The following is a 56,096-nucleotide window of genomic DNA, read 5'->3' as shown; positions in this document are numbered from 1 at the left end:
GGTCCTTGCCGTCGGTCCAGTCGCGCAGGGTCAGCATGGGTGCCGCCGCTGCCGCGTCCGGGGCCTCCAGGGTCGGCACGACCAGCACGGGGTCCTGCCCGGCCCTGAGCACCAGCAGGGTGAGGCGTTCGGTCTCCACGGGCCGGTAGCCGGTCAGCCACAGCAGATCGGGCCCGGGGGCGATCAGGACGCCGTCGAGTCCCGCGTCCGCGGCGGCCTCGGTCGCGCGCCGCATACGGGCCTCGTAGTCACCGGCGGTGAAGGGCGCGGGGTCACCGGCGGTGAAGGGCGCGGGCGTGCCGGTCATCCATGCCTCCGTCTGTCCGGAGTTTCCCCAGGGGCTACGGGCAGCATCCTGCCCGTTCGCCGATGCGGACGCGAGCCGGTTGCGGCCATGGCGTCGGTCCGGGAGCTCAACTAACGGTTGAGCATTGCCAATCCATTAGCACTAATGGTTGTATGCGGATGTTCCATTAACTTCCAGAGGGGGCCCAGGCCATGCTCGTACTGGCACACATCAGCGATCTGCATCTCGACGGCACCCGGCGTGCGACGGAGCGGGCCGAGCGGGTGCGGGACCGGCTGTGGGAGCTGCCGGGGCGGGTGGACGCCCTGCTGGTGACCGGCGACATCGCGGACCACGGCACGGAGGCGGAGTACGAGGAGGCGGCGCGTCTGTTCGGGCTGCGCGACGGGGAGACCCCTTTCCCCGTCCTCACCTGCCCGGGCAACCACGACAGCCGCGCGCCCTACCGCAAGGCGCTGCTCGGGCAGCCCGCGTCCGAGGGGCCGGTCAACAGCGTCCACGTCTTCGACGACGCCGCCGTCCTGATGTGCGACTCCAGCATTCCGGGCCAGGACGAAGGAGAGCTGGACGAGGAGACGTACGCCTGGATCGAGACGACGCTCGACGAACTGGACGGGACCGTTCCGGCCTTGCTCGCCTTCCACCATCCACCGGTGGCGCTGCACCATCCCCTCCCGGACGCCTACCAGCTGCGCCGACCGGCTTCCCTGGCCGCGCTGTTGGAGCGCAGGCCCGAGGTCGTCGGGCTGATCACCGGGCACGCGCACACACCCGCCGCGACCGCCTTCGCCGGGCGGCCGCTCGTCGTCGGTCCCGGGGTGACCTGGACGCTGCGGCTGCCCTGGGAGGGCGAGGGGGCCGCCGACCGGGACGCGCCCCCTGGCTTCGCCTTTCATGTACTGGCCGACGACGGGCGGCTGACCAGCCACTTCAGGACCGCCTGACCGACTCGTCGGCGTCAGGTCACGATGCCCGGGACCGTGGACAGTTGCTGGTGGTTGCCGTTCGCGTGGCGCACGTCGAGCGTGACCGTCGTCCCGGGGTCCGCGGCCGAGACCACCCGCGCGAGGTCGGCGGCCGAGCCGAGCCGTGTCCCGGCGAAGGCGATCAGGGTGTCACCGCGGACCAAGCCCCCGGCGTAGCCGGGGCCGGGGATGTGCACACCGACGACGAGCGCGCCCCCGCCCTGGGGGGCGTCGACCGCCTCGATGCCGAGCGTGGCCTTCCCGGGCGCGGGCTCCGGTGCCGTCGAAGCGACCGGACTCCCGCCGCCGGGCGCCGACTTGATGACACCGGCCTGCGTCGCGCCGGAGGCCTGACCGGGCCGGGACGCCCGGCCGGACGGTCCCTGCACCGCCCCCACCCGCTTCTGGAGGTCCGCCAGCCTGCTCATACCGATCACCGTGGCACCGACGGTCCCGAGTCCGACACCCGACAGGACCAGCACGGTCGCGACGAGGAGACCGAAGAGCAGGGACATCAGCCGCCGGCCACGCCGTCGCGCGGCGTGCGGGCGCTTGCCGGTGCCGGTCCGACTCCCGTCACCGCCCGGATCCTGACCGGGCATCGGCTTGGGACGCAGTGCGGCCTGTTCCATGGTTCGCCTCCGGCAGATGCTCTACAGTCCGCCCCCCGGCTGTTGCTCTACCCTGCGCTCCTGTGCAGGACGATTCACGAACGAGTGAGACTGTCAAACACGTTCGAGAAGTCTGTCCGCCACGGCCGCGGCGGCCCCGCGCGGCGACCCGCTGTGCACCGAACCGGACGGCGGCGCCGGCGACAGCTCGCTGGGGCACTGGCAGCGCGCCAACCTGGGCGCGTACATCGTCGAGGAGCACTACGCGCTCGCCCGGACCGCAGTCACCGACACGGCGCTCGCCGACGAGGACCGGGCCGTCACCGTGGCCGCCGGGGAGCTCCTGGCGAGACTCTCCGGGACGGCCAGGGCGAACGTGGAACGGCACCTCGCCGGGACGACCGACATCCGTACGGACACCCGTACGGACATCCACGCGGACACCGGTGCGGACGACCCCGGTGCCGGCGTCAGTGCGGAGCCGACGCCGCCTCAGCCTTCGGCAGGCTGAACTCCGCGGCGGCTCCCACCCCCTTCGGCAGGGTGAACGACGCGGTGGCGCCCGCCGCGGTCCGGGGAGTGAGGTCCGGCGGGGATTCCGTCTCCGCCATGTCCTGGGGACTGAGCACCTGCACCGGCACGGTCCCGGCCCCCGTCCCGGGGAACGGGACCCTGGGGGCCCGGTCCGGCAGGAAGCCGTGGGCGCGGCGGGCCAGGTCCTCGGCGCCGTAACGGTGGCAGTCGTGGTGCCAGTTCAGGATTCCGGACAGCCAGTTCTCGAGTTGCGCCACATAGCCGTCCATGATGCCGCGCACCTCCGGCGAGAGCTTGAAGTCCTCGTACAGAACAGGCAGTTCATGGGAGGCGACGTGCTGGAACTGCTGCATGCGCTGGGTCATCAGGTCGTGGATGATGCCGAGGCCGGTCGGGTAGTCGCAGCCGAAGAAGTTCTGCACGACGAGGATGGCGTTGTGGACCTCACCCTCGTACTCGATCTCCTTCTGGTACGAGAACACGTCGTTGATCAGCATCGCGTAGTCGATGGCGGCGTTCTCCAAGGACCGGACGGGACCGCTCCGGTACACCTCGGGCGGGACCTTGGGGCCGTGGCCCAGGCGGCAGAGGTTCAGGGTGAGGTCGGAGCCGAAGGTGGCGCGGCGCATCTCCAGGTAGTCGACCGGGTCGGGGATGCGGTGCTGGAGCTGGTTCGACAGCTCCCACACCCAGCTCTCCGTCATCTTGTCCACGTCACCGCGCAGCCTGCGCCGCTCGTCCGGCGTCATGTTCGCCGCCGTGCGCTCCCACAGGTCGAGGAGGCCGTGCTCCATGGCGTTGGCCGGGACCGGGGTCGGCTCGCCGTCGATGGGCATGCAGGCCGAGAGACGTTCGGTGGTCGTCCTGGCCGCCGCCAGGTCGCGGCGGTGTCCGAAGACCAGCGGGTAGTAGTCGTCGCCGTACGTCCCCCAGGCCAGCCACTGCGAGCCGAGGTCGAGGGCCTCCTCGGTCGCGTCCGGGTGGATGCCCGCGGCACACAGCGGAAGGTCGTACGCGCTCAGCTTGTCCTCGTCCCAAACGCCCTCCTGGAGCATGCCCTTCTCGTGCATCCAGCCGGTGAGGCGGTCGCGGGCGCCGTCCAGGTGGGGGCTGAGGGCGAGCTCGAAGGGCATGTGGAAGTCGGGGAGCAGGGACGGGCCGACCTTCTGGTACGGGACGTGGGTGTACCTGCGCAGCCGCTGCGCCCCGGCCGTGGAGAGCAGGGCGCCGATGTCGACGGCCGAGGTGCCGAACCCGGCGCTGCCGAGCGGCCGACCGCCCTCCACCGCCCCCTCGTTCATGTAGCGGCTGGAGCGCAGGTGCCACTCGTGGCCGCCCGACTGCCAGTCCTGGAGGCCCTGGGTGTACGCGGCGACGGCAGCGACCTGGTCCGGGGTGAGCCCCTTCTCCGCGGCGAGTGCGGGCACTTCGGTGAGGGCCGTGTGCTCGAACTGGTGCAGGCGTGAGGTGAGGATGTCGTTGACGGTCTCGGCGGCCTCCTGGGTGGTGCAGCCGAAGAAGGTCTCCAGGACGAGGATGCCGTTGCTGAGCTCGCCCTCCTCCTCGACCTCGCGCTGGTAGGAGAACAGGTCGTTGCGCAGATGGACCCCGTCGGAGAACGTCTCCATCAGTACCCGCAGCGGGCGCGTGCCCGCGACGGAGGCGGGCACCTCGGCCGTCGCGTACTCCACGAGCCCCGCCGACCAGGGGGCGCCGCCCACCTTGCGGCGCATCTCGATGTACTCGACGGGGTTGGCGATCCGTCCCTCGTTGATGTTGGAGAGCTCCCACATCGACTCGTTGAGCAGGTGCTCCGTGGACACCGCGAACCGCTCCCGCCAGTCCACCGACATCGCGGGCACCGTGCGCGCCCAGAGGTCGGCGAGCCCCGCCTCGACCGGATTCTCCGGCTCCGGTACGGGGGTCGAGAGGTCCAGCGGCATGAAGAGGGGCAGCCGGTCCAGGTAGGCCTTGCCGCCGTCGCGGTCCTGGGTGCGTTTGAAGGTCTCCAGGAAGTGGTCGTCGAAGAAGAAGACCCACACGTACCAGTCGGTGATGAGCGAGAGTGCCGGGCCGTCGCAGTCGGGGTGGGTGTACGCACAGAGCAGCCCGTAGTCGTGCGCGTCGAGGTCGGACTGCTCCCAGATGCCTGAGCCCTCCAACATGCCCATCCCGCGGGCCCATTCGACCGTGTGGGCGCGCGCCTCGTCGAGGTGCGGGTTAAGCCGCGCGGGATACGGCATGTAGAAGTGCGGGAGTTCGAACGGCTGCGTCATGGCCGGGCCCTACCCAGGGCCCTCCGGGGGCATCCGCCGGGCAGGACATGATCACACCATCGCGTGAATTTACCCCTTTTCGAGGCAAGTGAAGTGCACGGCGGCGCCCACAAGGTGATCGCGCCGCACGGCTGGTGGCCGCTTGGCTCTCAGGCCCGCACCTGGATCAGGGCGTGTGTGCCGCTCGTACGCCAGCGCCCGCCCTCGGCCGCGTCGAGGGCGGCCTCCGTGCGGGCGTCCAGGCCCACGGTCACATCGGACTTGAGGGTGCGCAGGGCGGCGACCGGGCCCGGGAAGTACGCGGTGGGCTCCGCGAAGGGGGTGGTGGCGGGGTAGCGCCGGTCGCCGACCAGGCGACGGTAGTTCAGGTCGCCCTTCACGAGGGTCACGTCGGCCTCGGCGAACTCACGGCGCAGGTCGTCGGGCATGTCGACGTACGGCAGCGGTGCACAGGAGAAGGGGTGGGCCCGGACGGTGAGGCGACCGTCGGCCATGGCCGCCCACAGCCGGTGGCCGGACTCGGCCGCCGCCCCCTTCGCGCCGGTGAGGTGGCGCAGGGCGTCGACCACGTCGGCGGTCGTGGCGTCCGAGACGTAATACGGGTACGGCTTCACGTGCAGGAGCGCCCGCCCGACGCGGCGGTGGTGGAGCAGATGGTCGATCAGGAGCAGATCGGGGATGAGTTCCCGGCCGGAGTTGTCCGCGACCAGGCAGAGGGTGCCGCCCGCGAACAGGGACCGCAGCAACTCGCTGTCGTTGGCGACCAGTTGGGCGTCGACGTCCGATTCCCCGTCCGCGGCGGCGAGACGGAAGCCGAGGTCCGCGCGGTTGCCCCACAGTGAGCCGTGCAGCAGGGCCTCCTCCCGCTCCTCGACCGGCCGCTCGGCCAGCGGGTCGAGCGCGGCGAGCTCCTCGTCCGCCTCCGGGGTGCTGAGCTCCGCGACCTTGAAGGGGCGGAAGGGGTCGATGCCCTTCCAGGGGCCGGGGGTGAAGTAGCCGACGGCTTCGAGGAGTTGACGGTAGAAGTAGCTCTCGGACCAGAGGAAGGGCACATCGAACCAGGAGCGGCCGAAGTACTCCGCGGCGCCCCACCGCTCCCACTGTTCACGGTCCGCGGCCCGCTCGCCGAGCGGTTCGATGACTCCCTCGGTGGCGTTCTTCAGCAGGGCGTCGAGCGCGCGGTGCTGCTCGGGGCCGTAGGGGAAGGCGTCCCGGACCTTCCGGACGAGGGCCGGATGCCGCTCGGCCAGCACGCTCCAGGGGAACGAGCCCGGCTCGTCGCTGAGGATCACGGGCGCGTCGGCGGGTTCAGGCATGTGGCTCACGTTACCGGCTGAGCCGAAAGGGGCGGCCCACGCCGCGCGTGGGCCGCCCCTCCCCCCGTGGGCCGCGCTCAGAGGGTCAGTTTCCAGCTGTTGAGCTTGCCGGTGTCCGAGGCGGCCACGTCCTGGACGCGGAGTTTCCACGTGCCGTTCGCGGTCTCACTGGACGCGTCGACCGTGTAGGTGGTGGTGACGTTGTCCGCGGAGTCCGAGGTGCTGGACGACTTCAGGCGGTACGTCGAGCCGTCCGGCGCGACCAGGTCGATCACCAGGTCACCGCGGTAGGTGTGGGTGATGTCGACGCCGACCTGGAGGGTGGAGGGCGCGTTGCCCGTGCGGCCGCTGACGGCGATCGAGGACTCGACGGCCGACCCGTTGTCCGGGATCGAGAGGGCGGTGGTGTTGGAGAAGGTCGTGCCCGTGGTCGCACCGCTCACCGCCTGCACGGTCTTCGTCGCGTCCGCGAGGCCCGCGCCGCAGCCGCCGGAGCAGGTGCCGGGCAGGGCACGGGCGTTGCTCTTGACGGCCGTCTCGATCTGGGCCGGGGTGAGCGAGGAGTTCGCCGACTTCATCAGCGCGATCAGGCCCACGATGTGCGGGGTGGCCATGCTCGTGCCCTGGTAGTACGCGTACGACTCCGAGGAGGGGGTCTTCGTACCGGAGTTCAGCGTGGAGTAGATGCCGTTGGCGGTGGCGGTGCTCATGTCGCCGCCGGGGGCCGAGATGTCGACGATCGAGCCGTAGTTGGAGTAGGAGGCCCGGGAGCCGCTGCGGCCGGTCGCGGCGACGGTGATGACGTTGTTGCAGCTCGCCGGGGAGTAGTTCGCGGCGTTGTCGTTGTCGTTGCCCGCAGCGACGACGACCGTGGTGCCGCGGTTCACGGCGGCGGTGATGGCGCTCTGGGTGGCCGAGGTGCAGGCGCCACTGCCGCCGAGGCTCATGTTGATGACCTTGGCGACGTTGGCGTTGGCCGGGACGCCGGAGACGGTGCCGCCCGAGGCCCAGGTGATGGCGTCGATGATGTCGGAGTCGTAGCCGCCGCACTTGCCGAGGACGCGCAGCGGGGAGATCTTCGCGCCGTAGGCGATGCCCGCGATGCCCTTGTTGTTGCCCGTGACCGCGGCGATGGTGCCCGCCACGTGCGTGCCGTGCCAGGAGGAGTCGCTCGCCGGGATGCCGGAACCGCACTCGTTCGCCGCGTAGTAATCGCCCGGGTCGGCCGGGTTGCTGTCGCGTCCGTCGCCGTCGACCGAGACCGCCGTGTCGGAGATGAAGTCGTAGCCGGCGACGATGTTCGCGGCGACGTCGGAGTGCGCCACGTAACCGGTGTCGATGACGGCGACCGTCACCCCGCTGCCGGTGGAGGTGGACCAGGCACCGGGGACGTTCATGCCCGCCTTGGCCTCGTAAAGGTCCCACTGCTTGGTGTACTCGGTGTCGTTCGGGTCGGCCTGGGGCGTGTTCAGGCGGTCCGGTACGGCGTACGCGACCTGCGGGTCGGCGCGGTACTGCGCGATGACGTCGGCGACGTCCTTCGTGCCGAGTCTGTCGCCGAGGCCGACGAGGGCCGCGCCGGTGCCGAGGCGGCGGGTGAAGTCGAGGTTCTCGCCCGCCTCCTTGCCCTTGGTCTCGGCGTCGGCGGAGGCGGCGGAGTTGGAGGTGGCCTCGGCGGCGCCGGACTTGTAGCCGACGATGAGGCGCTCGGCGGGAGCGGCGACGGCCTGGGCGGCGGCCTGCGCCGCCGGGGTGACCGCCGTCTTGCCGGTGGCGGTCGCGGTGGACGGCTGGGCGGCGGCGACCGTGGTGGTCATTCCGGCCAGCAGGGCCGCGGAGACCGCGGCGACGGATATCAGCTTCCGTCGGACTTCTCGTGCGGGGGCGGGACGCAAGGGCTTGCCTTTCGTGGCCGGCTCCGGGCGGCGAAGGGCGCGGCGGAGCAGCGGTCGAATCGCTTCGTCGTCGAAGCGGCGGGGGGTGCAATCCAGAAGCGGCGCGGGGGCCGGCCGTACGTCGCGAGCGACCTGTCAGGGGTTGCCTGTGGGTCGGCTGTGCCCGAACGATAGGCAAAGCCCAGGTAATACGGATACAGGGGAAACCCTCGATCTGGCCGGTAACCGCCCCTCAAGGGCTCCCCGTTGGCCGGGAGTGCCCGGTTTCACCTGGCTCGCGCATCTGAACGCACGGCCCTGTGTCCCCGTACTTCACGGTGCGGCCACGCCTGCGCGCGATGCCGTACGGCCGCACCCGCCGCCCCACCCCCGCGAGGAGACCCACCGGATGACCGCACACCGCACCGCCACCGCGGCCGCTGTCGCCGTGGCGGCCCCGCTGCTTCTCCTGACGTGGGCCGTCGGTCCTGCCCAGGCGCACGGCGCGCCGACGGATCCGGTCAGCCGGGTGGTGGCCTGTTCGCCGGAGGGCGGCAGCAACACCGGTACGGCGGCCTGCAGGGCGGCGATCGCGGCGAACGGCGCGCCCTTCACCGCCTGGGACAACCTTCGGGTCGCCGGTGTGGGCGGCAGGGACCGTCAGGTGATCCCGGACGGGCAGCTGTGCAGCGGGGGTCTGCCCGCCTACAAGGGACTGAACCTGGCCCGCGCCGACTGGCCCTCCACACGGATGACGCCGGGCGCGACCTTCACGCTCTCCTACAGTTCGACGATTCCGCACACGGGGACCTTCAAGCTGTATCTGTCCAAGCCCGGGTACGACCCGACCAAGCCCCTCAAGTGGTCGGATCTGCCGACGAAACCGTTCGCGACCGCCACCGATCCGGCGCTGGTGAACGGTGCCTACCGGATCAAGGCCACGCTGCCCTCCGACCGGACCGGTCGGCAGATGCTGTACACGATCTGGCAGAACACGAGCACGAGCGACACGTACTACTCGTGCTCGGACGTGGTCTTCCCTGCCGCGAGCGGCGGCGGGGCCGCCGCGCCGACGACCTCGTCCCCCGCGCGTACGACCCCCACGGCGAACCGGACGGCTCAGCCGAGCCAGGAGCCGAACGCGACCACGGCCACCCCCACCGACCGGTCGCCGTCGCCCGCCCCGGAGACCACCGCGGCGACGACGGAGGTGACCGCGCCCGACCATCTCACGCCGGCCGCGGACAGCTCGACCGGCGGCAGCAACACGCTCCCCCTCGTCGCCGGGGCGGGGGGAGCGGTCGCGTTCCTGCTCACCGCGGGCGTCGCCATCACGCTGCGACGCCGTCGGTGACCGGTCGTCCGGGTCGGGTCAGTTGACGGTGACCGCCGTGCCCGACTGGGTGGTGTCGGAGACGGGCGCGTACTTCGCGGTGAAGTAGCCGCTGCTGAAGCAGAGCGACGAGCCCGAGGACTTCGCGAACGCCTGGTTGGTGAAGGTGATGCTGTTGTCGGTGTTGCTCGCCGTGCCGGTCAGGCTGGGCGCCTGGTAGACGCAGTTGATGCTGCCCAGCAGGGTCCGCAGCACGACGGTGGTCTGGATGGTGGAGCCGGCCGCCGGGGTCACGGTGACCGTGCCGTCGGAGGCGACCGTGGTGGTGTACGGGAGGTTGTTGACCGTGACGCTGGTGACGCCGAGCACGCCGATGACATTGCTGGTGCAACTGCCGAAGGTGTGGGCGCTGAGGGACTCGGTGGCCGCACCGGGGGCCGTCGGGTTGTCGGTGACGGAGGCGGTGAAGGTCGACGCGGCACAGGAGACACCGCTTGTGCCGGTCGCGCTGGAGTAGAGCGTTGCGGCGGTGCCGCTCGCCAGTGACGCGGTGAGGACGTCACCGGTGGCGACGGCGGCTCCGCCGGCGGTGAGCACGGGGGTGTCGTCCGCGGAGGCGGGGGCGATCGCGGAGACCGAGAGCGCGGCGGCGGTACCGAGGAGGGCGAGCAGGGATCGAGTGCGCATGGGGGTGCCTCTTTCTCAAACGGGGGTGCGGGTGGGTACGAGGCCGTCGCGGACATGCCGTCACGGCGGACCGCTGCCGGTCCGAGACGCCTTCTCCTTACGTCACGGACCGGCAGCGGAAGCCGGGCGACCGGACACGGCTCAGGGGGGAAAGTGCCGTGCCGGTGCCGCGGGGGGAGGCGGTTTCGGCGTTGGAGCGCACCGCACGTTCAGACATGCCACGGCCGCCCCGCGAGGAGCGGGGGGTCCAGGAGGTGGCGTACGTGCCGCGCATCGGATCCGGCGCCACGGATCCAAGGGAAACCATGCAGAGTTCTAGACCTGATGAATGGTCAACGTCAAGGCCTAGTAAGGAAGTTGAAGGTCAACACGGTTCCACGTACGAGGCGTTCGCAGACCCCGCCACGAGGTCGTCGCGGGGGCGAGTGCGAGGTCAGCGCGGCCGGGTCTCCACAGGTGGCACACAATCAACATCCCTTTGCCACAAGTCTCTTGACCCACGAATGTAACCCCCGGTAACTTCCACGTCGGCTACTGCTGCGTAACGAGAAAGCCCTTGCGACCACCGGGAGTTGTGAGGAGGCGTGCGCGGCAGCCGCTGTCCGCGCCAGGACAACGTGCCCGTTGAAGCCCCACCTGCATGTCTATGTCCAGGGAGCAGAACATGGCCTCGTCCTCGGACGCCACGGCGTCCACCGATTCGACCCCCGAGAACGAAAGCGGTTCCGGCAGACGTGGGCGGGTCCGCCTGCGCCGCGCCGCGGTGATGGCGGTGCCTGCCACCGCGGTCGCCGCGGGACTGATGATCCTCACCGCCCAGGGGGCTCTGGGGGTGCAGTTCGCCATCTCCGGCATGCCCTTCACCGTCACGGCCACCGAACTCAACGGCACCGGATTCGAGCAGTTCGGCAACCTCGACAACATGGCCGACGGCAGCCCGAACGCCGGCGACACCGGCGGCCAGGTCCTCGTCATCACCTCCGCGATCAAGAACGCGACGCTCACCAAGCTGTGCCAGAGCGTCGACCTGGGCGGTACGAACCTGGTCATCACCGCGGGCGGCGGCACGGACAAGGTCCAGGCGACCAATCTGACGACCGACTCGACCGAGCTGTCGGGCGACGCGGCCTTCAACAACATCGAGATCGGCAACGACGCGAGCACGCTCGACAAGGCCGGGGTCCAGGGGAACAAGGGCGTCTTCAGCCAGCAGGCCGACACCGTCCACATCGGGAACCTGCGGCAGACCAACTACGCCACCACCGCGGCGGTGTTCAAGCTCCCCGGTCTCAAGCTCCGCTTCAGCGACTCGGGCTGCTGATGTCGGACGTCCGGGATCTGCGGTCCGGCTTCCGGCAGTGGCGTGCGGACCGCCCCTTCTGGGGCGGGCTGCTGCTCACCCTGGGCGGGGCGGAGATCCTCCTCACCGAGAAGGCGTCCCTGAAGGTCGTCATGCACATCGGGATGCAGGGCATGGCGGGCTATCTGCTGCCGACGGTCATGATCCTGTGCGGTCTGCTGATCCTCTTCAACCCGACGCAGCGCCTCTTCTACTCCCTGCTCGGCATCCTCCTCTCCCTCGGCACCTGGCTCACCTCCAACCTCGGCGGCTTCTTCATCGGCCTCCTCCTCGGAGCGACCGGCAGTTGCCTGGCCTTCGGCTGGCTTCCCCACCAGGAGCCGCGCAAGCGACGTCTGCTGCGCAGGCGCCGCCGGCAGCAGATGGCGACCGAGGTGTAGGGAAAGCGAAACGGAAGGGGCCCGCCCCGGCCGGGCTCAGGGCAATGGGCGGCCGGGGCGGGAGCTGTGACGGTACGGCTCCAGGAGGCGGGCTGTCCTCCAACTTGCTTGTACGCGCAGGGATTTTGCCCTCGCACGCAATGGATACCGGACGGTCGCGTCGGGGAACGCCACCCTCGCGTAGCGTGACGCGCCGTACCGACGTCCGAGCGCCAGGGAGGCTTCCGATGGGAACCCCGAGTCCCTTGACGGGCCACCCGAGCCCCTTGGTGGTGGACGCGACGGGCCGTGACATCCACGCGGAAGCCGCCCGCATCCGCGCGCGCGGACCGGCGACCCGGGTCGCCCTTCCCGGTGGCGTCGAGGCCTGGGCGGTCAGCAGCCCCGAGCTGCTCAAACGGCTGCTCCTGGACCCACGGGTGTCCAAGGACCCGCGCCGGCACTGGCCCGCCTGGATCAACGGGGAGATCTCCCCCGAGTGGCCGCTGTTCACCTGGGTCGCGGTGCAGAACATGTTCACCGCGTACGGGGGCGACCACAGGCGGCTGCGGACCCTCGTCTCCACGGCGTTCACGGCCCGCCGCACGGCCGCGCTGCAACCCAGGATCGAGGAGATCACCTCCGGCCTCCTCGACCGCATCGCCGAGGCCGGCGAGCGCGGCGAAGTCGTCGATCTGCGCGAGGAGTTCTGCTATCCGATCCCCATCCGGGTGATCAGCGAGCTCTTCGGACTGCCCGAGGACAAGCGGGCGGACCTCAGGGACCTGGTGGACAGCATCTTCCACACCTCCGCGCAGCCCGAGGAGGTGACGGGCAACTACGCCAGGCTGTACGCCGTACTGGGTGAACTGGTCGCCGAGAAGCGGGAGTCGCCCGGCGACGACCTGACCTCCGGCCTCATCGCGGCCCGCGACGAGGGCGACGGCCGGCTGAGCGAGCAGGAGCTGCTCGACACGCTGGTCCTGATGGTCAGCGCCGGTCACGAGACCACGGTCAACCTCATCGACAACGCCGTGCACGCCCTGCTCACCCACCCCGAGCAGCTCGCACACCTCCGCGCCGGACGCGCCACCTGGGACGACCTGATCGAGGAGACCCTGCGGGTGGAGGCGCCCGTCGCGAGCCTGCCGCTGCGCTACGCCGTGGAGGACCTCGACCTCGCCGAACTGGGCGGTCCGGACGGCACGGTGATCGGCCGGGGCGAAGCGATCCTCGCCGCGTACGCCGCCGCCGGACGCGACCCCGAGCGCCACGGCAAGGACGCCGACCTCTTCGACGTCACCCGGGCGGACAAGGAACACCTGGCCTTCGGGCACGGTGTACACCGCTGCCTCGGCGCCCCACTGGGCCGTCTGGAGGCCCGCATAGCCCTCCCCGCCCTCTTCGACCGCTTCCCCGACCTCCGACTCGCCGCACCGGCGTCGGATCTGGAGCCGGTGGACTCCTTCATCTCCAACGGCCACCGCACCCTGCCCGCCCGGATCCGCTAGGGCCTGTCCGGCGGATCAGGTCGCAGGAAACGGGCGGCGCCTCATAAGCGCTGGTGAGCGGGGCTTGGTGCGTGCAGCTGCAAGGCGGAGGAGGGAGTCGACGCGATGGGGATCCCCCCTGCTCGAGCGAAGCCGAGAGCTCGGGGGAGTCGGCGAGTGACGACAACGCCGCAGATGTGCGTGCCAAGCCCCGCGTCTGCGGCATGCTCCGCCGGACAGGCCCTAGAAGCCGGGCTTCACTCGCCGCGCCACCAGGACAGGAGTCGGGTCCAGCCGCTTCGCGGGTGGTCGGGCTCCGGGGCGGGGGGCTCGGTCACGAGAGCCGGGAGGGGGCTCGCGTACGACTGGCGCTCACCTTCGGGCCGTTGGACCGTCGCGGTGGGCGGGAAACGTACGGGCAGCGCCGCCAGCGCGCGGTGGAACGGGCCGGGCCGCCAGGACAACTCCCCCACCGGCAAACCAAGTTCGACATCAGGGAGACGGTCGAGGAGCTTCTCCACCGCGGCCGTCGCGATCAGCCGGGCCGGGCTCTGTGCCGGGCAGTTGTGGGGTCCCGCGCTCCATGCCAAGTGGGCCCGGTTGCCCGCCCGCTGATCTGTCGTCAGGGTGGGATCGGTGTTGGCCGCGGCGAGACTGACGACCAGCGGATCGCCCGCGCGCAGCACCGCTCCCTCGTACACGACGTCGTGCAGCGGATAGTGCACGGCGTAGTTGGCGATCGGCGGATCGGTCCACAGCACCTCGTCGAGGGCGTCCTCCACCGGGAGGCTGCCGCCGGACAGGTCGCCCGCGAACCGTTCGTCGGACAGCAGCAGCCGCAGGCTGTTCGCGATCAGGTTCTGCTGGGGCTCGGTGCCGGCGCCCATCAGCACCACGAGGGTGTGGATCATCTCCTCGTCGGTGAGACCCGCGGGGTGCGCCATCAGCCAGGACGTCATGTCCTGGCCGGGGTTGCCCCGTTTCAGCGCGACCAGGTCGAGCAGGGTGCTGGTCAGCAGTTCGTCGGCCTTCTCCGCGTCCACCCCGTCGAAGATCCCGGACATGCCCTCGACCAGCCGGACCCCGTACTCGGCCGGGCAGCCGAAGAGGTGGTTGAAGACCAGGAGCGGCAGGACCTGCGCGTACTCGCCGAGCAGATCCGCGGTGCCGAGCGGCGCGAAGCGGTCGATGAGGGTGTCGGCGCTGCGCTCCACATAGCCGCGCAGGGTGTTCGGATCGACGAGCGCGAGGCTGTCGGTGATCGCGCCGCGCAGCCTCTCGTGCTGCTCGCCGTCGGTGAACAGCGCGTTGGGCCGGTACATCATCATCGGCACGACCGGGCTGTCCGGCGGGACGGTCCCGTCGGCGAGGTCGCGCCAGCGGCGGGGGTCCTTGGAGAAGGTCTCCGGACTGCGCAGGACGTGCAGGGCGGCGTCGTAGGAGGTGACGAGGGTGGCTCTGACGCCGGGTGCGAGCTCGACGGGCGCGGTCGGTCCTGCCGTACGCAGCCGCCGGTAGACGGCGGCGGGGTCGGCCGCGAACCCGGGCCCGTACAGGGGCTCGTGCGCCGGGCAGCCGGGCGGTGGTGGTTCGGAGGTCACACGGGCTCCAGTTCGCCGCTGCGGGTCATCAGGTACTCGACGAGGGCGATCAGCGCCTCGGTGGACGAGACCCGGTCGCGGGCGTCGCAGCGCACGAGCGGGGTCGAGGGCAGCAGGTCGAGGGCCTCGCGCACCTCGTCCAGGTCGTGCGCCGCGCAGGCGGCGTCGAAGTCGTTGAGCGCGACGGCGTACGGCAGGCCCAGCTCCTCCAGTACGCCCATGACGTCGAAGGACTCGGACAACCGCCGGGTGTCGGCCAGCACCAGCGCGCCGAGCGCGCCGCTGGTCATGTCCTTCCAGAGTTCGGTGAAGCGGTGCTGTCCGGGCGTGCCGAAGAGGTAGAGCACCAGGGCGTCGCTGAGGGTGAGGCGGCCGAAGTCGAGGGCGACGGTGGTGGTCGTCTTCTCCCTCGAACCGGCGAGGTCGTCGACGCGTGCGCCCGCCTCGGTCATCACCTCCTCGGTGCGCAGCGGCCGGATCTCGGAGAGCGCGCCGACGAACGTGGTCTTGCCGACCGCGAAGTGGCCCACGATCAGGAGTTTGACCGCGGTTCGCACGCCCGGGCCGAGGTGGACGTCGTCAGAGGCGGGCGCGGAGCCCATCCAGTACCTCCTGGAGGATGCGGGCGTCGGTGAGACGGGCGGCCGGTACCGGCGCCCGGGTGACGAGGTGACCGCTGTCCATGAGGTCGGCGATCAGTACTTTGGTGACGCTGACCGGGAGTTCCAGATGACCGGCCACCTCGGCGACCGACAGCGCTCCGGGCCGGCACAGCTCCATCAGCCGGCGCTTCTCCGGGTTCAGCCCCGTCAGCGGCAGGTCGTCGGCGGCGATCAGCAGGGTGACGAGGTCGAGGGTGTTACGGGAAGGCTGGGCGCGGCCGTCCGTGACGACGTACGACCGCACCAGCCTCCCGCCCGGTCGGCGCCCGGGCGTCATGCCGGGCTGCCGGTGTCCTGCCGGGCCGGGCTGGTCAGCTCCTTGCCGAGCCGGTCGACCAACTTGTGCATGCGGTAGGTGACCGCCTCCATGTCCACGTTCTCGCCGGTGGACACCGCGAGGTGGGCGCCCTGCCCGGCGGCGACGAGGAAGACGTACCCGTGCGCGAACTCGATCAGGGTCTGCCGCCACGGCGCGGTCGCGCTGCCGCAGAACTCGGCGGTGCTGCGGCTGATCGACTGCACCCCGGACAGGCCCGCGGCCAGCCGCTCGGCGTCGTCGCGGCCGATGTCCGCGGAGTGGGCCCGGAGCATGCCGTCGGCGGACAGCAGGATGGCGTGTCGCGCCTCCGGCATCTTCAGGACCTCGTCGAGCATCCACCCCAGCTCGTTGGTCATGGGCGCGATCATCCCTGTGTGTTCCCTTCGGATTCGTGGGGGGCTTCGATGTCGTGGGGGGTTTCGGCCGCGGTGGGTGAGGAGGGTGCGGTGTCCTGCTCGGCCCGCGCGGAGCGGGTGCCGCGCGCGAACGCGCCCATGCGCCGGGCGTTCTCCTCCGCGGAGCGACCCACGCTCTCCTCGGCCGATGCGGCAGGTGCGGCTGGTGCGGCTGGTGCGGCTGGTTCGCCCGGGGCCGTCGGAGGCTGTTCGGCGGCGGGCGGGGATACGGGTGCGCGGCGGCGCCGCTTGGGCAGTCCGCCGGCAGTCGTCGCCTCCGCGGGCCCGCTCGTCCGGGCCGTACGACGGGGCGTGCGCGCCGGTTCCCTCGGCGGCGGGGGTTCCTGCACCGGGTCGGCGTGGGTGAGCAGCGCGGCCGGTACGAAGACCACGGCGCGCACGCCGCCGTACGGGGAGCGGGTGTCCACGGAGACGCTGAACCCGTAGCGGGTGGCGAGGACGCCGATGACGGCGAAGCCGAACTGGGGCGGGTCGTCGAGGCGGGTGACGTCCACCGCGCGGCGGCCGGTCAGCAGCGCGGCGGCGTGCTCGGACCCGCGGCTGTCCATGCCGACGCCCGCGTCGTCGATGACCACGACGGCGCCGTTGTGCACCGCCTGGACGCTGACCTCGACCGTGGTGTTGGGCTGCGAGTGGCGCGCGGCGTTGTCCAGGAGCTCGGCGACGGCGAGGACGACCGGTTCGACGGCCCGGCTCTCGACGGCGATGTCGGCCTGTCCGTTGATGCGGATGCGCCGGTAGTCGCGGATGCGGGAGGTCGCGCCGCGGACCACCTCGATGAGCGGTGAGGTGGCCCGTTGGCGACCGGGCCAGGAGCCGCACAGTACGGCGATGGCCTGCGCGCGACGGCCGAACTGGGCGTTGGTGTGGTCGATCTCGAGCAGGTCGCGCAGCACGTCGGGGTGGTCGTGGCGGTCCTGCATCTCCGAGATGGACACCTGCTGCTCGTTGGCGAGGGCCTGGATGGAGCGCATCGACGCCTTGAGGGCGGCCTTCGCGGACTGGTCGGCGCGGGTTTGTGCGTGCCGCACGGCGTCGGAGAACCGCTCCAGGAGACCGTCGAGACACTTCGCGAAGTCGGTGTCGGCCAGCCGCGCGTCGAGGAGGCCCACGGCGGGGAGGGACGAACCGGCCGCGGGCAGGGGCTGACCTGGCGCAGGCAGGGGCTGACCTGGTGCGGGGAGAGGGTGACCTGGTGCGGACAGGGGGTGACCCGTCGCGGAGGCGGGCTGGTGCGGGGCGCTTTCGAGCGCGGGCAGGCGGACCGCGACCAGATGGCGCAGCTCCTCGTCCCGGGCCCGCAGCGCGTCCGCGAACTCGGCGCTCCGGCCGCGCTGCCGTCCCGTGATCCCCCGCTGGCGCACCAGCAGCACGATGACGGCGAGCAGCCCGACGGCCAGGCACCAGAACGCCGCCTCCGGTATCCGTTCGGTCATGAAGTCCTCAATGGCATATGCAAGTTGACGGGTCGCACGACCCTAGCCGCCCGTCGCTACAAGCGCTTGCCGTCGCGCGCAAGGAAGTTGCCGTGGGGCGCACGGACTGTATGCATTAGGCTGACTTGGAGTAACTACCGCTCGCTTCACGGGAGTTGAGGGTGTCATTGCCCGCGGAAAGCTACATCGTGGAAACACGGACGACCGCGGAGGTGGATCCGCGCGAGCGGGCCGACTTCTGGAGCGAGCACGTCGGGCCCTACCAGGCCAGAATGAACTACCGGTACGCGCGCACCGACGACTTCCATGGCGCGACGGTCCGCCAGCGCACCGAGCGCTATCAGCTCGTCAAGTTCTGGTCGGACGAGGTCGCGTACAGCAGGACCGCCCGCCAGGTCCGCCAGGACCCCGACGAGGACTACCGATTACTGCTGCCGCTCAGCGGGGAGCTCGTGCTGCGGCAGGACGGCCAGGAGGCCCGGCTGACACCGGGCACCGGCACCCTCGTCAGCTTCGGGGCACCCTTCGAATGCCTCCAGGGCGCCTCGACACACGCGTTCGTCCTCACCATCCCCGCGCGCGAGATGGACGGCCCGCTGAACCGCAAGTCGCCGCTGGCCACCGGGCTCGATCTGAGCAGGGGGCTCGGCCGGGTGGTGAGCTCCATGATCGGCGACCTGCACGCGGAGCGGGACCACCTCACCGACCCGCACTTCAACGCCGTCTCCGACCGCGTCGTCGAGCTGCTGTGCATGCTCACCCTCGGCGACGACCGCCCCGACGGGGCGGGCCAACTCACGGACGTGGAGACGATGGTCCGCCGCTACGTCCGTGAACACGCCGCCGACCCGGGTCTCACCGGTACGTCCATGGCGCACGTGCTCGGCTGGTCCCTGCGTCAGATCCAGCTGGCCCTGCAGCGCGCCGGCACCACTCCGCGTGACCTCATCCGGGAGGAGCGGCTGCGGCTGGTGCGTGAGCGCCTCCAGTGCGGCGACTGCGAGCACCTGACCATCACCGATCTGGCCTTCGCCTCGGGGTTCTCCTCGGCGAGTGCGCTGAGTACGGCGTTTCGGCAGCGGTACGGGGTGAGTCCTCGGGAGATGCGGTCAGCCGGGCGGCGGCCGTGACGCCGTGGTGCGGCCGGCACCCCGGTCCCGCACCCCTGAAACCCCCTGCGGCTGCCGAGCGACCCCTCCTGGACCGGATTCCCGCCCACTCCCGGGTTGATGTGACTGCCGTATCACATCATCCTTGTACATATGGTGAAAATCCCGGGCGATGCTGGGCGGGCAACCACGGCCGGTGACGCCATGGTGGTGGTCGACGCGCACGGAGTCGTGACCGGCTGGAGCGAGGGCGCGCAGCTGCTGACCGGGTACGCCGCGGCGGAGGTCACCGGCCGACCGGTGTCGGACCTGCTGGACGGGGACCCACACGAGGCCTGGCGGGCGCTGCGGGCGAACGGCGGCCACGGTGTGGTGCCCGTACGGCGCCAGGACGGGCAGCGGACCGAGCTGGCCCTGCGGGCGTACCCGCTCCAGGGCCGGGAGGGGGCGCCGGCCGGATACGTGATCACCGCGGCGCCGGACGGGCGGGGCCGCGACCTGGGAGAGCTGGCGTTCAAGCAGGCGTCGGTGTCGATGTCGGTCTTCGACACCGAACAGCGCTATCTGCGGATGAACGACACCGCCTGCCGGATCATGGGCGTCCAGGAGGCCGAGGTCCTGTACCGCTACTTTCCGGACACCGTCGAGAACGCGGAGCACAGCCGCGGCTTCTTCAACCATCTGCGCCAGGTGGTCGAGACCGGCCGCCCCGTCCACTACGAGAGCTGGACCAGGGCGCCCTCCGGACTGCGTATGCACGCCTGGAACATCGAGATGTGGCCGCTGCGGGCCCCCTCCGGACAGTTGCTCGGCGTCTCGCTGGCCGGTTACGACAGCACCGAGCAGTACCGGGCCCGGCAGCGGCTCGCCCTGCTGAGCAAGTCCGCCGCCGCCATCGGTACGACGCTGGACGTGATCCACACCGCCCGTGAGCTGGCCCAGCTGGCGGTGCCCGAGCTGGCCGACTTCGTGAGCGTGGACCTGCTGGACTCGGTGGTCGAGGGCGAGGAGCCCACCGGCGGCCCGGTGGAAGCCGATGTGGAGCTGCGCCGGGTCGCGCACCACTCCCGTACCGCCGGGGTGCAGGAAGCGGCGATCGACCTGGGCGCGGCGGACGTCTACCCGTCCTCCTCCCCACCGGTCCGCGCCCTGGTCACCGGGCACGCGGTGCTCACCAGGACCGGCGACCCGGACGTCGACGGATGGCTCAGCCGGCACGGCGCCCGGGCCGCCAGGCCGCACCAGGCGGACCGCCGGGACTTCTCACTGATGGCGGTACCGCTGGTGGCGCGCGGTACGACGCTGGGGGTGGCGGTCTTCGTGAGGCTGCTCACCGCCGAGAGTCCGGACCCCTTCGACCAGGACGACGTGTCGCTGGCCCAGGAGCTGGCCAGCCGCACGGCCGTCTGCGTGGACAACGCCCGCAGGTACGCCAAGGAGCGCACGACCGCCCTGGCCCTCCAGCGCAGTCTGCTGCCCCAGGCGATGGCGGGACAGGCGGCGGTCGAGTTCGCCTCGCGCTACCTTCCGGCGCTGTCGCGGGCGGGCGTCGGCGGCGACTGGTTCGATGTGATCCCGCTGTCCGGAACCCGGGTGGCGCTCGTCGTCGGCGATGTCGTCGGGCACGGCATCCACGCCTCCGTCACGATGGGCCGGCTCCGTACGGCGGTGTGGACGCTGGCCGACGTCGACCTGCCCCCGGAGGAGCTGCTCACCCACCTCGACGACCTGGTCGGACATCTGGCGGCCGACGAGAGCCCGACCGGCGCGGAGATCGGCGCCACCTGTCTGTACGCGGTGTACGACCCGGTCTCCGGGCACTGCGCCGTCGCCACGGCCGGGCACCCGCCGCCCGCCGTACTGTTCCCGGACGGCACCGTGAAGGTCGTCGAGGTGAGCGCGGGACCGATGCTCGGCGTGGGCGGGCTCCCCTTCGAAGCCACCGAGCTGCACCTGCCGGAAGGCACCGTCCTCGCCCTCTACACCGACGGTCTCTTCGAGGCCCGTCACCTCGACGCCGACGCGGGCACGGCTGTGCTGTGCAGCGCACTGACGGTTCCCGCCGGAAATCTGGACGAGGCCTGCGACAACGTGCTCCAGGTGCTGCTGCCGAAGCATCCCAAGGACGACGTGGCCCTGCTGCTCGCCCGCACCCGCACCCTGGACAGCGACGAGGTGGCGGTGTGGGACCTGCCCGCCGATCCGGCGGAGGTCGCCACCGCCCGGCAGTACGCGACCGAGCAGCTGGCCCGCTGGGGGCTCGAGGAGGTCGCGTTCGTCACCGAACTCGTCGTCAGCGAACTGGTCACCAACGCCATCCGCTACGGCGGCGCGCCCATCCAGCTCCGGCTCATCCGCGACCGCACCCTCATCTGCGAGGTCTCCGACGCCAGCAGCACCTCACCCCATCTGCGCCGGGCCCGCACCTTCGACGAGGGCGGGCGCGGGCTGCTCCTCGTCGCCCAGCTCACCGACCGCTGGGGCACCCGCACCACCGGCACCGGAAAGACGATCTGGGCCGAACAGGCACTGCCGTTCGAGTGATCTCACCCCAAGGCCTCTCGGGCGCTACTGGAAGTCGCAGCCGGGGTTGGGCGCGTCCTCCGAGAACGGTGAGCCGTGGGGCAGGACGTACAGCACGTCCAGGACGACGGGGACCGAGCCCTCGTTGCGGCCTATGTGCACATGGGCGGGACCCGGGGGTTCGGTGATCGTACGGCCGGCCGGGTAGGTGCCGTCCTGCGCGCAGGTGGCGTCGAAGTGGCTCAGGGTGCCCTTCTTCACGAGGCCGTAGAGGGGACCGTCGTGGTAGTGCCAGCCGGTGCTCTGGCCGGGCGGGATGGTGATCTCCCGAAGCGTGTAGTCCGTGTTCCCCACGGTGGTCCGGTACAGCACCGTCGCGGTGACACCGGGGCCGGACGGAGTCGCGTACGCGGTCCCGGCGACCAGCGACATGGCCGACAGGCCGACGACCGCGGCGCCTGTCACTCCCGTACGCAGCACGGCACGGACAGCGGAAACCTCACGCGTCATCTCGTCCTCCCCCGTGTGAACGCAGGCAGCCCGCCAACGGCGGGCCCGCGCACCATCATTGAACATCCGTGCCCTGTGCGGAAGGTGCGATACCACTCAACTCACTCATCACGCGTCCAACTAGTGACGATGCGGCGACGGCACCCCCGCGTCGGCCACCTCCGGCATATGCCCGCTCACTTGACGGCCGAGTGTGACACACGATTGGCTCCGGCCCAACGAAAGTACGACAGTCGGTGCACAACATCCCGACATCGCACCGATCTCACTCTCATCGACCCGCCGCTGGGCCGCACAGCGAGGTGCCGCACCCATGAACATGTCCCCCACACCTCACCACTTCCCCGGATCCCCGCACCGCGCCGCCCTCGTCGCCGCCGTCACCGCGGCCTGTCTGCTCGCCGCCGGCTGCTCCGGCTCCGGCGGCTCGAACGACACGAGCGACGCCTCGGCGGGCAAGGCGGGCACCGGCCGGATCAAGGTCGCCCTGATCACCCATGGCGCCCGCGGAGACGCGTTCTGGGAGCTGGTGCGCAAGGGCGCACAGGCGGCGGCCGCCAAGGACGACATCGACCTGACATACGCGAGCGACTCCGAGGCCGCCGCCCAGGCCGGCCTGGTGCGGGACGCGATCCGCGACCGGGTGGACGGCATCGCGCTGACGCTGGCCAAGCCGGAGGCGATGCAGAGCGCGGTCGGCGCGGCCAAGGCGGTGGGGATACCGGTGGTCGGTCTCAACTCCGGGATCGACGCCTGGAAGTCCGAGGGCCTGCTGGAGTACTTCGGCCAGGACGAGAGCGTCGCGGGCCGGGCCACCGGCGACAAACTGGACGAGCTCAAGGCCAAGCACGCCCTGTGTGTCATCCACGAACAGGGCAACATCGCTCTGGAGGCCCGCTGCGCCGGGGTGAAGAAGACGTTCGGCGGCGAGACCGACATGCTCTATGTGAACGGCACCGACATGGACGCCGTGGGCGCCGCCGTCACGGCCAGACTGCGCCAGGACCCGAGCGTCGACGAAGTCGTCATGCTGGGTGCGCAGTTCGCGCTCGCCGCGGTGAAGTCGGTGAAGGCCGCGGGCAGCAAGGCCCAGGTCGCCACCTTTGACCTCAACAGCACTCTGGTGAAGTCCGTGCAGAGCGGGGACGTGCAGTTCGCGGTGGATCAACAGCCCTATCTCCAGGGCTATCTGGCCGTGGACTCGCTCTGGCTCTACCACTCCAACGGCAACTTCAGCGGCGGTGGAACCGCTCCCGTGCTCACCGGACCCGCGTTCGTCACCAAGGAGAACGTCTCCTCGGTCGCGAAGTTCGCGACGAACGGAACCCGCTGAAGCGCTGCCACGCGCACAGGCGTCACCAAGGTTTTCCGTCCCTCACGGTGCGTACGGTCACTTGTACGGATAGCATCCTGCGCACCCCCTCATCGCTGATCGCTCTAGGACGACGATGTCTCCACGGACCGGTGCCCGGCGCCGTCTCGGCTCCATACGTCTCTCCCTGATCCTGCTGGCGCTGGTCCCCAGCGTCACTCTCGCCACCATGTGGGGTGTGACGACGACGCAGATCTTCTCGGAGGGGCTGCGACTGCGCGAACAGACGGGACTGAGCCGGTCGACGGGTGCCATGGGCACCGAGGCGACGCTCGCGCTGCAACAGGAGCGCAGCCTGTCGGCCGCCTGGATGGCCTCGCCGCACGGTTCCCGGGCCGCCCTGGACCGGCAGCGCAGGCGCACGGACGTCGCGGTCGCGAAACTGGTGCGCCGGTCCGAGGACTTCAGACACGCGCCCGCCCGGATCGGCGACCGGATGTACTCGGTCATCGCCTCGGTGGGAAGCCTGGAGTACTACCGGGGACAGGTGGACCACCCCACCGACATCACCGCCCAGCAGGCCCTGGACCAGTACACCTCGATCATCGGCGACCAGATCCACGCCTTCCAGGAACTCTCCCAGGTCGACGACGGCGACCTCACCTCGCAGGCGGGGCCGCTGATCACGGTGGGGAACGCGGCGGAGCTGGTCGCCCAGGAGGACGCCCAGCTCGCGCTCGCCTGGCCCTCGGGAAAGCTCGACCAGCAGTCGTGGCAGCAGTTCGCCCAGCGGGTCGACGTGCGCCGCTGGGTCTTCCAGGGCCAGGTCCTCAACTCGCTGCACGGCACCGTGAAGGACCAGGTCGAACGGGTCCTCCAGAGCCAGGACTGGAAGACCCTGGAGACCGTCGAGGACCAGATCGTCGCGGCCCGGACGGCTCACGGCCGGGTGGCCAGGACGGTCGACCTGCCCGACGCGCACGCACGTTGGAACACCGCGCTCGGCAGGATCTCCGACCAGTACACGAACCTGATCCAGCAGCAGACCACGCAACTGCTCGACCGCAGCGCCGACAAGGCGCACAGCCTGCTGATCAAGGCGGCCGCGCTGAGCGCCGGCGGACTCGTCGCCCTCCTGGTGTGCGTCGTGATGTCCTGGCGCATCACCCGCTCCCTCTCCCGGCGGCTGCGCGGTCTCAGGATGGCCACGCTCAGCCTCGCCGAGGAGCGGCTGCCCGACGTGGTCACCCGGCTGAACCGGGGCGAGAAGGTCGACGTGGAGTCCGCCACCCCGCCCCTCGACTACGGCGAGGACGAACTCGGTCAGGTGGCCAAGGCGTTCAACACCGCCCAGCGCACGGCGGTGTACACCGCGGTGGAACTCGCCGACACCCGACGCGGCTTCCAGAAGGTGATCCTCGGCATCGCCCGGCAGAGCCAGAACCTGGTCAACCTTCAGCTCAGCAAGCTCGACGCGCTGGAACGCGAGCACCAGGACCCGGGGATCCTCAAGGGCCTGTACGAACTCGACTCCACCGCCAGCCAGCTCCGCCGCTACGAGGAGAACCTCGTCATCATCAGCGGCGAGCAGCCCCGGCGCAGCTGGACCGAACCGGTCGCGCTGATCGACATCCTGCGCAGCGCCGTCGGTGAGGTCGCCCAGTACCAGCGGGTGGATGTGCACACCGACGACGAGGTGTACCTGAGCCCGCCCGCGGTGGCCGACGTCATCCATCTGCTGGCCGAGCTCATCGACAACGCGACCACCTACTCCCCCGCGCCCAGCCCGGTGGGGGTGCGGGCCGCGATGGTGGCCAAGGGTCTGGCCGTCGAGATCGAGGACCGGGGCCTGGGCCTGTCCGAGGAGGACTACGCCGCGTTCAACGCCCAGCTGGCGGTGGCCCCGCAGTTCGACGTGGTGGCACTCGCCGACGACCTGCGGCTCGGCATGTTCGTGATCGCGCGGCTCGCCACCCGGCACGGCATCGCCGTCACCCTGCGCTCCTCGCCGTACGGCGGGACCACCGCGATCGTGCTGATCCCGCACGACATCGTGGTCCGCGAGACCCTCGACTCCCCCGCCGCCGACGGGGAGGTCGCGGTACCGGCGGGGGTCGTGGCGGCGAAGGGCTCCGCCGACGACGCGGTCCCGGAGCGCCGGCCCCATGAACGGGCGGAGGAGGCACCCCCCTCCGCCCGGGCCCGCACGACCGACTCCGCCGCGCCCCGCTCCGGCCCCGCTCAGGGCGCCGCCGGCCGCGACGGACTTGCTCCGCTGCCGCGCCGGGTGCCGCAGACCAGCCTGGCCACGGAGCTGCGGGAGGATGCGGCGCCCTCCGAGGCCGACCACGCCGACGACAAGGACGCCTCCGACCTCGCCGACTTCACCGCGGAGCGCGCCGCCTCCTCACTCGCGGGCTTCCAGCGCGGGACGCTCCGGGCGCGCGACGACGAGGAGATGTCGTACGACCACGGGGGCGAGGAACCGTCGTACGACCACGGGGAGGACCCGGCCCCGACCCAGCCCGCAGACCGCTCGTGGACTCCGCCCGCCGACCGCTCGTGAAGGACAGAGAAATGACACGCCCCAGCACCGCCACACACAGCCAGCTCGACCAGCTGCTCACCGGATTGGTGGAACGGGTCGCCGACGTGAACCACGCCGTCGTGCTCTCCGAGGACGGACTGGTCGTCAGCAAGTCCACGGCGTTCGTCCGCGACGACGCCGAACGGCTGGCGGCGACCGCGTCCGGCCTGATGAGCCTCAGCAAGGGCGTCAGCATGGACTTCCGCGGCGGTCCGGTGCGCCAGGCGCTGATCGAGATGCGCGACAGCTATCTGATCCTCACCGCCGCGGGCCCCGGAGCCCATCTCGCCGTGCTCACCAACCAGGGCGCGGACGTCGGCGTCGTGGCGTACCAGATGAACATGCTGGTGAAGAAGATCGGCGAGCACCTCAGGGCAGCACCTCGTGCGGGCGTCACCGCCGCGGCCGACAACGGCGAGTGAGGTGAGCGAAGGCGACGCGGCCGGCCGACTGGTACGGCCGTTCACGCTGACCGGAGGCCGCACCCGGCCCAGCCGCGCCGACTTCACCCTCATCACGTCGGTGACCGCGGTGGATCCGCCGCCCGAGGGCGCCACCCGGCCGCAGCCCGAGCACGCCCGGATCCTGCGGCTGTGCGCGAAGCCCATCGTGGTGGCGGAACTCGCCGCCGAACTCGACCTGCCGGTGAGCGTGGTCGTGATCCTGCTCTGCGATCTGCTGGAGGCGGGCCGGATCACCGTCCAGGCTCCGCGTCTCGTCTCCCGTACCCCGGACCTGGACCTGCTGCAGAAAGTGAGGGACGGCCTTGGCCGGCTCTGACCCCGCCGCGCGCGGGACTTCGGCACCCGACGCACCCCCCGCTCCCGACGCGGTCAAGATCCTGATCGCCGGAGGGTTCGGCGTCGGCAAGACGACCATGGTCGGGGCGGTCAGCGAGATCGTCCCGCTGCGCACCGAGGAACCCCTCACCTCCGCCGGTCTGAACGTCGACGACCTCGACGGCATCGAGGCGAAGCGGGCCACCACCGTGGCCCTGGACTTCGGGCGGATCACCCTCAGCCCCGAACTGGTCCTGTACCTCTTCGGCACCCCGGGCCAGCAGCGGTTCTGGTTCATGTGGAACGACCTCGCGATCGGCGCCCTGGGCGCCGTGGTCCTCATCGATGTCCGCAGGCCGGAGTCCAGCTTCGCCGCCATCGACTTCTTCGAGCGGCGCGGCATCCCCTTCGTCGTCGGCGTCAACGGCTTCCACGGGCACCACCCGTACACCCCCGAGGAGATCCGCGACGCCCTGGCCCTGCCGAAACGGACCCCCGTGCTGCTCTGCGACGCCCGTGAGCGCGGGTCGTGCCGGGACGTACTGATCACTCTGATCGACGAGTTGATCGCTTCGTCCAGCCACAACTGACTTACGGGTACGGGCTGTTCACCGGTCTTCCTGTGACCCGCCAGGGCCCGGCTGTGCGGAAGCTGTGAGTTCCCTGATTCTCATCCTTCCCTCAGCGCGGGCTCAGCGACGGCCCAGATCCGGCCCGGATCGTCGGGGCCATGAACGAAACGAACGCGGGAAGCGTCCGGCAGCGGTCGGTCGAGATCGTGGTGCCGGTCCACAACGAGGCACACGTCCTCGGCGACAGCATCGGCCGCCTCCACGCCTACCTCGAAGCCTCTTTCCCGTTCCCGTTCCGGATCACCGTCGCGGACAACGCGAGCACGGACGCCACCTGGCAGACGGCGACCGGGCTGACGGCGCGTCTTCCGCACGTCCACGCCGTCCACCTGGCGGCCAAGGGCCGGGGCCGCGCGCTGAAGTACGTGTGGAGCCGGTCCGAGGCGGACGTGGTCGCGTACATGGACGTCGACCTGTCGACCGGACTCGACGGTTTCCTCCCGCTGGTCGCGCCCCTGCCGCCGCGGTGGGCAGTTCCCTCGTCGGCCTCACACCCCTGATCACCGCGGTCGGCGCCGACCTCGGCGCCACCGCACCCGCTTCGCCCTGATGCGGCTCCGGGTCTTCCGCCCGCTTCGCACTCCCTCTCCCCGCTTGGAGCCCGCGTCATGACGACTCTCGCCCCACCACCCACGTCCTCACCGAGCAGCGGGCACCGGGCGGCACCGCCCGCCGACGGCGGCTTCGCCGCCCGGGGCCGAAGGCTCTTCACCGGCCCCGCCGAGGACCCCCGCTGGACGCGCCCCGCCCTGTGGGCGATCCTGCTCGCGGCGACGGCCCTGTACGCCTGGAACATCACCTCCATCAGCGGCAACAGTTTCTACAACGCGGCCGTCTACAGCGGCACCAAGAGCTGGAAGGCGTTCTTCTTCGGCGCGCTGGACTCCGGCAGCTTCATCACGGTCGACAAACCGCCGTTCGCCCTGTGGGTGATGGGGCTGTCCGCCCGCGCCTTCGGCTTCGGCACCTGGCAGTTGGCGCTGCCGATGGTCACGGTGGGCACCGGCTCCGTGGCCCTGCTCCACCGCATGGTCAAGCGCGACTTCGGCCCGGTGGCGGCGACCGTCGCCGCGCTGGCACTGGCGCTGACCCCGATCACCGTCGCCATCAACCGGGACACCAACCCGGACCCGATCCTGGTCTTCCTGATGCTGCTCGGCGCGGCGGGTCTCTTCAAGGCCGTCCGCACCGGCCGGCTGATGCCGCTCGTCTGGTCGGCGGTCGCGATCGGCTTCGCGTTCAACACCAAGATGATGCAGGCGTACGTCGTCCTGCCGGCCTTCTTCCTGGTCCACCTGTGGGCCGCGCACGGTTCCCTGGGCCGCCGGATCCGCCACCTCGCCGTCGCCACCGTGGCCCTGGTCGTCTCCAGCGCCTGGTGGATGGTGGTCGTCGACCTGATCCCCGCCTCCTCCCGCCCCTACATCGGCGGTTCGACCGACAACACGGTCTGGGACCTGGTCATCGGCTACAACGGCTTCGGCCGTATCTTCGGCGCCGGTTCCTCGGTCGGCTCGGCGGGCAACGGTGCGAGCTTCGGCGGCAGCGCGGGCGTCCACCGGCTGTTCAACGAGATCATGGGCGGCCAGATCTCCTGGCTCATCCCCTTCGCGGCCATCGCCCTGGTCGCGGGTCTGGTCCTGCGCGGCCGGGCCCCGCGCACCGACGCCAAGCGTGCGGCGCTCATGCTCTGGGGCGGCTGGTTCGTCCTGCACTACCTGACCTTCGCCCTCGCGGAGGGCACCTTCCACCCGTACTACGTCACCGCCATGGCCCCCGGCATCGCGGCCCTGGCCGGTGCGGGCGGCGTGACCCTGTACCGGGCGTTCCGTGAGGGCTCGGCGGCGATGGGGGCGCCCCCCGCTCGAGCGGAGTCGAGAGCTTGGGGGAGGGGCTGGGTGCTGCCTGCCGCCGTCGCGGCCAGTGCGGCCTGGGCGATCGTCCTGCTCCAGCGGGTCTCGGGCTCCGGCACGCTGTACACCGTCGCGGAGATCGTCGTCGGCGTCGCGGGCACGGTCGCGGTGCTCGGCCTGCTCGCCGGACGCTTCACGCGACGCGACCGGCTGATCGGCTTCGCCGCGCTGGCCGCGGTCGTCGCCCTGCTGGCCGGCCCCGCCGCGTACTCGGTCTCGGCGGCCACCTCCGCCACGAACGGCACCAACCCGACGGCGGGCCCCAGCACCGGTGGCGGCATGGGCGGCATGGGAGGGGGTCCGGGCGGCGCGAGCGGTTCGAGTCGTACGAGTGGTACCGGCGGCCGGTCCATGGGTGAGCCCCCGTCGGGCGGCGGCTCCGCGCCTTCGGGCTCCGGCACCCGGCCGAGCGGCGGCGGGACGGGAGACAGCGGGACGGGCGGCAGCGAGACGGGCAGTGACCGGACAGGCGGTGGTCAGATGGGCGGAGGCGGCACGCAGGTGTCGTCCGCGATGATCACGTACCTGAAGAAGCATCAGGACGGGGCCACCTGGCTGCTGGCCGTGGCCACCGACCAGACCGCGTCCTCGATCATCCTGGAGTCCGGGCAGCCCGTCATCTCCATGGGCGGCTGGTCCGGCAGCGACAACGCCATGACCCTCGCCAAGCTCAAGAGCCTGGTGAAGTCCGGCAAGCTGCACTACATCATCGTCAGCAGCGACGGCGGACAGGGCACGAGCTCCGAGATCGCCACCTGGGTCAAGGCACACGGCACGGCCGTCAAGTCCTCGGCGTACAGCTCCGGTTCGTCCTCGACGGCCTCTTCTTCCACGTCCTCCGCATCCTCTACGTCTTCCACGCCGAGCACCGGCGGCCTGTACCGCCTGGACGCCTCCGACGTCGGCTGATCCAGCCATCCACCCCCGGCAGGGGCGGGCCACCGGACATCCCCCACCGGTCGCCCGCCCCTCTTTTCCGCTCTGTTCCGTTCTTCTCCGTCGCTCAGTCCCGGGCTAGGGTGGCCCGGGCTTCGCCCGCCGGGCGCCGTACGGCCGCGTCGGTCAGCTCCTTGACCCGGTCGGCGGGCACCGGAACGCCCGGGGTCTCGAAGAACCAGCGCTGTGCCTCGTCCTGGCTCAGCCCCTCGGGCTGCGCCGCGAGGTAGGGCTGCACGTAGACCGGGGTGCCCGGCTCGCTGCGCCAGCTGTCGGCGAGCGTGCCGATGTCCACCGCGTCGTACCCGAGGACGTCCAGCAACTCGGCCACCCGCGCCTTGGCGGCCGCGTCGTCACCGGCGAGGGGCAGGGCGCTGCGGTCGGGGGCGCCGGAGGGCCGGGCGGAGAGGGACAGGCGCCGGAAGTCGATGCTGTTGAACGCCTTGACCACCCGGGAGTCGGCAAGGTGGCGCTGGACCAGGGCGCTGGAGGTCGGCCCGCCGGCGTCCAGCTCGGCGATGCGGCCGTCACGGTCCGGGTAGTAGTTCATGGTGTCGATCACGACCTTGCCCGTGAGAGCCGCCGCGGGCAGCCTTTCGTAGGCCTTCAGCGGCACGGTCGCCACCACCAGGTCACCGGCGCGGGCGGCCTCCTCGGGGGTGGCCGCGCGCGCGTGCCCGCCGAGTTCGGCGACGAGGCCGGCGAGTGCCTGCGGTCCGCGCGAGTTGCTGAGTACGACGTCCAGTCCGGCCGCCACGGCGAGGCGGGCCAGCCCGCCGCCGATCATGCCGCTGCCGATGAGTCCAAGGGTCTTCGTCACGGTGGGTTCTCCCGCTGAGGTGAGGTGAAGCAGATCGATCAAGAGTGAATCTATATGTCAATCATGAGACTCGGTGTCACACTAGCGTCCGTGATTCACTATGGCGAGCGGGGAGCGGGTGAGCGGTACGATCCCGAGGTGACCGGAGCAGCGCGTACGAGCACGAGGGACATCGCACGGGCCGCCATCCGGGCCGAGTTGGCCCAGGTGGCCTTCGAGCTGTTCCGTCGCGAGGGCTTCGAGAACGTCACCGTCAACGACCTGGCCGCGGCGGCCGGGGTGTCCCGCAGCACCTTCCTGCGCTACTTCGGCACCAAGGAGGACGCCGTCCTCGACACGGTGGACGCCCAGGGCGGACGGATCGCCGACGCGCTGCGCGCCCGGCCGGCCGGCGAGGACGACTGGACGGCGCTGCGACACGCCCTGGGCACGGTCGTCGAGCACCACCGGCGGGACCCGGCCGGCGCGCTCGCGCTGTCCCGTCTGATCATGAAGTCCCCCGCGCTGTGCGCGCGCAGCATGGAGAAGCAGAACGGCTGGCGCCCGGTCATCGCCGAGGCCCTCGCCGAGCGCGCGGCCCCCTCGCGGCCCTCAACCCTGGGCCCGCTGGTGCGGGCCGCCGCTGCGGTCGACTGTCTGAACATCGCCGTCAACCACTGGACCGACTCCGACGGCACCCTCGACCTCGACGATCTGATCGACGAGGCCTTCGCCGCACTCGCGCCGCGCTAGATGAGGACCGCCGGATGAGGACCCTGTCGGCCCTGACGGCGGGCGTGGCCCGGGGCGAGCTGAGCGCGGTCGAGGTGATCGCCGGCGCGCTGGAGCGCCTCGACCGTACGGAGTGCGACGTACGGGCGTGGGTGCGGGTGGACCGGGACGGAGCGCTGGGCGCCGCCCGGGAGCTGGATGCCGTGCCGTCGGGCGGCCCGCTGCGCGGTGTCCCCGTCGGGGTCAAGGACATCATCGACGTCGCCGGTCTGCCCACCGAGTGCGGATCGCCGCTGCGCCGGGGCAGGATCGCCGAGACCGACGCCCCGCTGGTCGCGCGCCTGCGGCGGCTCGGCGCGATTCCCCTCGGCAAGACGGTCACCACCGAGTTCGCGTACTTCGCCCCCGGCCCCACGAGAAACCCGCGCAACCTCGCCCACACGCCCGGTGGTTCCTCCAGCGGCTCCGCGGCCGCCGTCGCCACCGGGGTGGTCCCCTTGGCTCTCGGCAGCCAGACCGCGGGCTCGCTCACCCGGCCGGCGTCGTACTGCGGGGTCGCGGGTTTCGTGGTGCCGGCCGGGGGTTCCCTCGACACGACGGGGTTCGTGGGCCTGGCCCCCGGCCTCGACGCGGTCGGGCTGTTGACTCCGACGGTGGCCGATCTCCGGCTCGCCTATGGGGCATTGACCGGCGCGGGCAGGCTCCCCGGCCCTCCGCAACCGCCGACGCGACCGAGACTGGCGGTGTGGTCGGGCTCCGAACTGGCCGAGATCTCAAAGGACATGCGGGCAGCTCTGCTCCGGAGCGTCGAGGACGCCGTGGCGAACGGCGCCGTACTCGTGGACGTCGACTGGCCCGCCCTCACTCCCCGCCTCGTCGAGGCACACGTCACGGTGATGGCGTACGAGGCCGCGCGGACGCTGGCCGAGGAGAGCACCCACCCGGACCGGCTGAGCGCACCGCTGAACGAACTCCTGGCGCACGGCCGTTCCCTCAGCACCGGGGACTACGAGCACGCGTGGTCCGTCGCGCGGCGGGAGCGCTCCGCGGTGCTGGCACTGCTCGGCGACGTGGACGCCGTGCTCGGCCCGGCCGCCCCGGGTGCTGCCCCGAAGGGCCTGACGGTCACCGGGTCGCCCGTCCTGAGCCGCCCCTGGCAGCTCCTGGGCCTCCCGGCCGTGACCGTACCGGGCCACCGGGACGCCCAGGGCATGCCCCTGGGCCTCCAACTCGTGGGCCACCCGGACCGTCCGGAAGGCCTGTTCTCCCTCGGCCACGCCGTCGAACAAGCCGCGCGGGCGAACGGCTGACGCGCGGCGACCGCCGACGGCCGCCGACGGCCGCCGACGGCATCCGATCAGATCAGAACGGCTCAGTCCTCGACGACCGCCGCGAAGGACACGTCCGCCGTGCCGACGGTGCCCCCGCGCCGCCCGGGTGCGCTCTGCCACGTCCAGTAGAGGTTGGTGTGCGCGATCACCTGCTCCGGCGGCGGCGCGCCGTACGCGCTGAGGTCCTCCGTCGTGTGTGCGTCATCGACCAACGTCACGTCGTACCCGCGTACGAAGGCCCCGTGCAGGGTGGAACGGATGCACATGTCGGTCTGCGCGCCCGTGACGACCAGCCGGCCCACCCCGCGCTCGGCGAGCAGCGCCTCGAGGTCGGTGTCCTCGAACGAGTCGCCGTAGTTCTTGTGGACGAGGGGCTCGGCATCGCGGCGGACCAGTTCCGGCACGTACTGCCAGCTCTCGCTGTCGCGCTTGAGCTGGTCGTCCGAGTGCTGCACCCACACGACCGGCACGTCCTCCGCGCGCGCCTTGCCGACCAGGGCGTCGATGTTCGCGACCACCTCGTCGCGCCGGTGCGCGCCCGCCACCACCCCGTTCTGGACGTCGATGACGAGCAGCGCGGTGTGCGGCCGATCGGGCAGGGTCGTCATGAGGGGCCTCCGTTGTCTCGTCCGTCTCGTCCATCTCGTCCGTCTCACTCGGCAGGTGCGTTCCGAGTGCGCCCCCCCTTTCTACCTTTCGACGACGGGAGCGCCAACTGCCCTGCCCCACAGGACGACGAGCCCGACCGTGTCGCCAAGCCGCTGGTGCCCCTTCCCCTCCCGGACACCGCGCCGTCACACCGAGCGGGAACGTTCCCACTGTCCCCCTCCGCTCAAGCCTCTTCTTGTGTCCGTCCGCCGGTACCGCGGGCGTGACGTGGAAGGACGAAGTGCGCCGTGTCCCCGCTCCCGCTCGACGATCTCCCCGTAGCACGCCCCGCCCCCGTCCGGTCACCCGCCGCCGCCCGCCTGACCCGTCTCACCCGTCTGACGCTGACCCTGCTGCCGCTCCTGGCGATCGGGACGTGGGCGGCGGTCGACTGGCGGGCGGTGAGCGAGGGCGCCGCCCGGCTGGCCGCCGCCGATCCCCGGTGGCTGCTGGCCGGGGTCTTCTTCACCTGCCTGGGCTGGGTGGCCGCCGCGTGCGTCCGGCAAGGCGCCCTGCCCGAACGGCTGCCGCCCGGGCCGCTGCTCGCCTCGCAGTTCGCCGCGGGCGCCGCCAACCACATCCTTCCCGCGAGCATCGGCGCCCACGCCATCACCCTGCGCTTCCTGCAGCGCCGTGGCATACCCCTGGCCAGGGCCACCGCCTCGCTCGCCCTGTACTCGCTGGTCAAGCCGCTGGCGAAGACGGTGGTGCTCGTCGTCTTCCTCGTGGCCTTCCCGGACGCGCTACGGCTCGGCGACCTCACCCCGGACACCTGGACGTTGCTCATGGCCGCCGGGGCCGCGGTGCTCGGTCTCGGCACCGCCGCCCTGCTCCTGACGGTCGTTCGCCCACTGCGCCGCCCGGCGCTCGGCTTCGTACGCACCGCCCTGACCGAGGCGCGGACCCTGCACACCCGGCCCAGCCGCGTCCTCGCCCTGTGGGGCGGGTCGGCCGTCACCCCGGTGCTCCAGGGGAGCGTGATCGCCTCGGTCGGGTTCTCGCTCGGACTGCCGCTGTCCTGGGCCCAGGTGGTCCTCGCGCTGCTGCTCGCCAGTACCGCCGTCGGCGCGGTGCCCGCCCCGGGCGGCATCGGCCCGGTCGACGCGGCCATGGTCCTCACCATGGCCGCGTACGGCGCCCCCGTGTCCCTGGCCACGGCAACCGTCATCGGCTACCGCGTCCTGACCGTCTGGATCCCCCTGCTCCCGGGCGCCCTCGTCCTCTCAGCCCTCGTCCATCGCGAGGTGCTGTGAACCTCGGTCCACGCGACCAGATGCGGCCGCGGCGGGCGACAGGCACACGGCGGAAGAGGCGCGGCGAGAGGGGCGAGCGCCAGGTCCCGCCGGGAATGTGCCGCTGCGAGTGCGGCGGTCTGCTCCCTCTCCCAACCACCGCTGTGGCATCGCCCCGGGCCCGACGACGCCGCCCTGCTCGCCGACGTCGGCGGAGTGGGCGAAGAGGAGTCGCTGTCCGACCTCTTCGGCGCCGCCGACGTCCGGCTGTCCGGCGAGGCGGAGCCGGCCCGCGTGGTGCGCGAGGTGCCCGCCTTCCTGGCGGCGGTGCGGCTCGGGCACTGGTGCGGCGGAGAAAGAAGAGCCCAAAAGGCTTCCGCAGAACGGTGGTGGCGGGAGACGGGCGGGCAGGAGCTGGCCCTGAGGGGCCTGCTGCGTCCGAGGCTCGCCCGGCAGGCCGTGGAGGAGGCCGAGCTGTGGCGCATGGACCCGCCCAACGTGTCCGCGGTACTCCTTGCCACGCCACGCCACCGCCGAACCGCGGCGCACACGCAGCCGAGGACGAGCGGCCCGCGACCCCCTGGGCAGCACGTCGTGGTAGCTGCCCTCGCCGACCGCGGACTCGCCCAGGTATGCAGCAGCCGCGGCGTCCTCATACGGCTCGAGCGGTTGAAGCGCCCCCATCCACGCGTGCGGCGCCTCCACGCGCTGTCGGCAGGCCGCTCAGGCCCGGGCCGGCTCTCGGTCCTTCCCGGAGTAGGGATCCTGTTGAGCGGCAAGCTGCTTACGCAGACGGTCGCCCTCGACGTCCACGTTCGGCAGCATGCGGTCGAGCCACTTCGGGAGCCACCACGCCCGGTTGCCGAGCAGGGCCAGTACCGCGGGGACGAGTGTCATGCGGACCACGAACGCGTCGAAGAAGACGGCGATGGCGAGACCGAAGCCGATCATCTTCACCATCTGCTCGCTGGAGCCGATGAAGCCGGAGAACACCGCGATCATGATGACGGCCGCGGCCGTGACCACCCTGGCCCCGTGCCGGAACCCAGTGACGATGGCGTCCGCCGGCTGCTCGCCGTGGACGTACGCCTCCCGCATTCGGGTCACGAGGAAGACCTCGTAGTCCATTGCGAGGCCGAACACCACACCCACCATGAAGATCGGCATCATCGACATGATCGGTCCGGTCTGTTCCACCCCGAAGAGCGAGCCGAGCCAGCCCCACTGGTAGACGGCGACGACCGCGCCGAGAGCGGCGACCACCGAGAGCAGGAAGCCGAGCGCGGCCTTCAGCGGAACGAGGACCGAGCGGAAGACCACCATCAGGAGCAGGAAGGCGAGGCCCACCACCAGCGCCAGATACGGGATCAGCGCGTCGTTCAGCTTCTGCGAGACGTCGATGTTCATCGCCGTGGCGCCGGTGACCAGGACCTCGGCACCGGTGTCCCCCTTGATGGCCGCGCTCTCGTCGCGGATGGCGTGAACCAGCTCCTCGGTCTCGGCCGAACTCGGCTTGGACTTCGGGATGACGGTGATGGTCGCGGTGTCGCCCGACTTGTTGAAGGCGGCCTGGGTCACCACCGCGACGCCGTGCAGCGCGTGCATCTCCTTCTCGACCCGGGCGACGGCTCCCTTGGCGTCCTGGGACTTCCTGGCGTCCACGACCGTCACGAGCGGACCGTTGAAGCCGGGGCCGAAGGCGTCGGAGAGGGTGTCGTACGCCTTGCGCTGCGTGGTGTGGGGCGGCTGCCAGCCACCGTCCGGCATGCCCATCTTCAGCGAGGCCACCGGCACCGCGGCCGCGCCGAGGCCCACCACACCCGCGAGCAGCATCCACACCGGGCGGCGCAGGACGAACTGCGCCCAGCGCGTGCCCCGGTTGGGCTTCTCCGCGGTCACCACATGGTTTTCGAGGGCCTTGCGGGCCTTGCGGCCGTGGACGCGCTTGCCCGCGTAGCCGAGCAGTGCGGGGATGAGGGTGAGCGCGATGAGGACCGCGATGGCGACCGTCCCGGCGGCCGCGATACCCATCTTGGTCAGCATCGGGATGTTGACGACGGACAGACCGACCAGGGCGATGACCACCGTGAGTCCGGCGAAGACGACCGCGGAGCCGGCAGTGCCCACGGCCCGCCCGGCGGCTTCCTCGCGCCTGTGTCCTTCGGCCAGTTCGGCGCGGTAGCGGGAGACGATGAACAGCGCGTAGTCGATGCCGACCGCGAGGCCGATCATCATCGCGAGGGTCGACGTCGTGGTACCCAGGTCGAGCGCGCTGGCGAGCGCCGTGATGGACGAGACGCCGATGCCGACGCCGATGATCGCGGTCAGCAGCGGCAGCCCGGCCGCGAGCAGCGAACCGAAGGTGATGACGAGAACGATCGCGGCGACGAGGACACCGATGATCTCGGACGGACCGGTCTCGGGCGGGGCCTGGAGGGCGTCACCGCCGATCTCCACGACGAGTCCCTTGCGTCCCGGCTCGGCCTGGACGCCCTTCAGGGAGTTGCGGGTCGCGTCGGTCAACTCCATCGAGGTGACCCTGTACTTGACCGAGGAGTACGCGGTCGTGCCGTCCTTGCTCACCCCCTTGGCCGTGAACGGGTCGGTGGTCGAGGCCAGTTGGTCCGAGCTGGACTTGAGGCCGGCGATGGTCCTGGTGACCGCGGCCTTGTTGGCGGCGTCGGTGACCTTCTCGCCGTCCGGCGCCTTGAAGACGACCCGGGCGGTGGCGCCGTCGGCGCTGGAGCCAGGGAAGCGCCGGTCGAGGAGGTCGAACGCCTTCTGCGCCTCGGTCCCGGGGACCGAGAAGGAGCTGGAGGCGGCGGTGGGCGCGGACGCGGCACCGAACCCGGCGAGCGCGAGGAGCGCCACCCAGATCAGTGCGACGAAGTGCCGCCGTCGTAAGGCGAACTTGCCGAGTTTGTAGAGAAACGTGGCCACGAGTCGTACTCCCGGTCGGGTCGTTGGATCTGCGGGCAGGTGGGGGTGAAACGGAGGTGCGCAGGAGCCGGGATCCGAGAGCGCGAAGGCAGGCTCCGGGGAAAGGGGGACCCGGGCTCCCAGAGAGCGGGCAGGCTCTGAGGGAGAGGGGTCATGATCCGAGCGTGGGGAGGACCGAGGCGTCTATGTACGCGGCGAGGAAGTCCGGGGTGGGGGGCCGGTCCTCGATCAGACTCCGCGCCATGAAGGCGCCGACCAGCATGTGCGGCACATAAGCCAGCGCTGGATGGTCCGCACGCACCTCACCCCGGTCGACGGCGCGCCGCAGCATCGTTTCGACGGCACACAGTTCCGGTTCGATCAGCAGGTCCTTGAAGGCGCGCCGCAGATCGGGATTGGCGCGAACCGCCATGGCGAGCCCCTGCATCAGTGCGGAGTCACGCTCCATGCCGCAGTCGTCCCCGCGCGACACCAGCTCATGAAGGTCGCCGCGCAAGGTCCCGGTGTTGATCTCTTCGAGGTCTCCCGGCTTCGCGTGCCGCAGGGCCCGGCACACGAGCTGAGCCTTGTTGCCGTACTGGCGGTAGAGGGTTGCCTTGCTGGACCGAGTGCGGGCGGCGACGGTGTCCATCGTCAGGGTGTCGTAGCCGACTTCGCGGAGCAGTTCCAGCACGGTCCCGCAGAACTCCGCCTCCCGCTCGGGCGTGCGGCGCCGGGTGCGGCGCGCTGTCGTCTCCATGACGAACCTTCCTTCGGTACGAAACCGTTTCGTACCGAAGGGACGGTACAGGAGCCTCACCGAAAACGAAACCGTTTCGTACTCAGCTGCCCATCGGGTGCCGCCACGGCGCTCTCGTACCCCAAGCCGGGGCCGTGCGCGGCGAAGTGACAGGCCGCCGGTCGACAGGCCTTCGGAGGAAATCCTGCCGACCCATACCGACACCTGTCTCCTGCTCTTTGGTCGAGCCCAAAGGTGCTCTCCCGATGAGCGTTCCGGCTCCGCCGCCCGCACCGCAGTGTTCAGGGCAGGCCACAGCAGGTGGACACGGTCAAGCTCCGAAGGAGGGATTCGATGCTCGACAAGGGGGCGGTGGCGCGGCCTGCCGTCGACAGCAGGGAATTCAGGCAGGCCATGGGCCGCTTCCCCACGGGCGTCGCGGTGGTGGCGTCCGGGGCGGGCGGGAGCACCGAGGCTCTGACCGTCAACTCGGTGACGTCCGTGTCGCTCGCCCCACTGCTGATGTCGGTCTGCCTGCGGCCCGAAGGGCGGGTGTCCCGGCGGATCGCCCAGCGGCGGGAGTTCACCCTGAGTTTCCTCGCCGCGGATCAGCGTCAGGTGTCGGCGCTCTTCGCCTCCCGCGACCGCCCGGTCGGCATACAGGCACAGCGACAGCTCGGCGATCTCGTGGGGCCGCGCGGCTCGGTGCTAGTCCAGGGATCCCTGGCGTCGATGGAGTGCGTGTTGGAGACGTTCAGCGCGGGCGGGGACCACCTGATCGTCCTCGGCCGGGTCGAAGCACTGCACCTGGGAGACGCGGACCGGGAGCCGCTGGTGTTCCACCGCGGCCACTACACCCGGCTCGCCTCGTACGCCGACGCGCAGGGCTGAGCGAACCAGGTTGACCGAGCAACGACTCCAGGCCGCCCAGGTGGCCGGAAAGGTGCAGGACATGGCACATGCCGCCGCCGGACCCAGAGCCGGCATCACCGCCGGAATCAGGGAGATCGGCATCAGCGTCCCCGAGCGCGTGGTGACGAACCAGGAACTGGAGCAGACCCTCGACACCACCGACGCGTGGATTCGCGCCAACATCGGTGTGGAGACCCGGCGTTACTCGGACCCCGACGACTGGACCTCGGACCTGGGAGCCCGCGCGCTGCTGGACGCGTGCGAGCGAGCCGGCGTCTCCCCTGCCTCCGTGGACCTGGTGATCTGCGGGACGTACACCCCCGACCGCATGCTGCCGAGCACCGCCGTCACCATCATGGGCAAGGCGGGTATCAGCGGGACCCCCGGCTTCGACGTGAACAGCGGCGGCTGCCCCGGCTCGGTGTACGCGCTGGAGGTCGGCGCCAACTTCATCGCCTCGGGCGCCTACCGCAGGGTGGCCGTGGTCCTCGCCGACGTCAGTACGAAGATCTTCGACCCGCAGGACCGCACCGTCGCCGTCATCTTCGGTGACGCGGCCGCCTGCTATCTGCTGGAGCCAGTGGTCTCGGGTGCCGACGGACTGGGCTCGGCGCGCCTGGGCAGCGAGCCGTCCGGCCAGTCCACCGGCTATGTGACGCGTGAGCCCCGGTTCGCCGAGAACGGCGAGCGGCGGCAGTCCGGCTTCGGGGACAACTTCACCGTCATGGTGGGCCGCGGGATCCGCGACTTCGTGCTCGGCAGCGTCCCGGGACTCATCGAGAAGACGGTGGCCGACGCGGGCCTCGGCCTCGACGACATCGACTTCTTCGCATTGCACCAGGCCAACCGGCACATGGTGCACACGATCCTGGACACGCTCGGCCAGCCTCGGGACAAGACGCTGACCAACATCCAGCACATCGGAAACACCTCCGGGGCCTCGGTCCCGCTGGTCCTGCGCGACGCCGTCGACGCGGGAAGGATCGGGCCCGACGACCGGGTCGTGCTGGCCGCCTTCGGCGCCGGCCTCAACTACGGGGCATTGGTGACGCGTTGGTGCGGCCCCGAGGACTTCGCCTGACCCGGCGCCATCGCGCGCCGGCCGGCCACCGGGCGTCAGTCGGCCACCGTGCGCGGACCGGCACCACCGACCGGTGGTTTCACCGGCCACCGTTCTCCACCACTACGCACAAGTACCCAGCAAGGGAGTCTGCATGGGAAGCGTGACAGGAAGCATCAGTGTCTCGGCGCCGTTCGCCGACGTGTTCGCGGTCGTCTCCGATCCGGAGCGGCTGCCCGACTGGTGCACCGACTTCGCGCGCGCGTCGCGCAAGGACGGCGACCACTGGACCGTGGACACCCCGTTCGGCCCGGTCGAGGTGCGCTCCTCGGCCGACCGCGGGACGGGAGTCGTCGACTTCCGCGTGGTGTCCGAGCACGGTGATCATCGCGCCTTCACCCGGCTCATCGCCGTGTCCGGCAACGAGAGCGAGTTCGTCTTCACTCGGCTGTTCGGCGCCGGGGAGGGCGAGGCCGAGGCGCCCCAGCTGCTCGCCGTCATCGAGGGCCGCCTCAAGGCCCTCGCCTCCCTCTTCTGATCACCAGCGTTTCTGCGCTGCCGCGTGCCTGCATTCCTGCATCTCTGCATCTCTGCATTCCTGGAAGGGAAAGTCCGTGAAGTTTGCCTGGATCGATCTGCGTTCGGTGAATGCTGAGCACCAGGAGGCCGTCGTCGACGCCGCCGTCCACGCGCGTCTCGAAGGTGTCCTCGACGATAAACTGGAGGTGCTCGCCGCTCTGCCACCGACCGTCCTCAAGGTCCTCCTGCCGGCCGCCGACGCGCCGCTTCCGCCCGAGGCCGCGGACATCGCCGACATCATCCTGACCCCCATCTCCAAGGTCGAGGAGCTGGACAAGCTCAAGCTGACCGTGGACGGCGGCACGTCCGTCGGCGCCTACGTCGACGTCGTCGACGACCCGACCTTGCGGCTGGCCTGCGCCGCGGCCATCGCGCTCCCGAACACGCTCGTCAAGTTCCGCGACCCCACCAAGATCCCGCTGGAGATCGTCATCGCCGCGGCCGACAAGTCTCCGGGCCGCCTGATCTGCGAGGCCGGCGATCTCGAAGAGGCCGGGATCATCGTCGACGTGCTGGAGAAGGGCTCCGACGGCCTGCTGTACGGGGCGAAGGACTCCAACGAGGTGTTCGGCCTGGTCGAGCTGCTCGGCGCCAAGACCCCGGACCTGGACCTGACCACCCTCACCGTCCAGTCCATCGAGCACAACGGTCTCGGCGACCGGGTGTGCGTCGACACCTGCACCCACTTCGGCAAGGACGAGGGCATCCTCATCGGCTCGTACGCCTCGGGCTTCATTCTCGGCGTGAGCGAGACCCACCCGCTGCCATACATGCCGACGCGCCCCTTCCGGGTCAACGCCGGTGCCCTGCACTCGTACGTCCTCGGCGAGGACAACCGCACCAACTACCTGAGCGAGCTGAAGGCCGGCAGCACGATTCTCGGCGTCACCGCGGACGGCAGGACCCGCCGGATCGTGGTCGGGCGGGTGAAGCTGGAGTCGCGTCCGCTGCTCACCATCCACGCGCTCTCGCCGGAAGGCGTCGAGGTCAGCCTGACCGTCCAGGACGACTGGCACGTCCGCGTCCTCGGCCCAGGTGCCGCGGTACTCAACGTCACCGAGCTCAAGGCCGGGGACCAGCTCCTCGGCTACATCGCCACCGACAAGCGGCACGTGGGGTGGCCGGTCGCCGAGTTCTGCATCGAGAAGTAGGCGGCGGGCGGCACAGCCGCACCTCAGCGCGCCCGAACCAGGCCCGCCCCGGAGAGCCTCCCCCTTTGGCTCCCCGGGGCGGGCCGCTCACCGAGTGGGGAGTGCCCAATGGCCGACACCGCACCATTGACGAACGAGACCGGCCCTGGGCCGTCGCCACAGTTGACGAAAGAGACCGGCCCGAGGCCGTCGCCACGGTTGACGCGGGACACCGGCCCGGCGCTGTCGCCCGGAGCCCGGCTCACGCCCTTCACGGTCACCGTGGAGCGGGGCAGGCTGAGGTTCTTCGGGAGCGTCATCGGGCTGGAGGACACCGAGTTCACCAGTCTGGAACGCGCCCGGGAGGCCGGACACCACGATCTGCCTGTGCCGCCCACCTTCCTCTTCGGGCTCGAACTGGAGCACCAGGCGGACGTCCAGGGGCCGGACGGACCACCGGTGGACCCGAGCCGGGTCCTGCACACCGAGCAGTCCTTCAGCTACCACGAGACGGCACACGCCGGCGACGAGCTGGTTTTCTCTCCCGTGATCACCGACGTGTACCGGCGGCGCGCCGGAACCATGGAGTTCGTGGTCCGCGATACGGCGGTCACCCGCCCCGACGGGACCGCCGTCGCCGATCTGCACCAGGTGATCATGGTGCGTCACCCGGAGGGCGAGCGATGACCGCACCGACGTCGACGTCCCTGGTGGGTACGGAACTTCCCGACCTGCACCCGGACGAGGTGGCCCGGGCGACGCTCGCCCTGTTCGCCGGCGCGTCCGGCGACCACAACCCGATCCACATCGACACCGACGCGGCCCGGGCCGCCGGCTTCGACGACGTGCTGGCCCACGGCATGCTCTCGATGGCCTTCCTCGGCAGGCTGGTGACCTCCTGGGTCCCGCTCGGCGCCGTCCGCTCCCTCAAGGCGCGCTTCTCCGCGATGACTCCGGTGCACGCGCGGCCGCACTGCACCGGACGCGTCACCGCGGTCGAGCAGGGCGCCGACGGCGAGCTCCTGGCACGGATCGCGCTGGCCGTCCGGCTCGCGGACGGCACGCTCACGGTGCGCGGCGAGGCCGTGGTGGCGGCGGACTCCCTGCCGACGACTTGAACCAGACGTACGAGAGGACATCAACCATGGCACGTTCCGTGCTGGTCACCGGAGGAAACCGGGGCATCGGGCTGGCGGTCGCCCGTGCCTTCCTGGAGAACGGCGACAAGGTGGCGGTGACCCACCGCGGCAGCGCACCGCCCGAGGGCATCTTCGGTGTGCGGTGCGATGTGACCGACACCCAGCAGGTGGAGGCCGCGTTCAAGGAAGTCGAGGACGCGCACGGGCCCGTCGAGGTCCTGGTGTCCAACGCCGGGATCACTCATGACACGTTGCTGCTGCGGATGACCGAGGAACGGTTCACCTCGGTGCTGGACACCAACCTGACCGGCGCCTACCGGGTTTCCCGGCGGGCCGCGCGCAGCATGCTCAAGGGGCGTTGGGGCCGGGTGATCCTGATGTCCTCGGTGGCCGGCACGACCGGCACAGTGGGTCAGGTCAACTACGCGGCCAGCAAGTCCGGGATGATCGGCATGGCACGCTCCATGGCGCGTGAGCTCGGCTCGCGGGGCATCACCGTGAACGTGGTGGCGCCGGGCCTGGTGCTCACCGACATGGCCGAGCAACTGCCCGAGGAGCGCCGTGAGCAGATCCGCGGCCAGATCCCGCTGGGCCGGCACGGCGCCGTCGACGAGGTGGCGTCCGCGGTGACCTGGCTGGCCTCCGACGGGGCAAGCTACGTCACGGGGGCGGTGCTGCCGGTCGACGGCGGTCTGGGCATGGGCCACTGATCCACGGCCCGTACGTGAGGGACGTACCGGCTTACGGACGTCCTGTCTCACGGACGTACGCAAACGACTGGGGCGCGCCGCGAACGCGCGGCGCGTCCCAGTCCGTTGGGCCCTTCTTTCCGCGTACGGCCGTTGTGCCGCGCTGGACTGCCGAACGTACGGCTACGGAATCGACAGGACGATCTTGCCGAAGAGGTCGCCCCGTTCCATGCGCTCGAAGGCGTGGCGGATGTCGCGCATCGGGAACACCGAGTCGACCACGGGCCGCACGCCCTTGGCCACGCAGAAGTCGAGGAGAGCGGCGAGCTCCTTCTTGCTGCCCATCGTCGAGCCGATGACCCTGAGTTCCCGGTAGAAGATGTGCTGGAGCTCGCCCAGCGGGGGGTTGGGGCCACTGGTGGCGCCGGAGATGACCAGCCGGCCGCCGTCTTTGAGCGCGCGGACCGAGTGCGACCAGGTGGCCTCGCCCACGGTCTCCAGGACCGCGTCGACCCGCTGCGGCAGCCGGGCCCCTACCTCGAACGCGGCCTCGGCGCCCAGCGCCACGGCCCGCTTGCGCTTGACGTCGTCGCGGCTGGTGACGAAGACGCGGAAGCCGGCCGCGGAGCCGAGGACCACCGCCGCGGTGGCCACTCCGCCGCCGGCGCCCTGCACGAGAACGGTGTCGCCGGGGCTGAGGTCCGCGTTGGTGAACAGCATCCGGTACGCGGTCAGCCACGCGCCCGGCAGACAGGCCGCCTCGGCGAAGCTGAGCTCGGCGGGCTTGGGCAGCAGGTTCCAGCGCGGCACGGCGATGCGCTCCGCGAACGTGCCGGGGTATTTCTCCGACAGCATCGAGCGCGGCTCGTCGGATCCGACGCCGTGGCCGCTCTCGCCGATGACGGAGTGAATGACGACCTCGTTGCCCTCGGCGTCCACCCCGGCGCCGTCACAGCCGAGAATCAGCGGCAGGTCCTGCTCGCCGAGGCCCACGCCCCGCAGCGACCACAGGTCGTGGTGGTTGAGCGAGGCGGCCCGCAGCTGGACGGTCGTCCATCCGTGGGGCACCGATGGTTCCGGCACCTCGCCCAACTGAAGTCCTTTCAGGGGCTGTTGCGGATCGATACGGGCGGCGTAGGCAGCGATCATGGCCCGAGGCTAATCCTCTGGAGCGGTCAACCGGCTGCCCGGCGGGAGTCCCCCTTCGGCCGCGACGAAAGGGCACCGCCAACGGGCCTTACCGCGGGTCGGTCCGGACGCGAGGCTGGCACGGCAGTACGGGGCAGGGCACACACCCCGTGCAGGAATCGGACGAGTGGGATCCGGCGTCGCAGGGCGGGACCCGCTCCAGGGCGGTGCCGGACGAATCCGGGCCCACCACGAAACCACTCGTCCACCCCGCACTGGCTGCTGGTGGTGGCGGTCCACGGAGGCCGTCCACGGAGGTCATCCACGACGACGGCCCTCGGCGGCCGTCACCACCAGCCGCGAAGTCACCCATCCAGTCGCCGCGTCGGCGGCGTCCGCCAGGAGGAGAGTCCCGACCTATGACGAAGGCTGCCAGCACGATTCCGTACGGCGTGGGCATCCGGGCCATCGGAGGGTACGTGCCGAGCCAGGTGGTGACCAACGTGGACCTTGAGGAGCGCCTGGACACCACCGACGCCTGGATCAGCGAGCACATCGGCGTCAGTACCCGGCACTGGTCCGCCCCCGAGGAGCGCACGTCCGACCTGGGCGCCGCCGCGCTGATCGACGCCTGCGAGCGGGCCGGGGTCAACCCCGACTCGATCGACCTGGTCATCTGCGGCACGTTCACGCCCGACCACATGCTGCCGGCGGCTGCTGTGGCGATCGCACGCAAGCTGGGACTGACCGGCGTTCCCGGGTTCGACGTGAACAGCGGGGGCTGCCCCGGCGGCACGTTCGCCCTCGACGTCGGTGCCAAGTACCTGCTGTCGGGCCAGTACCGCAGGATCGCGGTGGTCCTCGCCGACACCACGACCAAGACCCTCGACCCGGAGGACCGCACGGTCGGCGTGATCTTCGGTGACGCCGCCGCCTGCTACCTGCTCGAACCGTGCGCCCCGGGCACGGGCATGACGTCCGCCCTGCTGCGCAGCGACCCGAGCGCGTACGAGACCGCGTTCATCAAGCGGGAGCAGCGCACCTGGTCCAAGGACGGCAGCGACAAGCTGTCCGGCTTCGGCAGCAACTTCATGCACATGCACGGCCGTTCGGTGCGCAACTTCGCCCTGGACAACATGCCGAACTTCGTTCTCGAACTGCTCGAACACCACGAGATGACGGTCGAGGACATCGATCTGATCATCTTCCACCAGGCCAACTACCACCTGATCCACCTCCTCATGGAGAAGATCGGGCTGCCGCCGGAGCGCACCCTCACCAACGTCGAGCGCCTGGGCAACACCTCCGGCGCGGGGGTGCCGCTGGTGCTCCGCGAGGCCGTCGACACCGGCCGCGTCCAGGCGGGAGACACCGTCGTACTGGCCTCCTTCGGAGCCGGGATGAGCCATGGCGGCACGGTCATCAAGTGGACCGGCGACGACGACTTCCTGGTGTCGGCGCAGTAGATGAACATCGAGGGAAAGGTCGCGCTCATCGCCGGCGGCACCTCCGGCCTCGGCTTCGCCGTGGCCGAGCGGCTGCTGGCGGCGGGTGCGGATGTGGTGGTCATGGGGCGCGACGCGGAGCGCGGTCACAAGGCCCTGGTGGAGCTCGGCGAGGGGGCGTCCTTCGCGGCCGGCGACATCACGGATCCGGACGACGTGGCCGCCGCGGTGGCCGTGGCGGAGCGCCGGGGCGGCCCGCACATCGTCGTCAACTGCGCCGGGGCGACCGGGGCCGGACGCGTCGTGGGCAGCAAGGGCCCGCTGCCTCTCGCGGAGTTCCAGCGGCTCGTCCAGGTGAATCTGGTCGGCACCTTCGACCTGGTCCGCACCTCTGCGGCGGCGATGCTCCGCCGCGCGCAGGGCGCCGACGACGGCGAGGCCGAGCCCGAGGAGCGCGGTGTCATCGTCTGTACCTCCTCCATCGCGGCGTACGACGGGCAGCAGGGCCAAGCGGCCTATGCGGCATCCAAGGCGGGTGTCGTCGGCATGACCCTGCCGCTCGCCCGCGACCTGGCCGGACACGCGGTGCGCGTGGTGACCGTGGCGCCTGGTCTGTTCGACACCCCGATGTTCGCCGCGCTGCCCGACCGGGTGCGCGGCGCGCTGGTGGGCGGCACCCCGTTCCCGCGACGGCTTGGCCGCCCCGAGGAGTTCGCGGCCCTGGTCCGGCACGTCGTGGAGAACCCCATGATCAACGGCGAGGTGGTCCGGCTCGACGGGGCCTCACGCCTCGCGACTACCTGAGGAACGGACGGAAATGGCGGAGAGCACACAGTTCAGGTCCTGGCTCGAATCCCGTGTGACCGGGTCGGGCAACGACGACGTCTGGGCCGTCGGGGAGACGGTGGTCACCCGGCGGCAGCTGAGGGAACGCGTCGAGTACGAGCGTGCGGCGCTCCAGGCGCGCAGCATCACTGAGAGCAGCGCGGTGGCCGTGCAGATGATGCCGAGCTTCTCCATGCTGTCGACCCTGTTCGCCCTCTGGTCGCTCGGCGCCCAGGTGCAGCTGCTCGACCCGCGGCTGACCAGGACGGAGACCAACCGGCTCATCGAACTGTGCGAGCCCCAGTTCCATGTCACATCAGGCGATCTCGGCGGTGTCTTCAGTTCGTTCCGCGACGAGACGCCCATCGAAGGGATCCGGCTGAAGTCGGGGCGGCCCGCCAAGTCGGCGCATCCGCTGGTGCAGTTCAGCTCCGGATCGACGGGCCTGCCGAAGGTGATCGGCCGCACGGACGCGTCGCTGTACGAGGAGATCGGACGCTTCGCGCGGCTGTCCGAGATGCCGCGCGCCGGTGAACGGGTGCTGCTGCTCAGCTCGATCATGCACTCCTTCGGTCTGATCGGTGGTGTCCTGCACGGCCTCGACGTCAGCGCGCCGCTGCACTTCAGCAGTCGGCCGCAGGCCCGGGAGCTGGTGCGCATGCTGGCCGAGCGGGAGATCGCGGCGGTCTTCGGCGTGCCGCTCCACTTCAGCCTGCTCAGCCGAGTGCCTCAGGTCCCTGAACTCCCCGCGCTGCGGCTGGCGGTCAGCGGCGGCGAGCTGCTCGACGCGAAGGTGTACGACGAGTTCAAGACCGGCTACGGCATCACCGTCGGCCAGGCGTACGGCATGACGGAGACCGGAATCGTCGCCACCGACCTGGGAGGCCGCTACGGACCGCCGGCCGTGGGCGAGGTCGTGCCGGGCCTGCGGACGGAGGTTCGCGAGGGCACCCTGCGCGTCCAACTGCCTGAGTGCCCCTATCTGTACGCAGACCGGGCGGACCGCTACGAGGACGGCTGGCTCGACACCAAGGACCGGTGCTCGGTCCGGCCCGGCAGCGAGGCGCTGGAGATCACCGGACGCTCGGACTCACTCGTCGCAGTGGGCGGTCTGAAGGTCGATCTGACGGAGGTGGAGCAGATCCTCACCGAACACCCGCTGATCGAGGAGGCCGTGGTGGTGTTCGGCGATTCGATCGAGGCCCATGTGGTCACGAGTGGCGAGCTGTCCCGCGGTGACCTGCTCGGCTGGTGCCGTGAGCGGCTCGCCTCGTACAAGTTGCCGCGTGCCTTCCACTACGTCGCCCGGCTGCCGCGCACCTCGAACGGAAAGGTCGTCCGCAACCGTGAGCTACTCCACACGGCACAGGGCCGACTTACGAAATCCGCAGCTCAGTGAGGCGGCGATAGTCGGCGGAATTGTTACTTCCACACCAAAAGATCTTTAAGTAACCCCCTGAACGCTCTAAGTTGAGTTTGCTGTAAGCAATCCGCTGCTCAGGCGGGCGTCACACAAGGGGGGACCCAGTCATGCGATCGGAAGAAGGCGAACACGATCACGTACGCGAAGGGGGCGGCACCGGGGCGTTGGAAGAGCTGGCCCAGCAGGCCGAGACGGCGATCGTCCGGCTGCGGCAGTCCCTCGCGTCGCTGCCTCAGCCGGGCTTAGCGGCCGGCGGGGGACAGACGCTGCCCGACGAGGAGGTGCTGGGTTTCGTGGCCCAGGTGGCCGGCACCGCCTCCGGGCCATGGCTGGAGATGCGGTCGGGGGCGGGCCTGCGGCCCGAGGTGCTCAAGGATCTGCCCGCCTTGGGCGCCGAACTGTTCGAGCGTGGGGTGGAGTTGCACATGCTCTGTCAGCACGTGACGCGCTTCGACCCCGAACTGCGGGAGGAACTGGGGCTCGTGGAGGAGCAGGGCGGCCTGGTCAGGACCATGGAGACGCTGCCAGGCTGGTTCCTCGTCCTGAGTGACTCGCTCGCCCTGGTTCCCTCGGCCGAGAGGGAGGGCGTCTCGGTGGTGACCGATCCGGCCATGGTCGGCGTTCTGCAGTCCGTCTTCACCGACTACTGGCTCAGGGCCCGCCCGTTCTCGCAGGGCGGCTGGCGCGGGGCGCGCCTGGAGGACGTGTCGCAGGAGGTCAACGCCGTCATCATCCGGATGCTGTGCACGGGCGCGAAGGACGAGCTCGTCGCCAAACGCCTCGGCATGTCCGTACGCACTCTGCGCCGCCGCATCGCCCACATGCTGGACGGACTGGGGGCCGCGAGCCGTTTCCAGGCGGGTTTCGAGGTCGGCCGCTCGCTGGGCGACGAAGCCATCTGCGACGCGGAACGACCCCTGGAGGATCGTTTCGGCGCATCGGCCTGACGCCGAGACCCGGAAACTCCGGCCCGCAAAATAGTTGCCGCTTATACCAAATTGGGCGGGGCGCGTGCATCACCTTCGCGCCAGACGCATCAGGTTGTTGTCAGTCAGGATCCTGAGGTTCTCAAAAGTGGATCGAACTGCGTCGTTCGAAGAGTATGGACTTCGGAGCGTCCCGGTCCCGGCCGATGAAGTCCAGGCGTCCTGCCACGAGAATCCGTGGCTCCGCGGAAAAAGAGCCACGGATTCTCGTGTGTAGCGCTCCACCGTTTCGCTCTGATTCGATGAAGTGCTTACAGGGGGTTGGCATGTCGGACTTGGTGATGCTCAAGGAATCCACCGCCGTTGATGCACATGCGGCCGGCAGAGGCGTACTCGTGGCCCTGTCCAGCGAGGTCATACGCTGGGGAGTCTGCAACATGCTCGAGCGGCTCGATCCGCCGCGCCATATCGAGCCGCACGACGATGTTGCGTCCGCCTCGGACATCCTGCGCAGCGGCCTGTACTCCCTGGTGATCGTCGACGCCATCGACGGCGAGGACGTCCTGCTTCAGCTGACAGAGAACGCGGGACGGCTCGGAGTCAAGGTTCTCGTGCTGCTCGCCCACGTCGACGCGAGCGCGGTGGAGCGGATCGCGGCCCTGCCGGCCGACGGGTTCCTCGTGCAGTCCGATCTCACGCTGGAGTGCATGAACGAGACGCTTGAGCGACTGGACCGGGGTGACCTGCCGATCCCGGCGACCATGGTGCGCCAGCTCATGGCGCGGGCCCGCAGCGGCGGCGCCCGCGCCTTCCAGGCACAGGTGCGGCTGACCCCGCGTGAGCACGACGTCCTGCACCTGATGGGCGAGGGGCTGAGCAACAAACAGATAGCCAGGCGGTTCGGCATATCGGTGCACGGCGTGAAGCGGCATGTCACCAATGTGCTGGCCAAGCTCAACTGCCCCAACCGCACACAGGCCGTGTCGATCGCGCTCAAGCAGGGCCTCCTCGCCAGTGGATGACGAGTCCGACGCTCCGGTCGTCCACCTGAGCAGGCTGGACCCAGCCGAGCGAGCCAGCGGCCCGGAGCCCGACTGGGCGCTCCTCAGCCCGGACGAGCGGGCCCGGGCCGACCGGATGCCGCCCTCTGCGCGGCGCGTGTGGATCCACTCCCGCGCGCTGCTGCGGACGACGGTGGCGCACCATCTGGGTTGCTCCGCCCGCGAGGTGCGGCCGGCCCGCGACCCGCTCGGCAGGCCGTTCCTGCCCGACGCGCCGCATCTGCACATCAGCCTGGCGCACACCACCGACTGCTGTGCGGTGGCGGTCAGTACGGCGGGTCCGGTGGGCGTGGACGTCGAGTGGGTCAGACCGGTGAGCCTGCCCGACGGACTGGCCCGGCGCATCCTCGGGCCCGCCGAGCTCGAGGAGTGGGACCGGGTCGCCACGCCGGACCGCACCCGGTGGCTGCTGCGCCGCTGGACCTGGAAGGAAGCACTGCTCAAGGCCGAGGGAATCGGGCTCGCGGGCGGCCCGCGCTCCTTCCGGGTGCGGCGGACGGCGGACGGGCTGCGGGTCAGCGGCGGTCGGCACCGGCCGGAGTGCTGGTGGCTGGACGAGGTCCCGGCGGGCCCGCGGCACGTCGCCGCGGTCGCCCGCGACCGGCGGGGCCGCACCCCGCGCTGATGACGACGGCGGACTCCCCGTACGCCGAGATGTGAACGTCCCCGAACGCACGGAGCGCTGTTTCGCCATGCCCGATTTCAGCCGGGCAGGCGGAACAAACAAGTCCCACACAATGTCCCCGAGTGTCTGAAAGGAATTCTCCGATGGCGAGAGACGTGAAAGGACGGGTCGTGCGACCCGTACGCGCGGTGCTGATAACACGCCGCCGTGACGACGGCATTCAGGCGTCCCCCGTCTCCGGCCTGGCGATCGGCGATGACTGCTTTCTCGTCACCTCCAGCCAGGTGACCGCCAAGACACGGAATATCCGGCGCGATCCCCGGGTGGCGATCTGCGTGGTGTCCGAGAGCTGGTACGGCCCCTGGCAGACGATCGAGGGAAACGCGGAGATCCGGAGCCTTCCCGACGCGTTCGACGACCTCAAGGAGTTCCACCGCGTGCGGGACGGCGGCCCGCTGGGTGTGGGACCGGACTTCGACAGGAAGCTCCTCGCGACCTGGGAGGCCGAGGCCAAGGTGCTCATCGCGGTGCACGCCGAACGCGTCGCCCGCGCGCCCTCGATCGACGAGCTCGCCTCCGCCCTCGCCTCTCGGCAGATCCGCTAGCCCCCGAACCGTTGCTCCCGCGGCACCCTTCCCCACCCTCACTATAGAACATCCGTTCGAAACCCTGCCCCCCGAAATCCCGCTCGCCCCTTGGGAGAAGAGATGAAACGCATCGCACCACTCGCCCTCGGCATGTTCGCCATCGGACTCGACGCCTTCATCCTGTCCGGGCTGCTGCCGGGCATGGCCGACTCCTTCGACGTGTCCCTGGCCGCAGTAGCCCAGGTCATCACCGGCTTCACCTTCGCGTTCGCGATCAGCGCCCCCCTGCTCGCCGTGGCCACGGCGAAGGTCGGCCGCAAGAAGCTCGCGCTCTACGCGCTCGCCATCTTCGCGATCGCCAACGCAGCCAGCGCCCTCGCCCCCTCGCTGTGGGTGATGGTGCTCGTCCGCGTCCTGGCCGGCGCCGTCGGCGGCGTCTACTCACCGGCCGCCGTGGGCACGGCCGTTCAACTCGTGCCGCCGGCCCAGCAGGGCCGCGCGCTCGGCACCATCATGAGCGGCCTGTCCGTGTCGACGATCCTCGGCGTGCCGGTGGGTGTGCTCGTCGGCACGCAGGTCGGCTGGCGCGCGGCCCTGTGGGTCGTGGTCGGCGTCATCATCGTCGCGATCATCACCATCGCCGCGCTCGTCCCGTCCGTCGGCGCCGCGCCCACGCCCGGCCTCAAGGACCGCTTCGCCGTCCTGACCGACGGCCGGGTGCTGGGACGGATGTTCGTGATGTCCCTGTACGGCGTCGCGCAGATGGGCCTCGTCTACACCTTCCTGCCCTCGATCCTCAAGGACAGCGCCGGTGTCTCCACCAAGAGCCTGCCGGTCTACCTGCTGATCGCGGGGGTGACCTCGTTCGTCGGCAACGCCCTGGCCGGCGCCCGCCTCGACAAGGGCACGTCGCCCAAGTTCATGCTGGGCGCGGCGCTCGCGGCAGTGGCGGTCATCATCGCCGTCTTCCCCTACGGCGCGTTCAACGCCGTCGCCGCCGGAGTCGTCATCCTCTTCTATGGGTTCGCCGTGGCCCACGTCCAACTGCCGCTGCAGTACCAGCTGATGCGCATCGTGCCGCAGCACACCAGCATCGTGGTCTCGCTGCTCAACTCTGCCCTGTACCTGGGTACCGCGGTCGGTGCCGCGATCGGCGGCGCCGTCCTCGCGGGCGCCTCGACGACGGCGCTGACGTGGATCGGCGCCGCCGTGGTGACCGTCGCTCTGCTGATCAGCCTCGCCATCAAGCAGGGCGAGGCCCCGCAGGCCGTGACGGGCACGGCACCCGCAAACGACGCCCAGCCGCAGGGCGCCGCCTCCTGACCCACCCGCACCACGCATCACCGTCGGCCTCCACGGCCGCACTCATTCGGGGCACACTCCCCCGGTGCCCCCCGGGCCCGTCGCGTCGATCACGCGGCGGGCCCGGACGCGTGTGCGCATCCAGGGGCTGACGGACCGGGGTGGGGGCAAAGGCGGCGGTGGACTGCCTGTACGGCTACCTCCGATGGCCTGTTCCGGCGCCCCGCAGGAGCTGTCCTTTCGAGGATTCTGCGCAGGCCGGGGCACCGAAAGAATCTCCTCAGTGTTTCCGCCACTTGGGGGTAGATCGAATATGGTTGCGTTGACCACGGGACTGGACGTCAGGCTCTCCCGGCTCTCCCGACATCGCGCCGGCCACTTCCTGTTCGTGCCCATGGACCACTCCGTGGCCGACGGCCCCATCACCACCGCCGCCCGGTTCAACCAACTGGTGAGCACGGTCGTGGACAACGGAGCCGACGCGATCGTGGTGCACAAAGGCCGCGCCCGTGCGGTGGACCCCCAACTGCTGCGCAGCTGCGGGCTGATCGTCCACCTCAGCGCGAGCACCCCGCACTCGCCCGACGGTGACGCGAAGATCCTCGTCGGCGACGTCGCGGACGCCGTCAGGGCGGGCGCCGACGCGGTGAGCGTGCATGTGAACATCGGCGCCGACACGGAGGCCGCGCAACTGGCCGACCTGGGCACCGTCGCCCGTGCCTGCCAGGAGTGGAACCTGCCCCTGCTGGCCATGGTCTACCCGCGCGGTCCCCGCATCGCCGACCCGCACGTCCCCGCCCTGCTCTCGCACGTCGTCAACATCGCCGCCGACCTCGGCGCGACGATGGTGAAGACGACGTGGGCGGTACCCGCCGAGGGCATGGCGGAGGTCACCGAGAGCTGCCCCATCCCGGTCCTCGTCGCCGGCGGCCCGAGCGACAGCGGCAGCCTCGCCGACTACGCGGCCACCGCCCTGGATGCCGGCTGCCGCGGCCTCGCCGTGGGTCGCCGCGTCTTCGAGAGCGCCGACCCGGGCGCCGCCGTCCGCGAGGTCGCGGCCGTCGTGCACGGTCACCGGCAGGGCCTCGCCACCGCGTCCGTACTGCCGTCGCTCGCCACCGTGCAGCACCGGGCGAGCGTCCCGGCGCAGATCTGAGCACCCCCCGTCGACCGTCACCCCCACGACCCGCAAGGGAGCCGAACCATGCAGGAAGAGACCCGGGACTTCGTCCTCGCCGTCATCCGCGACGTCATCAACCTCCCCGTCCCCGAAGGCGCCGACGCGGACACCCCGCTCGGCCCCGAAGGCCTCGAACTCGAATCCCTCGCCATGATCGAGCTGCTGCTCCAGCTGGAGGGCGAGTACGACGTCGAACTGCCGGAGGAGGACGTGGACCCCAAGACGGTCCGCACCCTCGGCCAGCTGGTCCAGGTGGTGGTCGACCGGCGTACGGCGGTGGCGGGAGCCGGGCGTTGATCACGCGCGGTGACATAGAACGTCTTCTCATCGACAGCGGGATCACACCCGAACCCGGCCCCGAGGGCCCCGACGAGTTCGTCGTCGACTCACTCACTCTCGTCTGGATGCTGCACCTGTTGGAGGAGCGGCACGGCATCCCGTGGGAGCCCGAGGAGGAGGAACTCGTCGGATTCACCTCGACGACCGGCGCCCAGGCCGTGCTGGCCCGGCGCTTTCCCGGCCGGGTGGAACAGGGAGAGGTAACCCATGGCAGCTGAAGTGGCCATCACCGGCTACGGAGTCTTCACCTCGTACGGATTCGGCTCGCAGGCTCTGCGCGACGGTCTCTTCGCGAGCCACACCGGCTTCACTCCGGTCACCCGGTTCGACTCGACGCCGTACCACGCGGACCGCGCGGCGACCTACGAGGGAGAAGGACCCGAGATCCCGGGCCTCCCGGTGAAGCCGGGCGTCACGCCCGGGCAGGGAGAGGTCCTGCGGGCATGTGCGCTGGCGGCACTCGCGATGGCCCGGCACAACGGCGCGGACGCGCCGGTGCTGCTGGGCACCGCGGGCGACCACTCCGGCAACCGGGGCTTCTGGGAGGACATCGCCACCGGCCGAATCCCGGCCGACCCGCGGGTACTGGACAGCCTGCCCTCGCGGCTCGCCGAGCGGCTGGGCGAGGAACTGGGCCTGGGCCGCCGGCGGCTGGCGTTCGTGAACGCCTGTGTCGCGTCGACCAACGCCATCGCGCACGGCGCCGACCTCATCAGCCGGGGCAGCGCGGACGTGGTCGTGGCGGGCGGCTCGTACCTCGTCACCGAGGACGTCTTCGCCAAGTTCGACTCGGGCAAGGCACTGAGCAGAGAGGGCGTCGTACGCCCCTTCTCCAAGGGGCGCATGGGACTGCTGCAGGGCGACGGCGTGGCCGTGCTGGTCCTGGAGTCGGTGCGGCACGCCCAGGAGCGGGGCGCCGACATCCTCGGGAAGGTGGCCGGCTGGGGAATGGCCGCCGACGCCCACCACGTCATCCAGCCGCATCCCCGCGGCGAGGGCATGGCCGCCGCGGCGGGCGCAGCCATCCGCAAGGCCGGCATCGCCCCCGAACAGATCGGCTACGTCAACGCCCACGGCACCGGTACGCCACTCAACGACGTGGCCGAGACCGCCGCGCTGCATCGCATCTTCGGCGAGCACGCGCCCCGCGTCCCGGTCAGCTCCACCAAGAGCGGTACCGGTCACATGCTGGAGGCCACCGGAGCGGTCGAGGCCGTCATCACCCTGCTCGCCCTGCGCGACGGGCTGCTGCCGCCCACGCTCGGCTACCAGGAACCCGATCCGGACTGCGACTTGGACTACGTACCGAACACGGCCCGGCCCGCCGACATCACGCACGCCCTGTCGCTCAACGCGGCCTTCGGAGGGGTGAACGCCGCGCTGGTGCTGGAGCGCGCAGGAGAGGACGCTGCCTAATGCTGTTGTCAAGCCACGAGACGGAGAGGTGGCCGGGCCTCGTAGGGGCGTCGGTCGCGCAGGATGGCGTAGAGAACGTTGAT

General features: G+C 70.8%; 53 protein-coding genes (1 of these 53 running past the window's edge). 36 read left to right on the top strand and 17 right to left on the bottom strand.

Translation table 11 applies throughout. The features are described from left to right. Positions 1-307, bottom strand: the 5' portion of a protein-coding gene (locus ACZ7M3_RS26155; RefSeq protein WP_472066026.1) for an aminopeptidase P family protein. 833 nt of this gene lie to the left of the window's left edge; the window shows 307 of its 1,140 coding nt (coding positions 1-307); its start codon is at positions 305-307; its stop codon lies beyond the left edge, outside the window. Between the two features lie 191 nt (positions 308-498). Between ACZ7M3_RS26155 and ACZ7M3_RS26150 the strand changes: the two genes are divergently transcribed. Beyond that, positions 499-1,251, top strand: a complete 753-nt coding sequence (locus tag ACZ7M3_RS26150) for a phosphodiesterase (protein WP_472066024.1) — start codon at positions 499-501, stop codon at positions 1,249-1,251. Between the two features lie 14 nt (positions 1,252-1,265). Here the strand turns inward: ACZ7M3_RS26150 and ACZ7M3_RS26145 are convergent, their stop codons facing one another. The 4 genes from ACZ7M3_RS26145 to ACZ7M3_RS26130 all read right to left on the bottom strand — a co-directional run bounded on the left by ACZ7M3_RS26145 (position 1,266) and on the right by ACZ7M3_RS26130 (position 7,826). Beyond that, positions 1,266-1,904 (bottom strand): PDZ domain-containing protein, encoded by a 639-nt coding sequence (locus ACZ7M3_RS26145; RefSeq protein ID WP_472066022.1) that lies wholly within the window; start codon positions 1,902-1,904, stop codon positions 1,266-1,268. Positions 1,905-2,353: 449 nt separating this feature from the next. Next, positions 2,354-4,693 (bottom strand): germacradienol/geosmin synthase Cyc2, encoded by a 2,340-nt coding sequence (gene cyc2 / locus ACZ7M3_RS26140; protein ID WP_472066020.1) that lies wholly within the window; start codon positions 4,691-4,693, stop codon positions 2,354-2,356. A gap of 149 nt (positions 4,694-4,842) precedes the next feature. Further along, the gene (locus ACZ7M3_RS26135; RefSeq protein ID WP_472066018.1) at positions 4,843-6,009 is read right to left on the bottom strand and encodes a damage-control phosphatase ARMT1 family protein; all 1,167 of its coding nucleotides are present in this window, start codon (positions 6,007-6,009) and stop codon (positions 4,843-4,845) included. 77 nt (positions 6,010-6,086) lie between these two features. Then, positions 6,087-7,826 (bottom strand): S8 family peptidase, encoded by a 1,740-nt coding sequence (locus tag ACZ7M3_RS26130; RefSeq protein WP_472066016.1) that lies wholly within the window; start codon positions 7,824-7,826, stop codon positions 6,087-6,089. 466 nt (positions 7,827-8,292) lie between these two features. Between ACZ7M3_RS26130 and ACZ7M3_RS26125 the strand changes: the two genes are divergently transcribed. Continuing rightward, entirely contained in the window at positions 8,293-9,237 is a 945-nt protein-coding gene (locus ACZ7M3_RS26125; protein WP_472066014.1) for a lytic polysaccharide monooxygenase auxiliary activity family 9 protein, read from the top strand. An 18-nt stretch (positions 9,238-9,255) separates the two neighbouring features. Here ACZ7M3_RS26125 and ACZ7M3_RS26120 read toward each other — a convergent pair whose 3' ends face one another. Further along, positions 9,256-9,903 carry a Tat pathway signal sequence domain protein gene (locus ACZ7M3_RS26120; protein ID WP_472066012.1) on the bottom strand — a complete coding sequence of 216 codons (648 nt, stop codon included), beginning with the start codon at positions 9,901-9,903 and terminating at the stop codon, positions 9,256-9,258. Positions 9,904-10,567: 664 nt separating this feature from the next. Between ACZ7M3_RS26120 and ACZ7M3_RS26115 the strand changes: the two genes are divergently transcribed. From ACZ7M3_RS26115 to ACZ7M3_RS26105, 3 genes are all read left to right on the top strand, one after another. Next, entirely contained in the window at positions 10,568-11,224 is a 657-nt protein-coding gene (locus ACZ7M3_RS26115) for a DUF6230 family protein (RefSeq protein ID WP_054236784.1), read from the top strand. Beyond that, positions 11,224-11,643: a DUF6114 domain-containing protein gene (locus tag ACZ7M3_RS26110; protein WP_355307811.1), complete on the top strand. Its 420-nt coding sequence runs from the start codon at positions 11,224-11,226 to the stop codon at positions 11,641-11,643. Before ACZ7M3_RS26115 ends, ACZ7M3_RS26110 begins: the two co-directional genes overlap by 1 nt. Before the next feature lie 227 nt (positions 11,644-11,870). Further along, positions 11,871-13,133, top strand: a complete 1,263-nt coding sequence (locus ACZ7M3_RS26105) for a cytochrome P450 family protein (RefSeq protein WP_388516582.1) — start codon at positions 11,871-11,873, stop codon at positions 13,131-13,133. 236 nt (positions 13,134-13,369) lie between these two features. On the opposite strand, the gene ACZ7M3_RS26100 is transcribed toward ACZ7M3_RS26105, so the two are convergent. Genes ACZ7M3_RS26100 through ACZ7M3_RS26080 form a run of 5 tightly spaced genes read right to left on the bottom strand, consistent with a single transcriptional unit; the run spans position 13,370 to position 17,546 of the window. After that, the gene (locus tag ACZ7M3_RS26100) at positions 13,370-14,713 is read right to left on the bottom strand and encodes a cytochrome P450 (protein ID WP_472066010.1); all 1,344 of its coding nucleotides are present in this window, start codon (positions 14,711-14,713) and stop codon (positions 13,370-13,372) included. Beyond that, a complete protein-coding gene (locus ACZ7M3_RS26095) occupies positions 14,710-15,315 on the bottom strand; it encodes a GTP-binding protein (protein ID WP_472066008.1) in 606 nt (201 codons plus the stop codon). The genes ACZ7M3_RS26100 and ACZ7M3_RS26095 overlap by 4 nt, the downstream gene beginning before the upstream one ends. Then, positions 15,293-15,652, bottom strand: coding sequence for a DUF742 domain-containing protein (locus ACZ7M3_RS26090; RefSeq protein WP_355620490.1), 360 nt, complete (start codon positions 15,650-15,652; stop codon positions 15,293-15,295). Before ACZ7M3_RS26090 ends, ACZ7M3_RS26095 begins: the two co-directional genes overlap by 23 nt. Further along, complete coding sequence (locus ACZ7M3_RS26085; RefSeq protein WP_095852073.1) at positions 15,649-16,062, bottom strand: roadblock/LC7 domain-containing protein; 414 nt, start codon at positions 16,060-16,062, stop codon at positions 15,649-15,651. The genes ACZ7M3_RS26090 and ACZ7M3_RS26085 overlap by 4 nt, the downstream gene beginning before the upstream one ends. After that, positions 16,059-17,546 carry an ATP-binding protein gene (locus ACZ7M3_RS26080; RefSeq protein WP_472066006.1) on the bottom strand — a complete coding sequence of 496 codons (1,488 nt, stop codon included), beginning with the start codon at positions 17,544-17,546 and terminating at the stop codon, positions 16,059-16,061. Before ACZ7M3_RS26080 ends, ACZ7M3_RS26085 begins: the two co-directional genes overlap by 4 nt. A 188-nt stretch (positions 17,547-17,734) precedes the next feature. Here ACZ7M3_RS26080 and ACZ7M3_RS26075 point away from each other — a divergent pair, with 188 nt between their 5' ends. Both ACZ7M3_RS26075 and ACZ7M3_RS26070 read left to right on the top strand, forming a co-directional pair. After that, complete coding sequence (locus ACZ7M3_RS26075; RefSeq protein WP_472066004.1) at positions 17,735-18,676, top strand: AraC family transcriptional regulator; 942 nt, start codon at positions 17,735-17,737, stop codon at positions 18,674-18,676. Between the two features lie 132 nt (positions 18,677-18,808). Beyond that, positions 18,809-21,199, top strand: a complete 2,391-nt coding sequence (locus tag ACZ7M3_RS26070; RefSeq protein WP_472066002.1) for a SpoIIE family protein phosphatase — start codon at positions 18,809-18,811, stop codon at positions 21,197-21,199. A gap of 24 nt (positions 21,200-21,223) precedes the next feature. Here ACZ7M3_RS26070 and ACZ7M3_RS26065 read toward each other — a convergent pair whose 3' ends face one another. Next, positions 21,224-21,688: a cupin domain-containing protein gene (locus ACZ7M3_RS26065; RefSeq protein WP_095852076.1), complete on the bottom strand. Its 465-nt coding sequence runs from the start codon at positions 21,686-21,688 to the stop codon at positions 21,224-21,226. Positions 21,689-22,001: 313 nt separating this feature from the next. Between ACZ7M3_RS26065 and ACZ7M3_RS26060 the strand changes: the two genes are divergently transcribed. The 7 genes from ACZ7M3_RS26060 to ACZ7M3_RS26030 all read left to right on the top strand — a co-directional run bounded on the left by ACZ7M3_RS26060 (position 22,002) and on the right by ACZ7M3_RS26030 (position 29,820). Continuing rightward, complete coding sequence (locus ACZ7M3_RS26060; RefSeq protein WP_472066000.1) at positions 22,002-23,021, top strand: substrate-binding domain-containing protein; 1,020 nt, start codon at positions 22,002-22,004, stop codon at positions 23,019-23,021. A gap of 115 nt (positions 23,022-23,136) precedes the next feature. Continuing rightward, the gene (locus ACZ7M3_RS26055; RefSeq protein ID WP_472065998.1) at positions 23,137-25,566 is read left to right on the top strand and encodes a sensor histidine kinase; all 2,430 of its coding nucleotides are present in this window, start codon (positions 23,137-23,139) and stop codon (positions 25,564-25,566) included. Positions 25,567-25,577: 11 nt separating this feature from the next. Further along, on the top strand, positions 25,578-26,009 hold the full coding sequence (locus ACZ7M3_RS26050; RefSeq protein WP_351304703.1) for a roadblock/LC7 domain-containing protein: 432 nt from the start codon (positions 25,578-25,580) through the stop codon (positions 26,007-26,009). Between the two features lies 1 nt (position 26,010). Next, complete coding sequence (locus ACZ7M3_RS26045; protein ID WP_054236773.1) at positions 26,011-26,367, top strand: DUF742 domain-containing protein; 357 nt, start codon at positions 26,011-26,013, stop codon at positions 26,365-26,367. Then, positions 26,354-26,956: a GTP-binding protein gene (locus ACZ7M3_RS26040; RefSeq protein ID WP_472065996.1), complete on the top strand. Its 603-nt coding sequence runs from the start codon at positions 26,354-26,356 to the stop codon at positions 26,954-26,956. The genes ACZ7M3_RS26045 and ACZ7M3_RS26040 overlap by 14 nt, the downstream gene beginning before the upstream one ends. Positions 26,957-27,096: 140 nt before the next feature. Next, the gene (locus tag ACZ7M3_RS26035; RefSeq protein ID WP_472065994.1) at positions 27,097-27,498 is read left to right on the top strand and encodes a glycosyltransferase; all 402 of its coding nucleotides are present in this window, start codon (positions 27,097-27,099) and stop codon (positions 27,496-27,498) included. Between the two features lie 108 nt (positions 27,499-27,606). Further along, positions 27,607-29,820: an ArnT family glycosyltransferase gene (locus ACZ7M3_RS26030; RefSeq protein ID WP_472065992.1), complete on the top strand. Its 2,214-nt coding sequence runs from the start codon at positions 27,607-27,609 to the stop codon at positions 29,818-29,820. A gap of 94 nt (positions 29,821-29,914) precedes the next feature. Here ACZ7M3_RS26030 and ACZ7M3_RS26025 read toward each other — a convergent pair whose 3' ends face one another. Continuing rightward, positions 29,915-30,667, bottom strand: a complete 753-nt coding sequence (locus tag ACZ7M3_RS26025; protein ID WP_472065990.1) for an NADPH-dependent F420 reductase — start codon at positions 30,665-30,667, stop codon at positions 29,915-29,917. Between the two features lie 138 nt (positions 30,668-30,805). Between ACZ7M3_RS26025 and ACZ7M3_RS26020 the strand changes: the two genes are divergently transcribed. Together ACZ7M3_RS26020 and ACZ7M3_RS26015 are read left to right on the top strand one after the other, a co-directional pair. Then, on the top strand, positions 30,806-31,399 hold the full coding sequence (locus ACZ7M3_RS26020) for a TetR/AcrR family transcriptional regulator (RefSeq protein WP_472065988.1): 594 nt from the start codon (positions 30,806-30,808) through the stop codon (positions 31,397-31,399). 14 nt (positions 31,400-31,413) lie between these two features. Then, a complete protein-coding gene (locus ACZ7M3_RS26015) occupies positions 31,414-32,688 on the top strand; it encodes an amidase (protein ID WP_472065986.1) in 1,275 nt (424 codons plus the stop codon). Positions 32,689-32,750: 62 nt separating this feature from the next. On the opposite strand, the gene ACZ7M3_RS26010 is transcribed toward ACZ7M3_RS26015, so the two are convergent. Beyond that, positions 32,751-33,317 (bottom strand): cysteine hydrolase family protein, encoded by a 567-nt coding sequence (locus tag ACZ7M3_RS26010; RefSeq protein WP_472065984.1) that lies wholly within the window; start codon positions 33,315-33,317, stop codon positions 32,751-32,753. A gap of 288 nt (positions 33,318-33,605) precedes the next feature. On the opposite strand from ACZ7M3_RS26010, the gene ACZ7M3_RS26005 reads away from it, so the two are divergent. Next, positions 33,606-34,610 carry a lysylphosphatidylglycerol synthase transmembrane domain-containing protein gene (locus ACZ7M3_RS26005; protein ID WP_472065983.1) on the top strand — a complete coding sequence of 335 codons (1,005 nt, stop codon included), beginning with the start codon at positions 33,606-33,608 and terminating at the stop codon, positions 34,608-34,610. Positions 34,611-35,312: 702 nt separating this feature from the next. Here ACZ7M3_RS26005 and ACZ7M3_RS26000 read toward each other — a convergent pair. Together ACZ7M3_RS26000 and ACZ7M3_RS25995 are read right to left on the bottom strand one after the other, a co-directional pair. Then, on the bottom strand, positions 35,313-37,529 hold the full coding sequence (locus tag ACZ7M3_RS26000; protein WP_472065981.1) for an MMPL family transporter: 2,217 nt from the start codon (positions 37,527-37,529) through the stop codon (positions 35,313-35,315). 151 nt (positions 37,530-37,680) lie between these two features. Continuing rightward, positions 37,681-38,268 (bottom strand): TetR/AcrR family transcriptional regulator, encoded by a 588-nt coding sequence (locus ACZ7M3_RS25995; protein WP_472065979.1) that lies wholly within the window; start codon positions 38,266-38,268, stop codon positions 37,681-37,683. Between the two features lie 333 nt (positions 38,269-38,601). On the opposite strand from ACZ7M3_RS25995, the gene ACZ7M3_RS25990 reads away from it, so the two are divergent. The 7 genes from ACZ7M3_RS25990 to fabG all read left to right on the top strand — a co-directional run bounded on the left by ACZ7M3_RS25990 (position 38,602) and on the right by fabG (position 43,777). Further along, positions 38,602-39,138: a flavin reductase family protein gene (locus tag ACZ7M3_RS25990; RefSeq protein ID WP_472065977.1), complete on the top strand. Its 537-nt coding sequence runs from the start codon at positions 38,602-38,604 to the stop codon at positions 39,136-39,138. Between the two features lie 10 nt (positions 39,139-39,148). Continuing rightward, entirely contained in the window at positions 39,149-40,240 is a 1,092-nt protein-coding gene (locus ACZ7M3_RS25985; protein WP_472065975.1) for a 3-oxoacyl-ACP synthase III family protein, read from the top strand. A gap of 133 nt (positions 40,241-40,373) precedes the next feature. Continuing rightward, positions 40,374-40,757 (top strand): SRPBCC family protein, encoded by a 384-nt coding sequence (locus ACZ7M3_RS25980; RefSeq protein WP_472065973.1) that lies wholly within the window; start codon positions 40,374-40,376, stop codon positions 40,755-40,757. Between the two features lie 76 nt (positions 40,758-40,833). After that, positions 40,834-41,949 (top strand): 3-dehydroquinate synthase II family protein, encoded by a 1,116-nt coding sequence (locus ACZ7M3_RS25975; protein ID WP_472065971.1) that lies wholly within the window; start codon positions 40,834-40,836, stop codon positions 41,947-41,949. 198 nt (positions 41,950-42,147) lie between these two features. After that, a complete protein-coding gene (locus tag ACZ7M3_RS25970) occupies positions 42,148-42,615 on the top strand; it encodes an FAS1-like dehydratase domain-containing protein (RefSeq protein ID WP_472065969.1) in 468 nt (155 codons plus the stop codon). Continuing rightward, complete coding sequence (locus ACZ7M3_RS25965) at positions 42,612-43,046, top strand: MaoC/PaaZ C-terminal domain-containing protein (protein WP_472065967.1); 435 nt, start codon at positions 42,612-42,614, stop codon at positions 43,044-43,046. Before ACZ7M3_RS25970 ends, ACZ7M3_RS25965 begins: the two co-directional genes overlap by 4 nt. 26 nt (positions 43,047-43,072) lie before the next feature. Further along, complete coding sequence (gene fabG, locus ACZ7M3_RS25960) at positions 43,073-43,777, top strand: 3-oxoacyl-ACP reductase FabG (protein ID WP_067375923.1); 705 nt, start codon at positions 43,073-43,075, stop codon at positions 43,775-43,777. A gap of 162 nt (positions 43,778-43,939) precedes the next feature. Here fabG and ACZ7M3_RS25955 read toward each other — a convergent pair whose 3' ends face one another. Beyond that, positions 43,940-44,905: a zinc-binding dehydrogenase gene (locus ACZ7M3_RS25955; protein ID WP_472065965.1), complete on the bottom strand. Its 966-nt coding sequence runs from the start codon at positions 44,903-44,905 to the stop codon at positions 43,940-43,942. A gap of 398 nt (positions 44,906-45,303) precedes the next feature. On the opposite strand from ACZ7M3_RS25955, the gene ACZ7M3_RS25950 reads away from it, so the two are divergent. From ACZ7M3_RS25950 to ACZ7M3_RS25895, 12 genes are all read left to right on the top strand, one after another. Next, the gene (locus ACZ7M3_RS25950; protein ID WP_472065963.1) at positions 45,304-46,350 is read left to right on the top strand and encodes a 3-oxoacyl-ACP synthase III family protein; all 1,047 of its coding nucleotides are present in this window, start codon (positions 45,304-45,306) and stop codon (positions 46,348-46,350) included. Next, the gene (locus tag ACZ7M3_RS25945) at positions 46,351-47,133 is read left to right on the top strand and encodes an SDR family NAD(P)-dependent oxidoreductase (protein ID WP_472065961.1); all 783 of its coding nucleotides are present in this window, start codon (positions 46,351-46,353) and stop codon (positions 47,131-47,133) included. A gap of 13 nt (positions 47,134-47,146) precedes the next feature. After that, positions 47,147-48,553, top strand: coding sequence for a class I adenylate-forming enzyme family protein (locus tag ACZ7M3_RS25940; protein WP_472065959.1), 1,407 nt, complete (start codon positions 47,147-47,149; stop codon positions 48,551-48,553). A 131-nt stretch (positions 48,554-48,684) separates the two neighbouring features. Further along, entirely contained in the window at positions 48,685-49,524 is an 840-nt protein-coding gene (locus ACZ7M3_RS25935) for a hypothetical protein (protein WP_472065957.1), read from the top strand. Positions 49,525-49,829: 305 nt separating this feature from the next. Beyond that, positions 49,830-50,525, top strand: coding sequence for a helix-turn-helix transcriptional regulator (locus ACZ7M3_RS25930; RefSeq protein WP_472065955.1), 696 nt, complete (start codon positions 49,830-49,832; stop codon positions 50,523-50,525). After that, positions 50,518-51,189 (top strand): 4'-phosphopantetheinyl transferase family protein, encoded by a 672-nt coding sequence (locus ACZ7M3_RS25925; RefSeq protein WP_472065953.1) that lies wholly within the window; start codon positions 50,518-50,520, stop codon positions 51,187-51,189. The genes ACZ7M3_RS25930 and ACZ7M3_RS25925 overlap by 8 nt, the downstream gene beginning before the upstream one ends. 143 nt (positions 51,190-51,332) lie before the next feature. Next, positions 51,333-51,794, top strand: a complete 462-nt coding sequence (locus tag ACZ7M3_RS25920) for a pyridoxamine 5'-phosphate oxidase family protein (RefSeq protein ID WP_472065951.1) — start codon at positions 51,333-51,335, stop codon at positions 51,792-51,794. 102 nt (positions 51,795-51,896) lie between these two features. Then, complete coding sequence (locus ACZ7M3_RS25915; protein ID WP_472065949.1) at positions 51,897-53,099, top strand: MFS transporter; 1,203 nt, start codon at positions 51,897-51,899, stop codon at positions 53,097-53,099. A gap of 292 nt (positions 53,100-53,391) precedes the next feature. Next, the gene (locus ACZ7M3_RS25910) at positions 53,392-54,234 is read left to right on the top strand and encodes a 2-amino-3,7-dideoxy-D-threo-hept-6-ulosonate synthase (RefSeq protein WP_355624254.1); all 843 of its coding nucleotides are present in this window, start codon (positions 53,392-53,394) and stop codon (positions 54,232-54,234) included. A 48-nt stretch (positions 54,235-54,282) separates the two neighbouring features. Beyond that, complete coding sequence (locus tag ACZ7M3_RS25905) at positions 54,283-54,555, top strand: acyl carrier protein (protein ID WP_067375941.1); 273 nt, start codon at positions 54,283-54,285, stop codon at positions 54,553-54,555. Then, positions 54,552-54,815: a hypothetical protein gene (locus tag ACZ7M3_RS25900; RefSeq protein ID WP_075030958.1), complete on the top strand. Its 264-nt coding sequence runs from the start codon at positions 54,552-54,554 to the stop codon at positions 54,813-54,815. Before ACZ7M3_RS25905 ends, ACZ7M3_RS25900 begins: the two co-directional genes overlap by 4 nt. Next, the gene (locus ACZ7M3_RS25895; protein WP_472065947.1) at positions 54,805-56,013 is read left to right on the top strand and encodes a beta-ketoacyl-[acyl-carrier-protein] synthase family protein; all 1,209 of its coding nucleotides are present in this window, start codon (positions 54,805-54,807) and stop codon (positions 56,011-56,013) included. Before ACZ7M3_RS25900 ends, ACZ7M3_RS25895 begins: the two co-directional genes overlap by 11 nt. The last annotated feature ends 83 nt before the right edge of the window (positions 56,014-56,096 follow it).

The sequence above is a fragment of the Streptomyces sp. NPDC111656 genome (genome assembly GCF_055656965.1).
The sequence above is the reverse complement of the archived record's forward strand: the minus strand, read 5'-3'. Positions and strand labels throughout refer to the sequence as shown.

Excerpts from the sequence above, each read along its gene's own strand:
- ACZ7M3_RS26150 (WP_472066024.1), top strand. The coding sequence starts at position 499 with ATGCTCGTACTGGCACACATCAGCGATCTGCATCTCGACGGCACCCGG.
- ACZ7M3_RS26145 (WP_472066022.1), bottom strand. The coding sequence starts at position 1,904 with ATGGAACAGGCCGCACTGCGTCCCAAGCCGATGCCCGGTCAGGATCCG.
- cyc2 (WP_472066020.1), bottom strand. The coding sequence starts at position 4,693 with ATGACGCAGCCGTTCGAACTCCCGCACTTCTACATGCCGTATCCCGCG.
- ACZ7M3_RS26135 (WP_472066018.1), bottom strand. The coding sequence starts at position 6,009 with ATGCCTGAACCCGCCGACGCGCCCGTGATCCTCAGCGACGAGCCGGGC.
- ACZ7M3_RS26130 (WP_472066016.1), bottom strand. The coding sequence starts at position 7,826 with ATGACCACCACGGTCGCCGCCGCCCAGCCGTCCACCGCGACCGCCACC.
- ACZ7M3_RS26125 (WP_472066014.1), top strand. The coding sequence starts at position 8,293 with ATGACCGCACACCGCACCGCCACCGCGGCCGCTGTCGCCGTGGCGGCC.
- ACZ7M3_RS26120 (WP_472066012.1), bottom strand. The coding sequence starts at position 9,903 with ATGCGCACTCGATCCCTGCTCGCCCTCCTCGGTACCGCCGCCGCGCTC.
- ACZ7M3_RS26115 (WP_054236784.1), top strand. The coding sequence starts at position 10,568 with ATGGCCTCGTCCTCGGACGCCACGGCGTCCACCGATTCGACCCCCGAG.
- ACZ7M3_RS26110 (WP_355307811.1), top strand. The coding sequence starts at position 11,224 with ATGTCGGACGTCCGGGATCTGCGGTCCGGCTTCCGGCAGTGGCGTGCG.
- ACZ7M3_RS26105 (WP_388516582.1), top strand. The coding sequence starts at position 11,871 with ATGGGAACCCCGAGTCCCTTGACGGGCCACCCGAGCCCCTTGGTGGTG.
- ACZ7M3_RS26095 (WP_472066008.1), bottom strand. The coding sequence starts at position 15,315 with ATGGGCTCCGCGCCCGCCTCTGACGACGTCCACCTCGGCCCGGGCGTG.
- ACZ7M3_RS26090 (WP_355620490.1), bottom strand. The coding sequence starts at position 15,652 with ATGACGCCCGGGCGCCGACCGGGCGGGAGGCTGGTGCGGTCGTACGTC.
- ACZ7M3_RS26085 (WP_095852073.1), bottom strand. The coding sequence starts at position 16,062 with ATGATCGCGCCCATGACCAACGAGCTGGGGTGGATGCTCGACGAGGTC.
- ACZ7M3_RS26080 (WP_472066006.1), bottom strand. The coding sequence starts at position 17,546 with ATGACCGAACGGATACCGGAGGCGGCGTTCTGGTGCCTGGCCGTCGGG.
- ACZ7M3_RS26070 (WP_472066002.1), top strand. The coding sequence starts at position 18,809 with ATGGTGAAAATCCCGGGCGATGCTGGGCGGGCAACCACGGCCGGTGAC.
- ACZ7M3_RS26065 (WP_095852076.1), bottom strand. The coding sequence starts at position 21,688 with ATGACGCGTGAGGTTTCCGCTGTCCGTGCCGTGCTGCGTACGGGAGTG.
- ACZ7M3_RS26060 (WP_472066000.1), top strand. The coding sequence starts at position 22,002 with ATGAACATGTCCCCCACACCTCACCACTTCCCCGGATCCCCGCACCGC.
- ACZ7M3_RS26055 (WP_472065998.1), top strand. The coding sequence starts at position 23,137 with ATGTCTCCACGGACCGGTGCCCGGCGCCGTCTCGGCTCCATACGTCTC.
- ACZ7M3_RS26050 (WP_351304703.1), top strand. The coding sequence starts at position 25,578 with ATGACACGCCCCAGCACCGCCACACACAGCCAGCTCGACCAGCTGCTC.
- ACZ7M3_RS26035 (WP_472065994.1), top strand. The coding sequence starts at position 27,097 with ATGAACGAAACGAACGCGGGAAGCGTCCGGCAGCGGTCGGTCGAGATC.
- ACZ7M3_RS26030 (WP_472065992.1), top strand. The coding sequence starts at position 27,607 with ATGACGACTCTCGCCCCACCACCCACGTCCTCACCGAGCAGCGGGCAC.
- ACZ7M3_RS26015 (WP_472065986.1), top strand. The coding sequence starts at position 31,414 with ATGAGGACCCTGTCGGCCCTGACGGCGGGCGTGGCCCGGGGCGAGCTG.
- ACZ7M3_RS26010 (WP_472065984.1), bottom strand. The coding sequence starts at position 33,317 with ATGACGACCCTGCCCGATCGGCCGCACACCGCGCTGCTCGTCATCGAC.
- ACZ7M3_RS25995 (WP_472065979.1), bottom strand. The coding sequence starts at position 38,268 with ATGGAGACGACAGCGCGCCGCACCCGGCGCCGCACGCCCGAGCGGGAG.
- ACZ7M3_RS25990 (WP_472065977.1), top strand. The coding sequence starts at position 38,602 with ATGCTCGACAAGGGGGCGGTGGCGCGGCCTGCCGTCGACAGCAGGGAA.
- ACZ7M3_RS25980 (WP_472065973.1), top strand. The coding sequence starts at position 40,374 with ATGGGAAGCGTGACAGGAAGCATCAGTGTCTCGGCGCCGTTCGCCGAC.
- ACZ7M3_RS25965 (WP_472065967.1), top strand. The coding sequence starts at position 42,612 with ATGACCGCACCGACGTCGACGTCCCTGGTGGGTACGGAACTTCCCGAC.
- fabG (WP_067375923.1), top strand. The coding sequence starts at position 43,073 with ATGGCACGTTCCGTGCTGGTCACCGGAGGAAACCGGGGCATCGGGCTG.
- ACZ7M3_RS25955 (WP_472065965.1), bottom strand. The coding sequence starts at position 44,905 with ATGATCGCTGCCTACGCCGCCCGTATCGATCCGCAACAGCCCCTGAAA.
- ACZ7M3_RS25950 (WP_472065963.1), top strand. The coding sequence starts at position 45,304 with ATGACGAAGGCTGCCAGCACGATTCCGTACGGCGTGGGCATCCGGGCC.
- ACZ7M3_RS25945 (WP_472065961.1), top strand. The coding sequence starts at position 46,351 with ATGAACATCGAGGGAAAGGTCGCGCTCATCGCCGGCGGCACCTCCGGC.
- ACZ7M3_RS25940 (WP_472065959.1), top strand. The coding sequence starts at position 47,147 with ATGGCGGAGAGCACACAGTTCAGGTCCTGGCTCGAATCCCGTGTGACC.
- ACZ7M3_RS25935 (WP_472065957.1), top strand. The coding sequence starts at position 48,685 with ATGCGATCGGAAGAAGGCGAACACGATCACGTACGCGAAGGGGGCGGC.
- ACZ7M3_RS25930 (WP_472065955.1), top strand. The coding sequence starts at position 49,830 with ATGTCGGACTTGGTGATGCTCAAGGAATCCACCGCCGTTGATGCACAT.
- ACZ7M3_RS25920 (WP_472065951.1), top strand. The coding sequence starts at position 51,333 with ATGGCGAGAGACGTGAAAGGACGGGTCGTGCGACCCGTACGCGCGGTG.
- ACZ7M3_RS25915 (WP_472065949.1), top strand. The coding sequence starts at position 51,897 with ATGAAACGCATCGCACCACTCGCCCTCGGCATGTTCGCCATCGGACTC.
- ACZ7M3_RS25910 (WP_355624254.1), top strand. The coding sequence starts at position 53,392 with ATGGTTGCGTTGACCACGGGACTGGACGTCAGGCTCTCCCGGCTCTCC.
- ACZ7M3_RS25905 (WP_067375941.1), top strand. The coding sequence starts at position 54,283 with ATGCAGGAAGAGACCCGGGACTTCGTCCTCGCCGTCATCCGCGACGTC.
- ACZ7M3_RS25895 (WP_472065947.1), top strand. The coding sequence starts at position 54,805 with ATGGCAGCTGAAGTGGCCATCACCGGCTACGGAGTCTTCACCTCGTAC.